The following is a 57,671-nucleotide window of genomic DNA, read 5'->3' on the forward strand; positions in this document are numbered from 1 at the left end:
AATGACATTCCGAGAAGACTTAACACTCATCATTTATTGTGCTTGTGAGAGTGAGTCTACCTCTCGTTGTTAGCTTTGCATCTTATTCGATAGGGTTCGTTATAGTGTGTGTCCCTTTTATACCTCTTTTATTTACCTTTTCTGTGTACATGCAAATAAAACTATTTCAATTTAAAGGGTGATTCGCACCAATACAGTGGTCCACACCGAGTGAATCGGAGAGACTTTACTGGAAACTTATAAAAACGTGGCCAATTTGACTTGATCACTACGGTTATTCCTAACAGACTTGTTGTTATCTCCTGTCGCCCTAGTGAATTAATTAAAATTCGAAAAATACGCCGTATGGTCTTTGGAAGTCCATCGCCCAAACGTACTGGGTATCAAGCGTATCGAATAAACGAATGCCTTGCTCCTCAAAGAGTCGAGAGGTTCGAGCTTCTACAATCGAGGCTTCATTTGCTGTGAGAGAAGGGTGCATTTCTTGGATTTTATATGATCGCTTGGGTCTTCTGTATGCTAAGGTGGACCACACTGTTGACTGGATGTTGTCTGCCTCTACACCGCCCACACCGTGTTCATATCTACGTTGCATTTCTTTTTGCGCACAGGGGACATTTTGATGTGCAAAGTTAGAGATAAACTCTATATCTGCCGATTCAATTTGACCGTTGAAATCTTCATAAATACTTTTCCAAAAAATCGCTGGGGTATGGTTGAGTTCAACGGCGCCTGAGAGTAACCGGAGTGCTTCGAGTCTATCCTTTTGCATATTTACGTGAGCGTGCGTCACCATAGCGTATGGGTTCTGCTTTTTTATCGCTTTCTCTAGCCACTCAGTAGGATTTAGGTACGAAAACCCGTCAGGATTCGATCTTTGAAGCGCAGCTTGAGCAACATATTTAAGATAATCAATATCGCGATGCTCATGTAAATCATGGCATTGACTTAATAGACGGTTAGCTTCTTCTAAGTGTATCTCTGTTGGAAACTGGAAAATATATAAGTAAGCAAGCATAAGCTTAGCGTCGTCGAAATGGCGGTCTGCCGCAAGTTTGAACCATTTCATAGCTTCCTTTAGATCAGGCTCGACTAGCGTACCCGTTGACCAGTATCTCCCCAAATAAGAAGCCGCCCAGTTATTCCACAGATTATCACTTTTAGCCAACCCCTCTAGAATACGAATACCTTCGCTTTCATTCTTCTTCATAGAGTAGTCATTAAGCTCCATACAAGTGCCATTGAAGTAAATGTTCAGCAACGTTATTAATGCTTGTTCCGGAATTTGAGGGTATTGTTTAGGAACCTTCTCGTAGCCCACGATGCGCTTAAGATCGTAAATTGCTAAGTCGTAATCACCACTTTTATGGTGTTTCACGAACTTTTTTTGAGCCATAGTTACTGAAAATACTTCTTTAATGCTACCGAGAATACTCATGAACCGACCCTGTCATTGGAATTTAGTTTAAATTTTATCAATCGAAGTTCTCGATCGCGCACAATGATATTGTTGAGCACTTTATAAACAAGGAATATCATATATTCTTTAATAAAGATGAGGTACTTAATGGCCAGCCCCTTGTTTGTGGCGACTCTTTGTTAAGCAAGATTGAGAACGTTTTATGGCAAAGTTATGCTCTTTGCCTTTCGAATTAACTGAAATATGATTTGATCTAGCTTTCGGTTAAACACGGTAATGGGGCATTTCTGAGCCATGAAGTGCCAATTGTGAAGGTTTCTATACAACGCCATTATAAGCTCGTCCCCATCCCACAACGTTAATTAGACAGTCATCTTTGTGAAAACGAAGGTCTTCTGAAGCGCGTAGATAACTGAAAATGTGAGAGTAAATTAGGTTTACGATGCGCTGAATGAGACTCCCTTTTTCAAGGGAATGACGGTAATTTGGGGGGGGGGGGATGTTATGAAACACGAAAAGGGGCAAATTCGTGTTACCAATGGCGTCAGTCGTGACCCTGCTCGCATGACCAAAAGTATGGAAAAACTCTATATACGTGGCCAGTTTTAGTGAATCACTACAAGATGTCTGGAATAGCTTGATCAGAATAGAGGCCCCTAACAGGCTTAAGGCTTTAGCTTGGGTTTATCTTGGTAGGGTCATAGGGGGCGGTGTGTGTCTTGATTCTAAAAGCTGACTAGATTTCAGCGTGGTTTGATAGATATCTACTGAAGAAAGACCAAGAGTAGACGTGATTGTGAAGCTCTAATATCGGTCCTTAACATGATAAAAGCGAGTAGCCAAAATGAAATGGCTCTCGCTTTTTTAATCAATTACCACGTTCGATTCGAGATAAAAATTACCCAGTAAACTCTTCAGAATCGGGACGATTGGTAAACTGCACACCATTTAAGAAGTCACACAGCAGTTGGTCCTCACACTGTTTGTAGTTTTTGTTGTTTGGCTTGCGGAAATACGCACCAATTTCGTATTTACTTAAACTAATACCAACCACTTCTAATACGTCCAACACATCTTCTGCTTTCATGCCTAGCGCAATGTGGAGCTTCATGAGAATCATGTTGTTGGTCAACGCGACTTCTGGCTTAGGTTGCTCGCCGTCTTTTTTTCCTCGCTTGAGGTTAATAAAGCCATTTAAGAATACCGCCAACTCTTGATCCTTCATCTTAACGCAAGATTTGTCGCTTTCATCTTTTAACCAGCTTGCCACTTTATCGTGAGCTACAGTGACTTCGGCCTGCCCGAAAGCTTTCATTATCTGTGCGTTTTTAAGGTTTAACGCGTGTTGGATACGACGTAAAATTTCGTTGTTAGTCACTAGGGATTCCTAAAATGAGTTCTAAGGGTGAATAAAAATCCATCAATTACATGCGATCTGTGGGTGTCTTCATTCAATAGCGTAGTTGACGGTGACTCTAACAGAGAACACGTTTCTTCGGTAGGTTAAAAAATGGAAATAAGACGGCCTATTCGAACTAGTTGGCTAAGTTGGTAAGAGCCCATTTTCATAGACACTAAGCTGATTAGAAGAAGTAGGTCAAACCACCTCACTGTGATTTGTGAGGTTGAATGTTACTGGCAAGGAATAGGGCAATAATAAGCTAGCCTCGTCACTCAGTTTGCGGAATGGACCATATGATTCAGTGGGCGCTGTCAGTCGATTCCTGCCTTCGCAGGAACGACCGGATTTGGATTTGGGTTATTGAGGCAGAAAGGGGCAAAAATAAGCTAGCCTCGTCACTCAGTTTGCGGAGTGGACCATATGATTCAGTGAGCACTGTCAGTAGATTCCTGCCTTCGCAGGAATGACAGGGTTTGAGTTTGGGTATTTTTCTTTGGAAATTTGCCCATCCTGAAAAGAGCAGGGGAGTCGAAGAGTTACAGTGACGAATGTTGTAAATGTCAGTGCATTAATGAGTGATCACTCAAGATTTGACAGTTTGTGTTGGCGAAATGACCAGACTTGGCTAGCTTCATAGAGTGACTACACTAACGACAAGGAGAATGCGATGGATTGTAGCTCGCTTGCGGTTTGCATGAATATTAACGGAACGGATTTGACGTTAGCATGGGGACCTAACAAAACTAAACAGCAGTGTCTTGACGAATACCACAGTATAACGGCCGACCTTAATGCTAAAACCTATACGCTCAACCTGAAAGATCATGCTGGTTCAACGCTGGTTAAACCGATTTCACACCGAAAAGCCTCTGAATTAATGGACGAGTGGGGTGATATACAAAACAACTTGAACCAAGATCTAGATATCCACTGGTAGCGGTTCGAATAGAAGCTTCTAAGCCCTTGTTTGAATTTGACCAAACAAGGGCTTTTACATTAATGATTTGCATAACTGCCGCTATTATCTCACGACGGGCTGTTTAAACTGTAACTCCACCAAACGCTTATATAGTTCGCAATTTTCTAGCAACGAATGATGATCGCCAATATCGACCAAACGGCCATGGTCTAACACCGCAATCTGGTCTGCGTGCTGAATGGTTGAAAGACGGTGCGCGATGATGATAGTGGTTCTTCCGATCATTAACTCTTCTAATGCTTGTTGTACATGATGTTCACTCTCACTATCGAGGGCGCTTGTGGCTTCATCAAGCAGAAGGATTTTTGGATCTTTGAGGATAGCGCGCGCAATAGCGATGCGTTGGCGTTGCCCTCCAGAAAGTCGCACGCCCCTTTCTCCTAAGAAGCTGTGGTAGCCATCTGGCAACTGCATGATGAAATCATGGGCATGGGCTTTTTTCGCCGCTTCAATCACTTGCTCATCGGTCGCGTCTGGATTGCCGTAGCGGATGTTGTGAAAGACGTCGTGACTAAACAAAGCGGGCTGTTGTGGAACTAGGGCCATTTGCTTGCGAAGTTCATGAGGGTCAAACTCTCGAATATCGACGTTACCTAGCTTCACTTGTCCGGCTTGAGGGTCGTAGAATCGCTGCAAAAGCTCAAATACCGTTGTTTTACCTGCTCCAGATGGCCCAACGAGTGCAAGTACTTTGCCTTCGTCTGCTTTGAGGGTTAACCGTTCAGTGGCAGATTGAGAAGGTCGGGAAGGGTAGTGGAAGGTTACATCGTCAAACGTAACTTCAGATCGCAGCGTATTGGTAGGATTGAAGATGCTTTCAGGCGCCTTGATATGGCTGTCAACTTGCAGGATTTCGACCAAGCGCTCGGTTGCGCCTGCAGCGCGTTGCAACTCACCTAAGACTTCTGAAATAGTCGCAAGAGAAGAAGCCACCATAATGGCGTAGAAAACAAAAGCACCAAGGTCACCGGCTGACATGGTACCGTGGATCACGTCGCTGCCCCCAACCCAAAGCATGCCAGCAATAGCAGTAAAAACAATAACGATAACGCCAGAAATCAAGATAGCGCGCTGCTTAACGCGCCTACGTCCAATGTCATAAGCTCGTTCTACTTCCTCAGCAAAAGCCGCACGCTCTTGCGCCTCAAAACTGTAACTTTGGACCGTTTTGATATGTTCAATCGCTTCGCCAGCGTAGCTGCCTACGTCCGCCATAGAGTCTTGGCTTTGACGTGAGAGCGCTCTTACACGACGCCCGTAGAACAAGATGGGAATCAAAATAAACGGAACCGATGCTAACACAATGAGCGTCAACTTAATGTTGGTGGCAAACAGCATGATAATCGCACCAATACACATAAGCGCACTGCGCATTGCCATAGAGAAAGAAGAACCAATGATACTTTGCAATAGCGTCGTATCCGTGGTTATTCGAGACATGATATCGCCGCTGCCGTTGGTCTCAAAATAACTCGGATGCAGAGTAATGATGTGATTGAATACCGCGAGGCGAATATCTGCGCTGACACGTTCACCAACAGAAGAAACTAAATAGAATCTAAAAAAGGTGCCAATGGAAATGCATACGGTGACCAACATGATAAATTGAATTGCATTGCCCAAGTCTTGCAGTGATTGCTGAGCAAAGCCTTGGTCAATTAAGATTCGAACTCCATGACCAACAGACAGAGTGAGGCCTGCGGTGAAGATGAGTGCTACCAGAGCGGCAAATACCTTGGCTTGGTAAGGGCGAATGAAGTTAACCAGTTCTAATAGAATACCTAAGTTTTTGCTCTTAGCTCTGGATTGATCTTGTTGTTGCATTGATGTGCCTAATCGTTCGCTTTATTACTTAAGGTTATGGGGGTGGATTAACAAATAGCAACAATAATGCCTATTTCTGATCGCAAAAGCGTGAGCTTGAATAGCCAGAGAATGAATTTTCATGAAATATTTCAACCTAAAGTAATGATTAATATAAGTTAAATTATGCAAATTATCTAAAAGTTTCATGAGTGAGAAGGTTTCTGTGCAACGCTTTTTAGTTTTAACAAATAGGCAACCCATTGCCGATCCAATGTGGTTTTAGTCACGTTTATAAACCGAATTCCTCGCTAGTATCCTTGAAAAACAACGATAACGAACTTCGCCTACACAGTTCATAAACAAGGATAGATAGATGAAAAAAACGCTGCTTCTTACTTCTGCAATTGCTGCATCAATGGTCATCCCCGCTCACGCTGAAGAATCATCTTCCATGCCAAACTTGAAGATTCTCAACGAATTCTCAACTGGCTGGGTGCGTAACTTTAACCCTTGGTTTGGTGGTCGTTCAGACTTTGCTTATGAATCGCTATACATCTTCGATATCTTAGACTCGAAAAATGTCCATCCTTGGTTAGCAACAGGCTATGAACTGAGCGATGATTTGACGGTACTGACTGTTGATCTTCGTGAGGGTGTTCTTTGGTCTGATGGGAAACCGTTCACGGCTGATGATGTTGTGTTTACTTACGAGTATCCGAAAGCACATCCAGAGATCGATACCGGCGGTGTCAGCGGTAAAGTTGACAAAGTCGAGAAGGTTAATGACCTACAAGTTAAAATCTATCTAAAAGAACCGAATGCGTTTGCAGCGCGCGATGTTCTTGGTGAAACGGTTCGTATCGTCCCTAAACATATTTGGGAAGGTAATGATTCGCCAGCCCAAAGCACGAATGATAACCCGGTGGGCACGGGCCCATTCACAGAAATCCAGCGTTTTACACCACAAGTTTATGTTCAGTGTCGTAACCCAAATTACTGGAATAAAGACCTCAAAATCGACTGTTTAGAGTTCCCGCAATTCTCAAGTAACGATGCAGCGCTTGAGATGCTTTCAAAAGGAATCGTGGACTGGGCAGGTATCTTTATTCCTGATATCGAGCGTACGTTTGTTTCTAAACATCCAAATAACAAGTACTGGTTCCCATCAAACGATGGTGTTCGAATCACATTCAACTACAAAACAGAGAATGAAGGCGCAAATAAAGCCTTCCATGATGTGAACTTCCGTAAAGCGGTAAGCCTATCAATGGACCGTGAAGCCATGATGATGATTGGTTCTTATGGTTACGTTGTCGGTGGAAACCCAGCAACAAACTTACCAAAAGGTATGTGGAATTGGCGTGACGAACAAGCCGACAAAACTTGGGCTGAAGTGAACCAGTACGACATTAACAAAGCTAAGCAGTTATTAGCAGACGGCGGTTACAAAGATACTAATGGAGACGGTTTTGTTGAGAACCCAGATGGCAGCAAGTTAACCTTTAAGATCCAGGTACCAAGTGGTTGGAGTGATTGGGTAAACAACACTTCTATTGCGGTAGAAGGTCTGCGCATGGCAGGTATCGATGCAACGGTAATTACTCCAGAAGCTAATGCGTATGCGAAAAACTGGGAAACAGCGAACTTCGATGCCACATTCGGTGCAGGTTCGATGCAATCTTCAGTATGGAAGTTCTACGATTTCACTATGGGTTCTGAATACGTACAAAGCCCAGTGTGGTGGTCTACTACCGTTAGTAACTATGTTGACCCACAACTTGACCAGTGGATTTCAGAGCTAGGTTTGACTAAAGACGAAGATCAACAGAAGAAAATTGCGGCTAACGTAGAACGTTACTTTGCTGAAAATGTGATTCAAATTCCTCTTTACTACAACGGTATCTGGTACGCATATAACGACTCTCGCTTCGAAGGTTGGGCTAATGAAGATAATCAAATCGGTCACCCTGCACCTTGGAATGGCATGAGCCGTCTTGTTCACCTAATGAACCTAAAACCGAAAGGTTAATCCAGTTTAGCGTGGTCTCTTGAGCGAGGGAGGCTGCGCTTTTTTCTCTCACTTCTCTTACTTGTCGGCTCCCCATAGGGGGGAGCTGAGGGGAAAGTCTAATTGGAATTTAGGTTATGAGATATTTATTAAGCCGATTTGGCTTCTATTTGCTGGCCTTTGTCGCCGCAGTAACCATTAACTTTTTCTTGCCAAGATTGATGCCTGGTGACCCAATTCAATCATTTTTGGGGCGTCTTGCACAAAATGGTGGGCAAATTACACCAGAGACCATCGCTTCTCTTGAAGCTCTTTACGGTTATTCCACCAATACACCATTGTTTCAACAGTTTTTAACTTACCTACAAAGCATCATGACGGGTGAGTGGGGGACATCGACACGCTTCTTCCAACCTGTATTTGATGTTCTTGGCCGTGGCATGTTGTGGACGTTGTTGTTGGTTGGTTCTTATCTTGTCGTGTCTTATACCATCACAACGTTGCTCGGTATTTGGGTGGCTTGGAAGCGAGGCACGTGGGTCGATTCTGTCATCACTGTGGGTTCGGTAGTGATATCGTCGATTCCTGCCGTAGTAATGGCTCTACTTATGTACTTTATCTTTGCATCAGATCTCGGCTGGTTTCCGACGAGTTATGCTTACGACCCATCGCTCGATCCTGCAATGAGTTTTGAATTTGTCAGCAGCGTGGCTTATCACTTAGCACTGCCATTGCTCAGCATGGTACTGCTTGGAATGGGCAACGTTATGGGCATGCGTTCCAACATGATCAACCAGCTTGGTGAAGACTTTATTGTCATGGGCTGGGCTAAAGGTGTGAAAGACAAAAAAGTGATGCTGCAATACGGTGCACGCAACGCAGTGCTGCCAATGATCACTACATTTGCTATGTCGGTTGGCGCCATCTTTGCGGGCTCGCTGATTATCGAAATCATATTCAATTATCCGGGATTAGGACAGGTCATGTTTCAAGCCATGCTTGCGCGTGATTACCCGTTGATTCAAGGCTACCTGCTTATCATGACCATCATGGTATTAGGCGCTAACTTTATCGCAGATTTACTGCTGTTCGTGCTTGACCCACGTCTTCGCACTGAGTTGGGTTAAAGGAGTTAAGAGCATGAAATACTTTAAAATGGCTAAACAATTTTTCTTGGATAACCCCAAAGCTGCGGTTGGGATCTTCTTAGTCGCAACAGTGGTGTTGATGTGTGTTTTTGCACCGCTGCTTACCGATGTATTGCCGGGAGCTCGCGTTGGTCGACCACACCAAGCACCAAACCCAGACAATATTCTAGGTACGACGCGTATGGGGCGTGATGTCTGGTCTCAGCTTCTTTATGGTGGTCGCGTTTCGCTTATGGTTGGCTTCGTCGCTGGCACGTTTGTGATTGTAATGGCGATGGTGATAGGTATCGCTTCTGGTTACTTCGGTGGTGTGATTGATAACGTATTGTCATTCTTTACTAACTTAGTGATGGTTATTCCAAGCCTACCGTTAATGCTGGTATTGGCTGCGTTCTTGGATCAAGTGTCGCCTCTGGTTATCGCGATAATAATTGGTGCAACGTCATGGCCGTGGGGAGCTCGCGTACTACGTGCTCAGACCTTAGCGATTCGAAATAAGGACTTTGTTCACGCCGCTGAAGTGATGGGTGAAACCAAACCGAGAATGCTGTTTGCTGAAATTATGCCAAATATGATGTCGATTCTGGCCAGTAGTTTTATTGGTACGGTCATCTACGCCATTATGACGCAAGCGACCTTAGAGTTTATTGGGTTGGGCGACCCTCTTGCAGTGACGTGGGGCGGTATGTTGTACAACGCCGACCAAACTTCTGCGATACGTATCGGTGCGTGGTGGGAAATTATGGCCCCTTCTGTTGCGTTAGCGTCGGTTGCCATTGGTCTAGCGCTTATCAACTTCTCGATTGATGAAATATCAAACCCGAAATTGAAGGCTCAACGAATCATGGCTCGTTATCGTCGTGAAGAGAAGAAAGCAGCGAAACAAGCTGCGAAGCAACAGCGCTTAGAAATGGAGAGTGCCAATGGTTAATTTCACACATACAGAAACGTCTAAGTTGGTAGATGTCCGAAATCTCTGCGTCGACTACGTGACTTTTGATGGCAAAGTTCGTGCAGTGAACAACGTCAGCTTTCACATTAACCGTGGCGAGATTTTAGGGCTAGCGGGCGAGTCAGGTTGCGGTAAATCAACTATTGCTTACTCGTTAATGCGTTTGCACAGACCGCCTGCATTGATCTCAGAAGGTGAAATCCTATTCGAAGGTCAAGACGTATTGAAAATGGACGATGATGAATTAAGAAACTTCCGCTGGAAGGATACATCGATGGTCTTTCAGAGTGCGATGAACTGTTTGAATCCAGTGAAAACCATTGAATATCAATTCTACGATATCTACGACGCTCATGGCTTGGTATCAAGTCGCGAAGAATCTATTGAAAAAGCCAAAGAGCTTCTGCGTATTGTCGATATTCCAACAGAGCGTTTATTCGACTACCCACACCAGTTTTCTGGTGGTATGCGACAACGTGTCGTGATTGCCATGGCGTTAGCGTTAAATCCAAAGCTTCTCATTATGGATGAGCCTACGACTGCACTTGATGTAGTGGTACAACGCGAAATTCTGCAAAAAGTGTATGAGCTTAAAGAGCGTTTTGGTTTCTCTATTCTGTTTATTACCCATGACCTCAGTTTGATGGTGGAGCTATGTGACCGTATTGGCATCATGTACTCAGGTCAGCTGGTGGAACTCGCGCCATCTAAGATTATTTTGCAGCAACCAAACCACCCTTATGCGCATGGCTTAGGCGACTCATTCCCGACATTAAAAGGCGAGTTACAAGAGATGAAAGGAATTCCAGGCTCGCCCCTCGATCTTAAAAATGTACCTTCAGGCTGTCGTTTTGCGCCTCGCTGTTTTAAAGCCACCGCACAGTGTCGAACACAAGAACCTAATTTGGTCAGTTTAGGAGAGTCGCGTTGGGTGGCTTGTCATACCCCACTACAACTTGAAGCTGAAGGAGTGGCGTAATTATGAATGCAAGAAGTCCTCATATTGACCAAGCCGCATTTGATGCAAAGCATCCGGTTATTTTGGAAGCTAAAGACCTTTGCATCGATTTTCGTAAAAAAGGTGACTCAATTTTCTCACCAAAGCAGTACTTACGTGCTGTGAATGGACTCAATTTCCAACTACGTGAAGCGCGTTGTGTAGCAGTGGTTGGGGAGTCAGGGTGTGGCAAAAGTACCAGTGCAAAAATAGCGACGAAAATTCACAAAGCCACAGAAGGTGGTATCTATTATCACGGCACCAACATCGATGAGTTTACGTCCGGAGAAGAGCTAGATGCTTATCGACGTGATGTACAGATGGTATTCCAAGACCCGTTCAGTTCGTTAAACCCGCTGCACACGATTCGCTATCACTTGATGCGACCAATGCAGATTTACCACGGATTAAAACCGGGTAAAGAAATGGAATATCGCCTAATAAAAATCCTAACCCAAGTGGGCTTAACACCGCCGCAAGAAGTGTTGGATAAGTTTCCACATCAATTGTCAGGCGGTCAACGTCAGCGTGTTTTCTTGGCAAAAACACTGGCTATAGGTGCGAAAGTGATTCTGGCGGATGAGCCAACGTCAATGTTGGATGTCTCGATTCGAATTGGTGTGCTTAACTTAATGAATCGCATGAAGCATGAGATGGGCAAGTCATTTATGTATATCACCCATGATATTGCTACGGCACGCTATTTTGCAGAAGACACCATAGTGTTGTACTGCGGTCATATGGTCGAGTGGGGAGACACAGAGCAAATCACGCAAAACCCACAACACCCGTATACCCAGCTATTGCTTGCGGCAGTGCCGGATCCGAGCCGCAGCATTCACGAGAAACTACCAACGCACCGCTCGATGGAAACACCAATGTGGTCACCAGAAAAGAAAGGTTGCCCATACGCAGGGCGGTGCCCTCAGGCGAAAGCGGAATGTTCGCAGTATTTGCCTGAACCGGTAGAAATTTCAGCTAATCACTTTACTCGTTGTCATTTATTCACATAGTTTTGTATTTAGGAATTCAAGATGTCTTATCAAACACCTTATTTTAAAGAATGGCCACAAATTAAATCTGCAATCGCTAAGGACGCTGGGATAGAAAACGAAGTCGCAAGCATTGTGGCTCAGATGACTACCGAAGAAAAACTGGGTCAGATGATTCAGCCGGATCTTCGCGGTGTAAGCCCAGAAGAGGCTAAGCAATACAAATTAGGCTCAATATTGAATGGCGGCGGAGCATGGCCAAACGAGAATAAGCACTCTAGCGCTCAAGATTGGAGCGACAAAGCGGATGAGTTCTGGCATGCCATTGAAGAAGCCTATGCAGACAGACCATTCCGTATTCCATTTATGTGGGCGACTGATGCGGTACATGGTCATAACAATGTATTTAGCGCGACAGTCTTCCCGCACAACATTGGTTTAGGCGCAGCACGCGACCCTGAGTTGATTCAACGAATTGGCAAAATTACGGCGGTTGAAGTTGCAGCAACAGGATTAGACTGGACCTTTGCTCCAACAGTAGCAACGCCACGTGATTTACGTTGGGGACGTGTTTACGAGGGTTACTCTGAAGATCCTGAAATCACCTTCGCTTATGCTGCTAAAATGGTCACGGGCCTTCAAGGGACGGCGGATGATCTGAAAGGTGAGCATCATGTGGTTTCTAACGTGAAACACTGGGTTGGAGATGGCGGTACGCTCACTGGGGTAGACAGAGGTAAAAATGGCTACTCAGAAGATCTACTCAGAAATATCCATGCAATGGGCTATTTTAGCGGTCTAGAGGCCGGTGCTCAAGTAGTCATGTCTTCATTCAATACATGGGAAAATGAAGCGAATTATGACCACAATCCCGAAGTAGGTGAGCGATATAACTATAAGATTCATGGTAGTAAATATCTTCTAAATGATGTGCTCAAAGGCAAAATGGGCTTCGATGGTCTTATTGTCACGGATTGGCACGGGCATGCAGAAGTCAGCAAGTGTACCGACGGCGATGCAACGTATGCGATTAATGCAGGCAACGATGTGTTAATGGTTCCGGTGCATGAGCACTGGATAGCGGTGTACCACAAAGCGCTAGAAGACATTAAGTCAGGTGTAATCCCAATGGAGCGTATCGACGATGCGGTTACTCGTATTCTCCGCGTCAAAATGCGTGCTGGTTTATGGGATAAGCCGTCACCGAAAAAGAGAGCGCTAGCAGGCAAGCAATCTTTATTGGGTGCGCCAGAGCATCGAGAAGTGGCACGAGAAGCGGTACGCAAATCTTTGGTGTTATTAAAAAACAAAGACCAGCTATTACCTCTGAATCCAAATCAAAAAGTATTGCTTACGGGCAGTGCTGCTGACGACCTACAGAAGCAGTCTGGTGGTTGGAACTTAACGTGGCAGGGGGATGAGAATACACTTGATGATTTCCCAGGAGCAACGACGTTTAAAATGGCTCTTGTCAATGAACTGAGTTGTGACAATGTCACTTATGATCCACAACTAGAGTCGACTATTCAAGCAGGCGATGTTGCCATTGTTGTTATCGGTGAAGATCCTTACGCAGAAATGATGGGTGATATCAAGGCCTGGCAAACACTAGAGTTTGGCAAGCTTAAACGCAGCTACAAGGCTGATGTCGAGAAAATCCACAAGTTACACAAACTGGGTGCTAAAGTGATTACAGTATTCTACAGCGGTCGTCCTTTGTACTTGAATGAAGAGATCGCTAAGTCGGATGCCTTTGTCGCTGCTTGGCTTCCGGGAAGTGAAGGTGAGGGCATCACCGATGTGTTGATTGCTGACGCTCAAGGTAACGCTCGTTACGACTTCCAAGGTAAGCTGTCATACAGTTGGCCAAATAAAAAACGAAGTGCAACGGTTAGCCGTATTCCGCCACATATTCCAGATTATCAGGTGCCTGAGTTGGAGCAATCTCCATTGGGTGAGCACGCTCCATTATTTGAATACGGGTACGGACTCAACTATTCAGATACGCTTCAGCAGGCCGACCTTGACCAGATCGAGCTGGATGAGGCTGGTACTCAGGGCGAAGGTGTCGCCGATAGCGCTACAGAGATATACGGTATTAAATCGACAATTGGTGATTTCCAACTGAAAGTCGCTGATTTTGTTCATTGGATCGGTAGCGATGTATCGCGCAACAATCCTATGTCTTTGAGCACGATAGATACCAAACCGTATAACTATCAGCAGCAGCAAGATGCGGTAGAGTTGACGTTCAAAGGTGGGTTTGCAGCTGCGTACATCCAAACTGGTGATGGTGGTATCGAGAACTTATCTGGTTATAACTCTGCCAAGGGAATGCTGAGTTTTGAGGTTAAGGTTTCTAAAGCACCTAAGCAGCCAGTTTATTTGTCTCTGCAAAAGTGGACGGAGAATAAGCTTCCAGATGACGTGGCAAAAATTGATATTGCCGATAAGCTGCAATCCATTGACGAGTTTGTGACTATTGATATTCCGGTCTCACTTTTTGTTGCTCAAGATGTGGATCTCGCATTTTTGGATACGCCGTTCATGCTATTTAGTGAAGGAGAGTTCAAAACAGTACTCGCTAATATCCGTTGGCATAATGACTAACAAGTGACGTTCAAATTGTTTAATCAAAGGCTCCTAATTAAGGAGCCTTTTTTGTTTGAAAAGCACTAGCGAGAGGTATCCGCTTTAATATCATTACTCCAAAAATCGGCAAGAAAATCTATAAACTGTCGAACGATAGGTAATTGGTAACTTCTTGAGAGATATACTGCCCAAAGTGTACTGGTTGGAATAGCGTAGTCTTTTAGAATTGGGGTAAGTGATCCCGATTCGATTAGCGGATTTGCCAAGTCACAAGGCAGTAAGACGATTCCTTTATCTCTTTGTGCCGCTTTCACTAATACGCCTAGATCATTTGCCTTTATGGTTCCACTAACGTTAACTGATACTGTCTCACCACCTTTGACTCCCTCCCAAGAAGTACGCTCCAAATGGAGAAAGCAGTTGTGATTGCTAAGATCATCAAACCGCGTTGGCTCGCCATGTTTTTCGATGTAGTTTTTTGAGGCACATATCAGTGAGTCGATAGACATGAGTTTACGAGCAATAAGGTTGTCTGCTGGTTTGTTGGTATAACGAAGTGCGATGTCGATACGCTCGTCAACTAATTCAGCAAAACTGTCCGAGGCAAAAAGCTGAATAACAACGTTGGGGTGCTGTTCTGTGAACTGCTCAACAGCATCCAGTAAGATGTTTTGTGTTAAGCCAATAGGCGCCGCAACACGAACCGTACCGGAGAGATAAGGGGTTTGTGGCTGAGATGACAGTTCTAACTGTGACGTTTCGTGCAAAATGCTTTCACATCGCGCCAGTGCTTGTTCACCAGCTGTCGTTAGACTGACTTTGCGTGTGGTTCGGTGAAGCAACCGTTGCTCCAACCACTGTTCTACTTCGTTAACGTGCCGAGAAACTTGTAAGCGACTTAAACCAAGGCGTTCGGAGGCCTTAGTGAAACTGGCACAGTGAGCTACCTCGACAAAACTGCGCATCGCTGTAAGTCTATCCATCATCGGCTCCTGTTAGATATGAAGCTTATTAGTAACTCAATTAGATACAAACTGCATCCATTTCGTGAATTTATCTCGAAAAAAGGTTCTATTAGACTGTCAACGTCATCAAGAAAACACCAAACAAAACGGAGAGATAATTATGAAAGTAGCAGTGGTAGGTGCAACAGGTTGGATTGGTAGCCATATTTTAAACGAAGCTAAACAGCGTGGTCATGAAGTTGTGGCACTGGTTAGAGAAGTGAATCGAGTTGAAGATCTAGATATTGAAGCTAGAGCGTTTGACCTCACAGCGCCTATCGGCGAGATGGTCGACTCATTATCCGGTGTCGATGCCGTGATTGCTTCCATCGGCGGACGTGCGAAAGGTAATCACGATATTGTGAAACAGGCAGCTAAAACGCTACTCACGTCGCTCTCGGAAGCGAACGTAGGGCGTTTGCTGTGGGTAGGTGGTGCTGGCTCTCTGGAAGTTGCACCGGGGGTGACTTTGATTTCAACTCCAGAGTTCCCTGAAGAATATAAAGCTGAAGCCATCGCACAGGGGGAAGCGCTTGATGTGTTCAAGCAAACTGCCAACGGCGTGAATTGGACATTTGTATCACCAGCTGCGGAGATTTTCCCGGGAGAAACGCTATCAAAATACCGTACTGGTGGTGAACAACTATTGCTTGATGAACAAGGCAACAGCCGAATTTCAGTAAGCGACTACGCTAAGGCTATGATTGATGAGTTAGAGTCTAATCAACACCCAAACCAGCGAATTGGTGTGGCTTATTAGAAATCTGATATTTATTAACCGGTGATTTGGCCAAAGATGACAAACCATCTTTGGCCCTGTTTTCAGTGTTACTGCCATTGATTATCAGCAAATTGATGTTGTTGTAATAGTTCAATAAGAGCGTTTAGTACCGGGCCATTAGTACGACTGCGTGACACAAGACAACCAACCGTCGTCACCCAGCCACTTTTTTCATGAGCTACAGGTAGCGCAACCATTTTCCCTTCAGCCATAGGCTTCTTAACTAACATTTCAGGTAAGTTAGACCATCCCAATCCTTCTGAGACCATATCAACGAGCGTTTTGTGGTCGTTTGCGTACCAAATATTAGAGCTAATACCGTAGGTAAACCATAGCTCCTGTTTTTCAACACTTCGGTGGACACATTGCCGAAAGTGCTTTAAGTCGGAGTCCTTGACCACTGGCAATCGTGTGAGTTCGTGGTTTGGAGCGACAACGGTTAAGAAACGAGCTTGACCGAGGATGAAAATATCCATGTCTACTTTTAACTCACCGTCGGCATAAACAATACCTATCTGTGCTTTGTCTTGCCGAATGAGTTCTTCGATATCAAACGTTGAGGCGCAGATAAGCTCGAAGTTAGTAATAGGGAACTGAGCCGCCAATGGGGACAATAGTTTAATAAACTCCTGACTCATCAAGCTATCGTCGACAGCGATGGTCAGTTCGTGTTCTGAGTCATTGGAAAGAGCTTCGATCTTTTGGTCGAAGTATTTTTGCTGATGCAATATAGAGCGAGCAATAGGAAGAAGTGCTTTGCCATTTTCGGTGAGCTCGGGTGTGTTTTTTTCTCGACTAAATAAGGTTTGATCAATGGCGATCTCCAAATTAGAAATGGCTTGGCTTACCCCTGATTGGGCTCTTTTAAGCTTACGGGCTGCGGCGGAAAATGAACCGTGCTCGCAAACCGATACAAACACTTTAAGCTGCTCAAAACTGTACATTGTGATACCCCAAAAAGTCGAAATGCCAATTTAGGCTATCACGATGTGTGATGGTTGTTAACTTTCTATATTGCTGAGAATACCGATAATCACCGCATACGATGTCCCCAAACAAAAAATAGTGAGGAATTTATAATGGGAATAGTAGAGCGTGTCTTTCACTCAGTGCTTTTTGAAGCGTTGGCAGTGACGTTTTCAGTTATCGGATTAGCGTTGTTTACCAACCATGATGTTGCTGCATTATCAGGAACTATGATAGTTATTGCTACCATGGCGATGTGTTGGAATTACCTTTTTAATTTAGTCTTCGATTGTTTCGTTAAGGGTGAGCGAATCGAACGTTCCTTTCGAATGCGAATTGCACATGTAATTTTATTTGAGGCTGGGCTATTGATAGTGACGGTGCCAGTCATGGCATACTTACTGAATGTCTCTTTGTGGGCTGCATTTATAATGGATCTTGGTGTGACGTTGTTTGTCACTCTGTATGCCTTTACCTTTAATTTGGTTTATGACCATATTCGCGCTTGGCTAACGAATCAAAGGTTACAATTGGCAAAATAAGCTGAGCAAGATGCTAGCCATACAAAGCTTTAACGGATGTATGGCTAGCCTTAGTTTTTTAATTAGATTGAGTAAACGCTAATTGATGTAGCTTAAGTCCTGGTTTCACAAATTCAATTTGGATTTGGTAATGACCTTTGTGTAAGCGCACTTGGAGTCCTTCGATGGTCTGGATGTTACCATCCGTGCCATTCAGAGGAAGTGACATACTGAATTCACCATTGATACTCAAACTACAAGAAGACTGCGCTAGTGAGTTTCTATCATAACTTGCAGTGGCAGATATTTGATAAATTCCGTCCTCCTTCACCTCTAAGCTTATCGCTGTGTTTGAAGTGCAATTGAGAGAGATGCTGTCATTGATGGAAACAACAGGTTCACTTTCAGTATGTTCAGCCGAATCAAATGATCTTATTGGCTCATAGGGTACTAAACGGCGAGACATCACTGGAGCATTCATTACAAAACGGCAAATGTTCATTGCGGAACGTTGCAGTTCGCCTAATGTAAGTGTGTGATTTTCTAGAGCGTCTAAGGTGTCGTCGTTCATTGCATTACGTTCAGCACCGTCATTTTCAACCACCATATAAAGGTCATTTTGAGCGCGAATCATAAATGATGTAAAAGACTTGTCTTCTTTCCCAGCTTCGATAGGGCTATTCATTTTGGCCCACCAATCAGACATTACAATCCCCTCAAAGCCCCATTCACCGCGTAGAATCGTGGTATTTAGGTCGTAATTTGATGCGCCCCAATGACCATTGATTGGATTATATGAGGTCATAATGGTTGTTGCACCACCGAGTTTAACAGCCATCTCGAAAGGCTTAATGTGGACTTCTCGTAGTGCGCGTTCTGACATGATGCTATCGACATCAAATCGAGCGGTTTCTTGATCATTGGCAGCGTAGTGTTTGATTGTACCTGATACTCCAGCGCTCTTCAGACCGCAGACCTGTGCTGCAGCCATTGCTCCAGTCAGCATAGGGTCCTCTGAGAAGTACTCGAAGTTGCGACCATTTAATGGGTGGCGATGAATGTTAATACCAGGGCCCAGTAGCGTGTCAATTTGATGGCTTTGCAACTCTTGACCGACTAGATAGAAGAGGTGCTCGTTAAGCTCAGTATTCCACGTACAACCAAGTAAGGTACCAATAGGAACCTGCGTCGCTTTATGTCCACTATCCATTCTGATACCTGAAGGACCATCTGCAGCAGCTGCAACAGGAATGCCCAGCTCAAACAGGTCATTACTCACGCCGCCAAATGCTGCAGCGGTACCAGGTGTGACTTTAGGACTACACATACCTTCACCGCGAACGATAGTCGCAAGTTGCTGAGGAGTGAGTTGAGCAATAAAGTTAACTAGTGTGGCCTGACCGGACTTAACATCAGAGAGTTTTATGTTTTGCTCCCCAGTAAGCTCAATGCTTTCAGGTAAACGGGACAAAATGCGCTCTTGCATATCGACTGTGCGAACTGCTGTATTTTCTTTTGTTAGTGAATAGATGCCTTGAGCAATCTGCTGGTCAGGCCTAATACGCTCGAAACTCGTGATAGGCGCTGCCGCTTCAGTTAACTGTTCTTGTATCAGAAGATTATCTAAGTCGAGTGTTGCTTCTATTGGTGTTGCGGCTTGAACACTGTCACCTAGATAGAATTGGTAACGACCTTGTTCTAAAACATAACAAGACTTGTAGCCAGTAACTCCAGAATCGTCATATGAGGCGAGGAGTGCGTAGGGTACAGTGACTCGAATTAACTCAGATTCACCGGGAGCTAGGGTTCTGGTCTTATTAAATCCAACCAAAGCACGCGTAGGTTTGCCAAGTTTGCCTTGTGGCGCTTCTACGTAGAGCTGTACGACTTCTTTGCCGCTATACACATGTCCGGTATTCGTTACTTTAATGTGGAAGTGCAGAGCTTTATTTTTGCCTTCGCCATGTTGAGTAAGAGAAGCAAGATCACGTTCAAATTGCGTATAACTTAGTCCCTCACCGAACGCGTATTGCACTGCGTGTGGTTTGAAGGTTGAAAAGTAACGGTAGCCAACGTAGATATCCTCTTGATAAAAGTTACGATCTCGATTGCCAAAGTTAGCAGAGGTAGGGTAATCCTCGATTTGATAAGCAATAGTGTCTGTAAGCTTTCCGCTAGGCGAGGTATCGCCAGACAGCACATCAGCAAGCGCGTGACCACCTTCCATACCAGCGGCCCAGCTGTAGAGAATACCCTTGATAGATTGTTTGTTAGTAATCGTATCTGCCCAAGACATATCAATAATATTACTGACGTTGAGAATAACAATTACATCATCGAATTGAGCGCAGACCTTTTGTAGCATGTCGTATTCAGTGTCGGTTAAAAGGTAGCTGCCTGGTTGAACTGCATTATCTTGGTCTTCTCCTGCTGTACGACCGATAAAGACTAGAGCTTTATCAGAACACTGCTTCGCTGTTGTGACAACCAATGTGGTTAGTGGCATTTCTTCTTGGAACCATGGCTCGGCAGCCCAACCGCCGCCGCCATCGTCAAACGGGTGCTCAGCTAACCACTCGTGGTATACCTGAACGAGCTCTTCATTTATGTTTATTGATGAATGGCCTCTTAACCCTTCAAGTGCGCTAATAGAATAGGGGACATTAACGGCGCCGCCGGAGCCAGTACCACTTCGATATGTATCAACGTGGCATCGACCAAAAAGGGAGATTTTGCATTCCTTATGGAGAGGCAAAACATTGTCAATGTTTCTTAAAAGAACAATGCCTTCTGCCGCCGCTTGGCGACTAACAGGTGCAAGCGCTTGTCTTGCGTTTTCGAATTTTGTGAGTGGCATATTTGGCTTCCAGTTCATAATGGTTTTGAGTCTAAACTAGCGAAGTTATAAAAATGGGTTGTGCAGAAACAGGCAACGACGTTTTTTTAGCGCTAAAGTTTGCTCAGTTTGTTGAAAGTAGTGTTGGTATAGTGATTCGAATTTGCCGTTGTCCAATATGATATCTAAGCCTTGTTGCAGCCTTTCTGCTAATTCGGGAAAGTCGGCGTTGATGTAGAAAACAAGTGGAAATGGATACTGCAACATGACGTCATCAACCATTTGGATTGGGTAGTGATTAGCGACCCGGTTTTGGAATATCTCCTCTGCTTCATTAGCTCCAAATCCGATGAAATCAAACTCATCGTTAGCTAGTCTATGAAATATATCGTCAAAATTGCCACGTTCAGCGACTTGGTAACCATTTTGCCTAAACAGTTCAGCATCAACCCATGTCTCAGGAACGCCTACTGTCATATTTATAATCTGATTGTTGCAGGCGAATTTATCGAGGTTTGTGGTTTTGGCAAATAGGATTCTTTGACCTAATAATTGTTTGGTTATTGAAAAAGGTAACTCTATGAACTGTTTTCCCGAGAACTTGGCATTACCTTTTACTGTAACCAAAAGATGACTACCGTTCTCCAGTACAGCGCCTTCGTCGCGAGCATCTGGATAGTCTATGGTGTCTTCCATTATGTTGACGGTGCCGTAATTGTCTTCAGTTACGTTGATTAATAGCTTTAGCATATCGAGCTCATATTGCTGTCGATAAGCTGATTTGTTTCCGTTCCAAAAATGTATAGATTTCATAATAAAGTAAGCGGTTTCTTTTTGTTAAATGGTATCAGTTTCGATATTTGTTGAAAGTTGATGGATCACATAACGAGAAATTGCCAAATAAAATTAACTAACATATTGTTATTTAATGTAAATAAATGAATCTCTCTAGTTTTAAGCGTTTTAGTATTTGGAAATAACATCATTTCTGGTTGATTATTATCCTAAAGCGCTTTCATAAGGTATGCGAGATCACATTTCTCTTACTTACTGTTTTATTGCATTTGAATTTTCATAAGTTGTTGAAAAATATGAATTAAAATCTGATGACTTAACGTTTTTTTTGAAGGTGTTTTTTATAAGTTATTGTAATTATTATTGAAAGTTGTTTGTGATCAACTCTTTCTTTTTTAAGCTTTATTTTGTCAATGTCAGGAATATTACATAGCATCACTAAGAAAGCGCTTTCACGATGTGTTGCCCCCGAACTGAATACTCAGTTTCACTTGGATGGAAATCGCTATACACACACTAAAACTAAAGGACAAAGTGATGCAAAAGAAGACATTTATCGCCTCAGTGATTTGTGGTGCGTTGTTTGCGGGAAGCGGAGTAACAGCGCAAGCGGAAGAGATTAAGCAGGGTGGTACACTGACGGTTCCAATCATCAACACTGGATTTGTTGACAACTTCAACCCATACACGGTGAAAGACCTATACAACGGTACTATGTTTGAACCATTAATGGTGTTCAATAACATGACTGGTGAGACACACTGGCGATTGGCTGAGTCGGCAGACTATTCGGATGATCTAAAAACTATCACTATTAAACTGCGTGAAGGCCTGAAATGGTCTGATGGAAGTCCTTTGACAGCTGAGGATGTAGCATTTAGTTTCGAGATGACTAAGAAAGCACCAGCATTCGACTTAAAAGGTATCTGGTCGGGTGGCAATCTACAAGGTGTAACCGTCGTTGATAGCACCACTCTCAAATTAAACCTCAAAGAAGCAGATTCAACGTTCCTTTGGAACTTAGCTGATTACCATATTGTTCCGAAAAAGGTTTGGAGCAAAGCTGCGGACCTAACGACATTTACTAACCCTAATCCTATTGGAAGTGGTCCAATGACAGAGGTTAAGTATCTGAAACCTCAGCAAATGGAGCTGTGCCGTAACCCAAATTACTACTTAGAGAATCGCCCTTACCTTGATTGTATGACAATGCGCTCGTACAACGATAACTCTCAGATTCAGCCTGCACTGATTAAGGGCGAAATCGATTGGGGTTCAAACTTTATTGCAGATATCGAAAGTACGTTTGTTAAACAAAACCCTGAAAACCACCATTTCTGGTATCCAGCGAACGATGCAATTCACTTATATGTGAACACCAAAGAAGCTCCGTTTGATGATATTCGTGTTCGTCAGGCACTGTCTATGTCCCTAGACCGTGAAATGATTGTTGATATTGCTGCCTATGGCTACCCAACAGTGAACTATAACCCGGGGGGGATCGGTGAGCTTTACAAGACAAGTATCGACCAAAAGGTGACTGATAAGTATCGAAATTTAACTACTTATGACCCGGAACAGGCTAAAAAGCTACTGGATGAAGCAGGGCTAAAAGATGTTAATGGTGACGGTTATCGCGACCTACCGAATGGTGAGAAATTTGAGTTCAATATAGAGGTGGTTAATGGTTGGACTGACTGGATTCAAGTCGTTCAAATGGCGACTGAATTTTTCGATGAAGTTGGCGTGAAAGCCAATGTTAAAACGGTTGACTGGGCGGTTTACGATAAGAACCTGAAAGACAGCAATTATAAAATGTCCATCAACTGGTCAATGGTTTCAACTAACCCGATTCTAGCGTACCAAGCCTACTTCTCATCGGCTTACGTAGGTAAAATTTGGCATGCGGGCCATGGTGTAAATACGCCTGAAATCGATGCGTTAATTGATAGCTTCGGTAAGACGGGTGATAAAGTTAAGCAACAAGAGATTATCTCTGAGCTTCAGGAGTTTACGGCTCAAAACCTACCATTCATTCCTCTGTTCTCCAACGCAACATGGTTCCAATACAACACTAAGAAAATCGTTGGTTGGCCAAGTGAAGAGAATCCATACATTCAACCTGTATTTTACGACGGTGGTAAGCGAGTCATCATCTTAAATAACTTGCACCTTAAGTAATCCATAACACTTTTGGGGCCTTCTACAAGGCCCCGTATTAAAGGGTACTGCTATGTCGTTTTTAGCTCGCCGTTTTGGCTTTTATTTTACTGCGTTTCTTATCGCAATCTCTTTCAACTTCATGTTGCCACGTTTGATGCCTGGTGATCCTGTAGACGCGTTATTTGCTGCGGCACAAGGTCGTATGGACCCGGCACAAATGGACGCTGTACGAGAAATGTACGGTTTCGTCGATGGTAATGTGTTTGTTCAATATCTCCACTATATGAAGAGCGTATTTACCTTAGATCTAGGTCCATCGGTATTGATGTTTCCAGTTAATGTGTCTGAAGTGATTTCGATGGCTCTGCCTTGGACAATGTTTCTCGCACTTGGCTCATTGATTGTGGCTTTAATCATCGGGGTCAGCATTGGTACTTATGCTTCTTACCGTCGTGAAGGCTTCTTCGGTCAAGTTGTGCCACCAGTATTGGCATTCATTAGTAACTTCCCATACATCGTGACGGCATTGTTGTTGTTTTACTTCTTTGGCTTAAAGATGGAACTGTTGCCATTGGCATACACTTACGACCCTTCGCTAGAGCCAGGCTGGACTTGGGAATTTATTGCAAGTGTCGCAAAGCACGCGGTACTGCCAGTAGGTTCTATGGTGATTGTTGGCATCTCAACTTGGGTATTCAACATGCGCAACGCCATGATCAACGTGTTAGGTGAAGACTATGTGACCATGGCAGAAGCCAAGGGCCTTAGTAGTTTCCGAGTGATGTATCGCTATGCAGGTCGCAACGCAATTCTTCCTGTAGCGACAGCGATTGCGATGGCGATTGGTTTCTCATTTGCCGGTTCGATCATGACCGAAGTAGTGTTCAACTATCAGGGACTAGGCAACATTCTGCTCAAAGGCATTGTTGCGCGCGATTACCCGCTGATTCAAGCCATCTTGCTTATCTTAGTGACCGCAGTTTTGACTGCGAACTTCATTGCCGATCTTCTCTATGTTTGGCTTGACCCACGTATCTCCAACTAGGCTGTATTATGGAAAAGTTAATTGACGCGCATAAGTATGACCATGAGTCAAAGTTAGCTGTTAGAGAGTCAGCTTTCTCGTGGAAAAATATTAAATCTAAGTTCGGAAAAATCTATGCTTTCTTCTATGGTAATCCGCCAGCAATTATTGGTGGTTTCCTTCTCTCTATCGTTTTAGCCGGCGCAATTTTCGCACCAGCGCTGGCTACTCATGATCCAGAACGTCGAGTTGCTAGACCTCACGTTGCACCAAATGCAGAGCATGTTCTTGGGTCGACTCGCAGTGGTCGTGACGTTTATAGCCAAGTGCTATATGGAGCAAGAAAGTCATTGACTGTAGCTTTGACAGCAGGCGTTATTGCTATGAGCATTGCTGTGTTGGTGGGGGTTTCTTCTGGTTACTTCGGTGGCAAAATCGACGAACGTTTAAACTTCTTAACCAATGTGTTCTTGGTCTTCCCACAGTTACCGTTACTTATTGTTCTCGCAGCATTCTTAGGGCAGGTGGGGTCCCTCGTTATTACAGTCTTGCTCGGGATTACCTCCTGGCCTTGGGGTGCAAGGGTAATACGTGCACAAACCATGGCAATTCGTAGCAAGGAATTCATTATTTCAGCAGAGGTAATGGGGGAGTCGAAAGTTCGCATCATCCTTGTTGAGATCCTTCCGAACCTTATCTCAATCGTGTTTGGTGGTTTCTTAGGAACGGTTATCTACGCGATGGGAGCGGAAGCAGGTCTGGGTATTCTTGGTCTTGGTGATGCGACGGAAGTAAGTTGGGGCTCTATGTTGTATTGGGCTCAAACCTCATCGTCACTGTATACCGGTGCTTGGTGGGAGATGTTAGTCCCTGCAATGGCATTAGCGATTACTGGTGGTGCGTTGGCGCTGATTAATATGTCGATTGACCAAGTGAGTAACCCGAAACTTCGCACTGGTCCACACATTAAACTATGGCACAAACTGAAGAAAGAAGCGGATAAGAAAAGAGGTCTACGATGAGCGCATTACTTGAAATTAATAACCTTTGCGTAGACTACGTATCACCGAATGGCGTAGCACGCGCAGTGAATAACGTGAGCTTAACTATTAATGAAGGCGAGACGCTGGGTATTGCAGGTGAATCAGGTTGTGGTAAGAGCACGCTAGCCTTTGCTATCTCTCGTTTACACAAGGCTCCTGCGCTTATCTCTGAAGGAGAGATCCTTTATAAGGGTGAAGATGTCCTTAAAATGAATGACCGCAAACTGCGTGAATTCCGTTGGAATGATGTGTCAGTGGTATTCCAGAGCGCGATGAACTCACTGAATCCGGTGATCACCATTGGTGAGCAGCTAACTGATGTGATTCTTGCCCACAAAAAAATCTCTTATAAGCAGGCACATGAAAAAGCAGTAGAGCTACTTTCTATTGTAGGTATTCACGGTGATCGTATGGGAAGTTTCCCTCACCAACTGAGTGGTGGTATGCGTCAGCGCGTTGTTATCGCAGTGGCACTGGCACTCGAGCCAAAGCTCATCATTATGGATGAGCCAACGACGGCGCTTGATGTGGTAGTAGAGCGAGAGATCTTAAATGAGCTATATGACCTTAAAACTAAGTTTGGTTTCTCAATCTTATTTATCAGTCATGACTTGAGCTTGATGGGAGAAATTGCTGACCGAATTGGTGTGATGTACGCCGGTAACTTAATTGAATTGGGTGAGGCCCAACAAGTCTTTGGTACCCCTGAACATCCCTACACTAAAGGCCTGGTAGCGTCGTTTCCGACTATTCATGGTCCTAAAGAACGTCTATTTGGTATTCCTGGTAACCCGGTCAATCTCTTGGATATCCCTACGGGATGTAACTTCCAAGCACGTTGCTCAGAATGCTTTGATAAGTGTCGTGTGGTTGACCCTGTTCTATCTACTCTGGCGACTGGTCGTCAAGTTTCTTGTCATTTAGTGTAAGGAATCAGAGATGCAAACTAACGACGTAATTCTATCGGTAAAAAATCTCGTCAAAGATTTCCCGCTAGGGCAATCGGTAAAGTCCAATTTGATGCGTGCGGTAAATGATGTCTCTTTTGACCTGCGCAAAGGTGAAGCGCTCGCTATCGTGGGGGAGTCAGGCTCTGGCAAAAGTACAGGTGCTAGAATCTTAACGCAAATCTATGACAAGACAGCAGGGGATATTCATTTCAAAGGTGTGCCGATCAATGAGTACATTGAAGCCAATGGCCAGTTGGAATATGCACGTCAGGTCCAAATGATTTTTCAGGACCCGTTCGGCTCGTTAAACCCAGTTCATACAATCTATCATCATATTGCGCGTCCTCTGATGATTCATAATCGTGCTGATAAGAGAGCGACCCCTCAGTTGGTTTACGATTTGTTGGAGATGGTTGGATTAACCCCTGTCAAAGAGACCGCAGAAAAGTACCCACATGAGCTAAGTGGTGGGCAAAGACAACGTGTTGCTATTGCGCGAGCCATTGCGGTGGACCCAGAAGTCATTTTGGCTGATGAGCCTATATCAATGCTAGACGTTTCGGTTCGCCTCGGTATTTTGAACTTGATGGCGGATTTGAAAGATAAGCACGGTATCTCATTTATGTATATCACTCATGACATCGCGACAGCTCGCTACTTCGCAGAGAAGACTGCAGTTATGTACGTTGGTCATATGGTGGAATGGGGTGAGAGCGATAGCGTGACTCAAAACCCGCAGCATCCATACTCGAAGCTATTGCTTTCGGCTGTACCTGAAGTTGGTAAAGCGGGACGTCGTGATCTAGCGGTTAAAAAGGGTGAGATCCCGTTATGGAAGCCGTCAAGCGTTGGGTGCCCATTTGCAACTCGCTGCCCAAATGCCACAGAGGTATGTGCTAAAGAGATGCCGCAAACTACGCAAATATCAGAGCAGCATTTTGTGCGCTGCCACAACATGTAATTCAAAGCATTTAAATTCAGCGCACAAAGAAAGCGCTTACAAAGAAGAAGTGACGATATTATGGAACAATTAACAATGAATCACGCGTCTGAGGTAGAGGGAAAGTTCCTCAACCTAAAAGGGGAGCGTTTCTATCAAATTTCAAATGTTGACCAGATGGCTCCATTCTTTATTAGTGTGGTGTCCGCCAGCAACCATTGGTTATTCATCTCGTCGACAGGCAGTCTCTCAGCGGGTCGGGTTCGCCCTGAGAATGCGTTATTCCCATATCGTTCGGTTGATCATATTCATGAGAATGCTGATAACACGGGCTCAAAAGCGATCATCAGAGTGACGACAAGTGATGGCAATATCGCTATGTGGGAACCGTTCAATGAACATCACAACGGGTTGTATGAGGTTCAGAGAAATCTTTATAAGAACTCTGTCGGCGATAAAATCCTATTTGAAGAAGTTAACCACACCCTTGGGCTTGCCTATCAATACAGTTGGGCGACTTCAGACCGTTTTGGATTTGTTCGTGAAACAGAACTTATCAACTTAACTCAGGTATCGGTTTCGGTAGATATCATTGATGGTATTCAAAACCTCTTGCCTTCGGGGGCTCCTCTTCAAGCCTTGCAAACTCGTAGTGCTCTCGTCGATGCTTATAAATGGAGTGAACGCGTTTCTGATTTGCCGATGGCTACATTTAGCATGTACGCCAAACTCAGTGACCGAGCGGAGCCAGCGGAGTCGTTGCGAGCAACAACGGTATTTAGTGTCTCTGCTGGCAATGAGCAAGTTTCACTAAGCTCTAAAGATCTTGTTCGATTTAGGAAGGGACAACCTTTAGCTTTGGAACCCTTAACGCGCGGGGAGCGAGGTGCTTATTTAGTTTCACATTCCTTAAAGCTTGACGCGAAAGCTTCTAAATCTTGGATGATTGTAGCTGATATAGACCAGTCGCATTCAGATGTGGTTAATCTTAAGAATCAGCTAGTACTTGATGATGGAATGACTCAATTCATCAAACAAGATATTCAGGTTAATCACAATGAACTCAAGTCGTTAATGGCAGGCGCAGACGCTTGGCAGTTGACATCATCGGAAGAAACGAGCGTACACCATTACGCGAACGTGCTGTTCAATAACATGCGTGGAGGTGTATTTGTCTCTGGATACAAACTGGATGTTGAGGATGTCGTTACGACATTTAAGCGTACTAATAAAAATGTTGCAGATAAGCACGCTGTATTGCTAAGTACGTTACCAGAGAACTTGTCGCACCCTAAACTTGTCGCTATTGCTAAGGAAACGGGTGACCTGCAATTGCTTCGAATGGCATACGAATACCTGCCCCTTACGTTCGGTCGTCGTCACGGTGACCCAAGTCGTCCATGGAACCACTTTGAAATCAAGGTACGTGATGATGAGGGTAATCGACTACTTTCATATCAAGGAAACTGGCGCGATATTTTCCAAAACTGGGAAGCTATGGCGTTAAGCTATCCTAACTACATTGGCTCTTTTGTCTCTAAGTTTGTTAATGCTTCAACAATTGATGGTTACAACCCATACCGTATTACGAAAGACGGTGTTGACTGGGAGTTACTCGATCTGGATGACCCGTGGAGTAACATTGGTTATTGGGGCGACCATCAGATCATCTATTTACTTAAGTTCCTTGAGTTGGCAGATAAATACCAGAGCCATGACCTTATTGAGTGGTTGACCGAGGAAGCTTACAGCTACGCCAATGTCCCTTATGAAATTGGAGGTGCGGATAAACTGTTTAGAAACCCTAAAGACACGGTTTCATTTAATGAGCAAAAACAAGTAGCGACGGAAGAGCTGACAAAAGCGATTGGAAGTGATGGCCGATTGGTTATCGGCGATAATGGACAAGTCTATCAAGTTAACTTACTTGAGAAACTATTAGTACCGCTATTATCTAAACTCAGTAACTTTGTGATTGACGGTGGTATTTGGCTCAATACTCAACGTCCAGAGTGGAATGATGCAAACAATGCGATTGTGGGTAATGGTCTGTCGATGGTTACGCTGTACTACATACGTCGTTATGTGTCATTCATGCAAAAACTACTTTGTCGTGCGCCAATAGACGTTACTATGTCCAACGAAGTGGCTACCTGGCTAATGAAAACGAGTACGGTACTATCAGAAGCCGCTTCCTCGCTCAGGGTAGAGAAGGTAACACCGAAGTCACGTAAAGCGCTTTTGACCAAACTTGTCCAGGTGGCAGAAGAATACCGCTCAGAGGTTTATTCGAACGGCTTTTCCGGTAAAGCGGTAGTTGATATGACGCGAATAGAAGATCTACTGCGCGTTGCAAAAACATTGCTTGACCACACCATCCATAATAATAAACGTGAAGATGGGCTTTATAACGCCTACAACATTCTAGACCTTAAGAATGATGAAGCACATATTGAGTTACTGTACCCAATGCTTGAGGGCCAAGTTGCTATTCTCAGCGCAGGTATTCTTGATGCTACTCAATCTGTTGACTTACTCGACAAGCTATTCGCAAGTGATATGTTCCGCGAAGACCAAAAGAGCTTCATGCTCTATCCAGATCGCGACCTAACAAGTTTCCTTGGTAAGAATCACATCACCAAGAATTTAGTAGATGACAGCTCACTCCTCATGGAAATGCTAGAACGTGAAGATAAGCGCATTGTATCTAAAGACCTAGAGAACAAAGTACATTTTAATGCAGACTTTGAAAATGCAGCCTTTTTGGAGCAGAGTATTGAAAATGTCCATAACGACTATGCCCATTATTCCAAAGCTGATTGGGATAAGATTCGGGAGATATACGAGCTAACATTCAATCACAAAGCTTTTACTGGTCGCTCTGGAACGATGTTTGGCTATGAGGGCTTAGGCTGTATATATTGGCATATGGTGTCGAAGCTTTTGTTGGCAGTTCAGGAAAACTATCAGAAGGCTTGGGTTGAACTTGGTGAGACTGATAAAACCCTTCAATTACGTGATTACTACTATCAGGTGCGAGATGGGATTGGTTTTAACAAGACTCCGAATGTCTATGGCGCATTTCCTACGGATCCATATTCACATACGCCTAAACAAGCTGGAGCACAACAACCAGGCATGACTGGCCAAGTAAAAGAAGAAGTGATAACGCGTTTCGGAGAGCTCGGGATTAACGTTGTTGACGGAGAGATTCAAATTACGCCTCATCTATTATTTGAGGAAGAGTTCTTGACAGAAAATGTCGATTTTGAATACTACGCAATTGACGGTGAAGTGTGTCGTTTCGAAGTGCCTAAGGGAAGCCTTGCCTTTACCCTGTGTCAGGTACCATTTGTCTACTGCTTATCGGAGAGTGAGCCGGAAATTTCTTTGAAAGTAGAACTATTTAATGGTCCTGTTATCGAGAATGTGTCGAATACCATTCCTGAGAATCTCAGTAAACACCTCTTCGACCGAACGGCACAGATCAAAAAAGTAGAAGTTGTGATTCCAAAGCATCGGCTAGCGAATAAATAATAGCGCCGACAAAAAAGCAAGGCATTGGTTGCCTTGCTTTTTTATTTCTGGGAATGGTAGAGGTCGGTTATTTGTTTAGATTCTTAACCGATGCTCTGACTACAACACTTGGCTCTATGGGCTCAATCGGCTGGCTAGCGCTGCTTTTTCCCTGCACAATTGCCATGACTTTTCTCGCTGCCGCAGAAGCCATTTCTTGAATAGGGAAGTTGATGGTGGTGAGGCTTGGGGTCATATGCTGGCCAAAGGATACATTATCAAAGCCAATAATCGAGATATCTTCACCAACACGAATGCCTCGCTCTATACACATAGTATAAGCGGTCATTGCAATATTATCGTTCATACAAAAAATCGCACTAAGAGGAACGTCTCTATCTAAAAGTCGGCGAATTGCATCGTGATTGGCTTTATGATCAAAGCGACCTTCAACAACCGCATTAGGATTATAATCGACACCATAATGGCTGAGTGCATTTCGGTAACCTTGAAGTCGGTCTCGACTATCGACTTTACTGAGCTGACCCGTGATACAGCCTATTTGGGTGTGTCCATTGTTGATCAAAAACTCCGTAGCTAGAAAGCCGCCTCTTTCATTATCAAGCCAAATGCACCGATCAGCCATTTCAGGAATATATCGGTTAATAAGAACGGTCGCTTCCATGTCACGAGAAATTTCAAGTAACTCGCTATCGGATAACGTATCAACAGTGAGGACTAAGCCATCGACTTTTTTAGAACGAAGAAAGCGAATAGACTCGTGTTCTTCGTCGTATTCTTCATGTCCACTAGTGATAATAAGATGATAGTTCTCTGCTCGAACTACTTTTTCAACCTCATGCATCATAGGGCCGTAGAAAGGACCATCTAATGTACCAACTAGCATGCCTATGCTGCATGATCGGTTAGAGGCAAGCGCTTGAGCAAAAGTGTTCGGTTGATAACCAAGTTGCTCCATTGCAGCATAGACTTTTTCTTTATTCGCCTCCTTAACTGAAGCATGTCCATTGAGCGTGCGGGACACAGTGGCTTGTGAAACTTGCGCGAGCTCAGCAACTTCTTTAATGGTAATCAATTCTATATCCTTTGTCTTTTGTATCGCAATCTTATTGAAATTATTGGATATTTCATACTGTTAAGCGACAAATTATATACTAATTTCGTCGCAGGTACTTTCTACTGTCTAGGTATTGTTCGCTTGTTTCAGAAAAATGTGACCTAAGTAGGGCATTGTTTACGACCCCGAATCATATCTTAACTCAATATAACGTTTAGTGACTCAAAACACACTTACAAAAGAAAGCGCTTTCTTTGGGTTGATCACCTTCATAGTTCATGAATCAGGACGTGACCATGCTCTATACAAGAAAATTCAACCGTACTAGGATTAAATCACCCCTAGGAAAGGCGCAGGTTATACGAATTAGAGAGAATGGAACTCCAAATGTTGTAACTATAGAGAAAGCGCTTACATAGAAGCAAAGAAAATATTCGCACTTACCTATATTTAGGGATTAAATATGAGAACACGGAAATCTAGGTTTATATTAGGAAGCGTAGTACTATCACTACTTCTCAGCGGCTGTGGAGATGAATCTTTACAGTCTCAATTAATGACGCCGCCTTCGGCTGGTAATGAGACTGGTGGTGATATTATTGATGGCAATGAGAGTGGTGGTGATTTATCTGAGAATGAAAGCGCTTACTTTCATGATTTGGTTATTTTCTCAGATCAGAGCAATGCTCATTGGGCAGCTTATGATTGTTGTGCTGGTACAGAAGCTGAACTAGTTGACGATGGAACGAGTTACCAAAATGTAATGCGATTCTCCGTTACCGAAACACCAGCAGTACTAGGTTTTGAACGAACCTCTAACGCCGGACCATTGAATATTGAACCAATGGTCAATGATGGCGAGATTAGTTTTGATTTGAAGGTCGAACAGCAACCGAGTGGCGGCGAAACAACATGGAAACTGAAGGTTGAAAGTGCGTCTGGTTCAGCTTTCTATGAATATGACTTGCAGCTGCCTATGACTAATACTTGGCAACATGAATCGTTTCCACTCTCCCTTTTGCAAAGTGATGGTATTGATTTAACTAGTATTGAGAAAGTTCTAATATTTCCAGAGTGGGGGACAGGTGCTGGTTCAAGCTATCTCGTTGATAACCTGAAATTCGCTTTACAAGGGACTGCTAGTAGCAATGATTTGATCTTATCTTTAAGCGAACCAATGGTGGACTTTGGTGGAGCTATAACCCAAATAAGTGCAGATAATCCAACTGCACTCGCTTCAATGTCTGCTGTCTCTACTATCCCTAAAGTAGTGAAAACGACAAAGTCGACAGAAGCAGAGCTTTGGGCAGGCACAACTATTGGGGATGAAACTATAGTTGCACTAGCGAATGATCGAAATCAGATGACACTGTGGGTCTACTCACCAATATCGGGAATGCCCATACTACTTAAAGCAGAAGAGAGAGATAATTCTGCAAGTTATGTAGAAGCGCTCGCTATGACTACTTCCTCTAACCAATGGGAACAGCTCACTTTTGACTTTGGTAGTGTAACGCCCGCTATTAGCGAAAGCGCAGGATATAACAAGGTATCAGTTTTCTTTAACTTTAATCAAGTAAGTGAAGAGGAACTGGTTATTTATTGGGATGACCTCAGGTTACTAGAGGCTACTGAGAGTGTTAACCCTGTACCTTCCGCACCTTTTCTCACTATTGATTTTGAGTCTGAACCTTTACCTCTTTGGACAGTATTCGAAAATGGTACTGACTACAGTTTACCTGCTGTTGGCAATCCACTACCTGACGAGGTCAATAGCTCGGAAACTGCGATTCACTTTACCGCTCAACAAGATGGAATGCCTTGGGCAGGCATGTTCACCGAATCTATAGAACCTTTTTCACTCGAAAGTACCAATTCGGTTATTCGTATTAAAATGTTTAAAGACAAAATTAGCCCGATACAAGTCAAACTTGATTTTCCAAACTGGCAAGATGAAAACGGTAATCCAAAGCTTGATGACAATAACAATCAAATGACCTTTTCGGCTGATATAACTGTATCCAATCAAAAAGTGGGTGAATGGGAAGAAATTACATTTGATCTCTCTCACTTTATTACTTCAGAGCCAAATAAAGGGCTAGCAACTAAGTTAGTTATAATTCCTGACTTTCCTGAAAAAATAGACGGTAGCTTTCCCGGAAGAGAGCAGGAGAGCAATATATATATTGATGACATTGTTTTCGGAAATAACTAACTATTTCAGAGTTTTCTAGTCGGGATGATGTTGGTAAGGACTTGCAGTGGAGTTTGTAAAGTCTATTGTCCCGACAGTTTTATAAATTAATTAATGGTGACATATGTGGTTAACAAAAATGAAAACCTACTTATCCGTTTTATGCCTAATTACTGTATTTGGCTGTGGCGATGAAGCTCTAACATCGGGCACAGATGTTGGAGGTAATAACGGAGAAGTTAACCTAGTCTCTCAGCCTGGCGTAAATGAAAACCATCCAAAGGCAAGAAATGGCGATACATTATTAGGTAATAGCAGTTACCAAGCTATTTCCTATGGTGCATTTAGAACAACAGAAAGAAATGAGGCTAACGTTCCATCGATTGCTGAGTTGAAAGAAGACTTACGCATTCTGAAAGCATTAAATATTAAGATACTGAGGACTTATAACACACAGATATTTTCTGATACCGATAAGTTGTTGACTGCAATTGCAGAACTCAAGGCGGAAGATACAACGTTTGAGATGTATGTGATGCTAGGTGTCTGGATTGATGCGTTAAACTCTTGGACAACTAATCCAATAGACCATGAACAGAACTCACTAAGAAATTATGATGAAATGGACAGAGCAATTGAGCTTGTTCAAACTTATCCCGAAATCATTAAGGTGGTCGCCGTTGGTAATGAAGCGATGGTGCATTGGGCTGAGTATCATGTTTCCCCTACTATTATTCTTGAACATGTGGAGAGGCTTCAAGGACTAAAAGCATCTGGTGACTTGCCGCATGATTTATGGATTACCAGTTCAGATAACTGGGCAGTTTGGGCGGGTCAAGGAGACTACAACCATCCTGATTTACCAGCATTAATTGATGCAGTGGACTACGTGTCACTCCACACTTACCCATTTCATGATACGTACTACGATTCAGAGTTTTGGAAAGTACCGCCTGAAGAGCAAAGTCTAACGGAACTGGGGCAAGTCAACGCTGCGATGCTTCGAGCAAAAGTACATGCATTGGAGCAAGTGGCGTCAGCTCAGGCATACATGCTGTCCATAGATAACCTGAAGCAAATCCATATTGGAGAAACAGGTTGGTCTAGCTATACAAATATTAACTATGGTGAATCAGGTTCACGAGCGGCGGATGAGTACAAGCAAAAGGCCTATTTCGAATTAATGTCAGAATGGTCTGCTGACTTTGGCGCCTCCCTATTTTTCTTCCAAGCGTTTGATGAGCCATGGAAGGGAGCAGCGGACAATAATGGTGATTCAGAAAAACATTTTGGACTTATTAATATCGACGGAGAAGCTAAGTATGTACTTTGGGATGCAGTCGATGCTGGGGCTTTTCTTGGGCTAACTAGAGATGGCTATTCGATTATCAAATCTCAAGGTGGTATTGAGGAAAATGTTCTAGACACAGTTTTACCTCCACTGCCTCAGCCAATTACTGGTGAAGGTATAGAGAGTGAGGAATATCAGGTATTTGATTCTGCAATTGTTGGCTCTTGGGAGCCAATAGGGTGGGAGAACACAGGCTATCTTAGGGTGGATGGTGAAGCACTACGTCTAACTCTAGCTCCTAATGGTGGAACAGCAAAAGACTGGGGGTGGGGAGCTGGGTTGGTTCTAACCGGTCAATTGGGAGAAAACCTGGCTGGATTCGAAGCCGGAACGTTGGAGTTTCAAATCAAAGGCACTTCAACCTCCACATTTAACATTGGGTTCCAAACGGGTTTGTATGGCGATAGTGGACGTCCTCAAACTAATAACGCAGTCACATTTGGTGCAGGGCAATCACGTCAGCTAACCGATGATTGGGTGGAGCATAGCGTAGATATGACGGAGCTCATTGCTGCTGGCGTGGACCTTTCTGATGTGACGTCCGTGTTATATTTCTCAGGTTCGACTCAACCAGATGGAGGTATCATTGAGGTACGCAACGTCTTTTATCGTAAATAGTTGATATTACGAGTTTCTACAGGCAATTATCAAGAAATTAACGATAGGTCTCTTTTATTACTAAGAGGCCTAGAAGGAGAGAGATATGCGTAGTTCTCTATTAGTTTTAGTCCTAACTGCTTTAGTTGGTTGTTCACAATATTCGACTCAAGACCTTTTGGGGTATATGGCACTTGATGAGGCAATGGTTTGCTGCAAAGACTACAGTACTCTTACTTACCAACCACTTGCCAGCTCGGGTGAGCATTGGATAACAGTTGGGAAAAGTGCTGAAGCTTATCAATTTACATCCGGAAAATCATTTTATCAGGCATTTAAACTAGATAGGAAAGAGAATGTCGATATTAATTTGACCTCAAATGTCGGGGAGTCTGTTTTTATTCCGAGCGTGGTTATATTGGATGTTAACTATCGAGTGATAGAAGTTGCTAGTAATGCGAAGCTTAACTCTGGTGTGGTATTTGGTTCGGGTGAGTATCAATTGAGTATTGATAATCTAGATCTAGATGCAATATATCTAGTGATATTTACTACGGCCAAGGATATGTCTAACTTAACACCTAGGGAAGAGCCTAGTTCAATTGTGGCAGAAACAGGGCAAACAATGGCAAATAAAGAACTTCTTTTTAGTTCAGCTATTCCTCATAGTGCGGTAGGAAATGTGCTATTAGATATAGAAGAAGCCAGTATGACTGCAAAGGAATATCAAGATAATAGTGGCGATCTCACTCAATTAAATGAGAGGAACCTCTCTGAGCTACAAAAGAAAAATTATGCCATTGAAATTATCGATGCGGTCGATAAACAACAATATGAACGGGCTGTGTCTTACATCAATATGGCTCCTGACAGAAAGATTGCTCTGGATATTTTTACTAATGCAATAAAGTCAATTAAGTAATTTAACACCGGAATAAATATCACATATCCCATTAGATTGGGAGGAGATGCCTCACATCTTAAAAAGGAATAGATATGAGTACGAAGCATAAATTAAAACATATTTCAGCGTTAACTATAGTAATAGCAACATTATCGGCTTGCCAAACTACAAGTGAACCTTTGTCGTTTACGACAGAGGATCTAGTTGATACCACTGGCTCACCAGATCCAGTTTGGATCATGGTATGGAACGATGAGTTTGACGGTGAAAAAATCGACAAATCTAAATGGAGTCATGAAGAAAATTGCTGGGGTGGTGGTAACAATGAGAAACAGTGCTATACCAAGCGAAAAGCAAACTCTTTTGTTAGAGATGGTGTGTTGCATATTGTAGCCAAAGAAGGGAGTTACACAGGTGCGAATAACCGAGAAGGCGACATGCGCAGTAAGGCCACACTGCCGTTTACCTCTGCAAGGCTAAGAACGTTAAACAAAGGGGACTGGAAATACGGACGTTTTGAGATTCGCGCACGTATGCCATATGGCCAAGGGACTTGGCCTGCGATTTGGATGTTACCGACCGATAATGTTTACGGTACTTGGGCTGCTTCTGGTGAGATTGATATTATGGAAGCCGTTAATCTCAAAGTACAAACTGATCGTAAAGGCGCTACTCCAGGTGAGTTAGAGGACCGAATTCATGGCACGCTTCATTACGGACGACAGTGGCCGGAAAACGTAAGTTCAGGTAGTGAATACCATTTGCCAGATGGTATTAATCCTGCTGATAGCTTCCATACCTACGCCATAGAATGGGAAGAAGGTGAGATTCGTTGGTATGTAGATAATGTTCAATATGCGACCCAACGAAAGGAAGGCTGGTACAGTCAATACAAAAACAACGGTCAACTGCTTAACGGTGAATCTGGTGCGCCATTTAACGAACGATTTCATCTACTGCTGAATCTAGCTGTCGGTGGCTCTTGGTCGGCAAACACGAATGACAAAGGTATTGACAGTAGTATCTTCCCCCAAACTTTAGCTGTTGATTATGTGCGTGTATTCGAATGTAGTCTAGACCGAGAAACAGGCAAAGGTTGCGCGACGAAATCTAACGAAGATTATCTAGTAAAAGGCAATCCAGCTCCCCCTATCATTATCGCCGATGCTGACTATGCAAAAGGTAAAACTCTCGAAATCTTCAGTGACCAGCTCAACAAGCATCTGACTCTCAGTGGCTATGACCCTGAGGAGAACATTCGTGTCAGCTTTGTTCCAGATGGGGAGAGAAGCAAAGTACTAAAACTGACAAAAAAAGGTGCGACGGGCAACGCTTACTTCATTACTCCTGAAGTTGACCTTTCTAGATGGCAAAAATCAGGTGAATTGGTTTTTGACCTCAAAACTGAACCGCAAGACATAAAGACAGAATTACTGATCAAAGTCGACAGTGGTTGGCCATCTGTTGGGGATTACAGCATTCCAACATCTGGTACTCAAGAGTGGAAACAAGTACGCATCAAGTTGGCTGATCTCGTCAGTAATGGCAATCGATTTGCGACTGGCAACACGGTTGATCTCGAAAAGGTAAAAAACCTAATGGTACTTGAGCCTCAGGGAGAGATGACCATTTATCTGGATAATATTCGCCTAGAACGATAGTGATGTTTTTTCTCGGCGATCTTTGAATATTAAATAATTAAATCAATAAATTAGCGTCATCCTGTAACGTTGATTCTGATATTAAGCAGGGGTATTTATGAAACTTTGTCAATTAACGATGTGTATTGCTGCCGCGATTTCTATTTCTGGAATAGTGCAGGCAAACGAAACAGAAGGGTTTGAATTTCACGGATACTTTCGTACTGGTATCTTGTTGAGTGCAGAAAATGATTACAAGCGCTCTAATTATGCTGGACAAAAAGAGACATTAGGGCGACTTGGATTAGAAGCTGACAATGACTACAAGGCGAACTTCGCGAGTACATGGGACTTCGAAGATGAGCGAAGCTTTAAGATTCATTTTGGCTTGAGCAAGAAAGGTAAGGAAGCGGCACTGGCCAGTGGTTCGGACGCTATCGATGTTGGTATTAGTAACGCATTTGTAGAGCTCAATGGTATTACCGAATCAGGAACATTTTGGGCTGGACGAAGAGAATATGGCAAGGCTGAGAACTACATATTCATGACAGACTTTTTTTATACCGATATGTCAGGTACAGGGATTGGTATTCAAAGCTACGAATTGGGAGAGTCTTTAATAGATTTGGCATACATTGGCAGTGACAGAGTGAATGATGATGTTGACCGTTGGACTGATTCCCCCGCGCAAATAGGTAACAATGAAACAAATCTAAATAACCTGATGCATGCGCTGAATATAGCAAGCACGTTTGGAAATCTTAAAGTTTCAGCTTTGCTTAAAGCAATGCCAGATAACTGGGACCGACAAGGCAATGAGTGGGCTGAGTCAGGGTATGATCTAACGGCCACGTACAATTTGAGTAGCTTCTTCGGTTTGCCGGGTAATGGGTTCTCTAAAATAATCGTACAAGGGGGTAAAGGGTTAGGTGCAGGTAATTTGTTAGGAGGAACGATTACAGAATATAACGCTTATCATCCTGGTTCTTTGGCGCAGGGGCAGCATGATGATTGGGGGCCTGCTGGAGATGCAACATACCTTTTAACACAGCTTGAAGATGATGATACTTCCGCACGGGTACTATTGTGGGGCGGATATACGTTTGACAATGAAGTGAGCTTATTTCCATCGATTCAGGCTCAGTACAATGATTTAGCGACGGGAGAGGCTAGAACTTCAGGCGGATACAACTTTTGGGCGTCAGCGATGATTCGACCAACAATTCCAGTTAGCCAGCACTTTTATCTACAGGGAGAAGTGGGCTACGTCTATAACAACTGGGGCGGGGATTCGTGGAAGCAGAGTAAATATACTATTGCTCCAACATTTATCCTGCCAACCTCTCTAGGCGTAGCGCCGGAAATTAGATTTTTGGCCACTTATCTACCTGAATCATGGACTCATAAAAATGAGCAAGGTCAGCCGGACAAAGACTTTATTGTTGGATTCCAAGCAGATGTCTGGTGGTAGTGAGGGGCATCAAAGTAAAATGAACTAGAAGCAAAATGGGCGGAGTCGGTATAATTCTGACTCCGTTTTCTAATTGAAAGATCAATTTTCCGTATAAAAGTTGAACTGTGTAGCTCTAATCATGTGATGTTGGTTCAAAAATGTGGGGCATCTACCAAATTTAAACTTTTGGCTTAAAAAATGAGATCTCGTCGAAGCAATATCTCTAACTAGGGTTTAGACTCTATTATTCGATATTCAACGTTATGCACTTTTTTTACAATTTATGCTTGAACTTATATTGTCAGCACATCAAGGTTCCTCCGAAGAATTACTAGGCTTATCCGAAGTCTTTGATGCGGTGGATGCTTATATCTTCATTAAAGACAATAAAGGGAAGTACCAGTATGTGAATCGTAAAGTACTCGACAACTTTGATGTCACAATGAAAGGGATAAAAGGCAAAACGGATTGGCACCTGTTCAACTTCAGTGTTGCTAAAAAAATGCGTATCAATGACAAAAAGGTGATTGCAACTAAGAAGCCGACGCAGCAAAAAATCCCTTTCAATATCGATAATCAGGAGTTGTACCACTTAACGGTTTCGTCACCCATTATCAAGAACGGCAAAGTGCTTGGAGTTATTGGGTTTGCTGTTGATGTCTCAAAGGATATGGAAGAACGTCAGACCCTGCTAGAAGAAGCTAACACCGATGGCCTTACCGGATGTTTCAATCGACGTTACCTGCATTTAGCCTTAGAACAGCAAAAACAGAACTTCGCTCAGAGCCAAACGCCAAGTTCACTGCTTATTATTGATGTAGATCGCTTTAAACCAATTAATGATAAATATGGGCACTCTATAGGAGATAGAGTATTAATTGATGTCGTTAAGGTTATTAAACGCTTCACGCGTGAAGAAGATATGCTGTGCCGATATGGTGGTGATGAGTTTGTACTTTTGTTACCGGGCAGCAATATCGATCAAGCCTATGCTTTAGCGGGGCGTTTGTCCGAAAAAATAGACAAGCTAACCTTTAAGAGCAGCGGGGGTAAGTCGTTCAATGTTTCTTGCTCCATCGGGGTAGCGACTCATACGGTCGAAGACGCGAACATCATTGAGCTGGCTGATAAAGCTTTGTATGTCTCGAAGAAAGGCTGTTCAGAAAAAGTACATATGCATTGTCCTAAAACTCAACAAATCCTTCATTGTCACTATTGTGATGCAGAAGTGAGCGCCTAGCTCCAACTGTTGCAAAGATTAACCGTTTATTAGCACGCTAGAACCTTCCTCCCCTTGAAAACCCCGTGAAATACAGCTATTTATATCAGTATAAATACGTTTAAGCATCACGATGATGATAAGAAGAGAAAGGACGTTTCAACTCGGCCTTTCTCTATTTTGGGGAGAAAGGAATGGCGCTATTGAAGAGAGCAGCAATGGCTGTGGGAGTTGGTTTATTCACGAGCAGCGTATGGGCTGCCAATGTAATAGAAACGACAACCTTGGTGGGTTTTGGAACCGCAAAATACCCCGCAGACTTTAAACACTTCGATTATGTCAATCCTGACGCACCCAAATACGGAAAAGTAACCTACGGCCAAAACGGCACGTTTGATAACTTCAACCGATACGCCTCTCGAGGACAACCGGCTGCCGCTACTGGTAACCTCTACGATACACTTATGTTCTCTCCAAGCGATGAGATCGATGCATTTTATCCTCTGATTGCTGAGAAAGTGCGTTACTCAGACGATTACTCGTGGCTTGAAGTCGATATCAATCCCAAAGCGAAATTTAACGATGGTGTTCCTATTACCGCCAAAGACGTTGAGTTTACTTATGCCAAGTTTGTAAAAGAGGGGGTACCGCAATTTCGTGCGTACTATAAAGACGTTAAAAGCGTAAAAGCAATTTCTGATCTCACTGTGCGTATAGAAATGTCTGTTCCAAATAAGGAAAAGTTATTCAGTTTAGCGCAAAGTACTCGTGTACTGCCTGAGCACTACTGGAAAGATAAGAACTTTTCTGAGCCGCTAAATGAACCGCCTGTTGGCAGTGGTGCGTATAAGATCGTCGATTATAAGATGGGACAATCTCTAACTTACCAACTCGATGAAAACTATTGGGCAAAAGATCTTCCGGTGAATGTCGGACGGAATAACTTCAAAACGATTCAGTACGATTACTATCGTGATGACACGGTTATGTTAGAAGCATTCAAAGCAGGGGAGTTTGATTTTAGAGAAGAGTCCAGTGCTAAGTTTTGGGCTAGTTCCTATAACGGTGTGAATTTTGATAAAGGTTATATCAAGAAAGAAGAGATTGAGCACCACAAACCAATGGCGACTCAGGCATTTGTGTTTAACACGGAGCGTCCTGTATTTAGCGACCCCAAAGTACGCGAAGCTCTAAACTACGCCATGGATTTTGAGTGGATGAACAAAAATATGTTCTATAACCAATACACTCGAACTCGCAGTTATTTCCAAAATACGGACTATGAAGCGAAGGGGCTACCATCTGAAGCAGAACTTGAGGTCTTAAATAAATATAAAGGTAAGATCCCAGAGCGCGTCTTCACAGATGAATATAATCCACCAGTCACCGACGGGTCAGGTCGCATCAGACCACAAATGCGCAAGGCCTTTGCACTGCTAAAAGAAGCCGGCTGGCAGTTAAAGAATAAAGTCATGACTAACATGGAAACGGGTGAGCCGCTGAGCTTTGAACTATTGATTTATAGCCCAACTTCCGAACGATTCGCGATTCCGGTGCAAAAGAACATGCGTGCGATGGGTATCGATATGCGTATTCGTACTGTCGACACTACGCAATATTTGAAACGTTGGCGTGATCGAGACTTTGACATGGTCTCATCTCGTTACACAGCTCATCCATACCCAAGCTCTGACTTGAAGATTGTTTGGAATTCTAATTTCATCGATTCGACCTATAACCAAGCGGGCGTTAAGGATCCTGTTATTGATGATCTGACTGACTTGATTGAACAAAATCAGCAAAACCCTGAAAACTTATTAGCGTTGGGAAGGTCTTTAGATAGAGTACTTCAGTGGAACTTTTACATTATCCCTCAGTGGTATATCAAAAAATACCGTGTAGCCACTTGGGATAAATTTGAGCGCCCTGATGTCTTACCTACTTACGACTTAGGTGTCGATACTTGGTGGGTGTCTAAAGAGAAAGCTGAAAAGCTTCCTGCAAAACGTCGATAAGAGGGATAGATGGCGGCTTATATATTCCGGCGTTTGTTGCTGGTGATTCCAACACTTTGGGCAATTATAACCATTAACTTCTTTATTATTCAGATTGCACCTGGAGGGCCTGTAGAACAGGCTCTTGCTCAAATGCAAGGTCTGGAATCTGGAGTCATGGAGCGCTTTAGTGGCGGCGGGAGCGAGGTTGATCTTGATTCAGGCCCTAGTGATGAAGCAACGGGATACAAAGGTTCTCGTGGGCTAGATCCTGAAGTTGTAGAGGCGATTAAAAAGCAGTTTGGTTTTGATAAACCAATGCATGAACGCTATTTTGATATGCTCAAAAACTACGCGATGTTCAACTTTGGAGACAGTTTGTTTCGTGGCGGTAATGTCATAGATCTCATTAAAGAGCGGCTGCCCGTATCGATATCATTGGGGTTATGGAGTACCCTAATTATCTACTTGATATCGATACCATTAGGCATTCTTAAAGCGATACATCATGGTTCTCGCTTCGATATTTGGTCGAGCGCAGTTGTCATTGTCGGTTATGCCATCCCGGGTTTTTTGTTCGCTATTATCCTCATCATCTTTTTTGCCAGCGGCAACTATTTCAGTTGGTTCCCATTAAGAGGTTTGGTGTCGAGCAACTTTGATCAATTGACTTGGTATCAGCAAATCGTCGACTATTTTTGGCATTTAACCTTGCCGATTATCGCTATGGTTATTGGCGGTTTTGCTACGCTCAGTATGCTGACCAAAAACTCTTTCCTAGATGAAATTAACAAGCAATATGTGGTGACAGCTAGAGCGAAAGGGCTCGATGAAAGCAGTATTCTCTACAAGCATGTATTCCGAAATGCAATGCTGATCATCATTGCCGGCTTCCCTAGTGCTTTTATCAGCATTTTCTTCACCGGCTCTATGTTGATAGAGGTAATGTTCTCGCTCGAGGGGATAGGGCTACTCGGTTTTGAATCTACTATTCAACGTGATTACCCCGTGGTATTCAGTTCTCTCTACATTATGACGTTACTAGGTCTGATCTTGAGTATTATTTCTGACTTAACTTATACGTGGGTTGACCCTCGTATCGATTTCGAGGCGCGTTAAATGGCAATGAATCCTCTTACAAGAGCTCGTTGGCAGCGCTTTAAAGCCAATAAACGTGGGTACTGGTCAACATGGGTATTCTTCGTTCTCTTTTTCTTGAGTCTGTTTGCAGAGTTTATCGCCAACGATAAGCCACTGCTGGTGGAATACGACAACCAATGGTATTACCCGATTTTCACTCAGTATGCAGAAACCAAATTTGGTGGTGAATTTGAAACGGAAGCTGATTATACCGACCCATATGTTATTGACCTTATTGAAGAAAACGGCTTTATCATTTGGCCGTTGATCCGCTTTAGCTACGACACCATCAACTACGATATTGTGGCGTCAGTGCCGTCCGCACCGGATAACGTCAACTGGCTGGGTACAGATGATAAAGGTCGGGATGTGTTAGCTCGGATTATTTATGGCTTTCGAATATCTGTATTGTTCGGCTTTATCCTAACCATAGTATCCAGTGTGATTGGTGTTGCAGTGGGTGCGACACAAGGTTATTACGGCGGTTGGATAGATTTATTCGGTCAACGCTTTATTGAAGTGTGGTCTGGCATGCCGACTCTGTTCTTATTGATTATCTTATCGAGTTTTGTTGAACCAAACTTCTGGTGGCTACTGGGTATTATGGTGTTATTCAGTTGGATGAGTTTAGTTGGGGTCGTTCGAGCTGAGTTTCTAAGATGTCGAAACTTCGATTACGTGAAAGCAGCTCACGCTATGGGCGTAGACGACAAACGAATCATGCTTAGGCATATGTTACCCAATGCGATGGTCGCGTCACTGACGATGATGCCATTTATACTCTCTGGCTCAGTGACAACGCTAACATCGTTAGACTTCTTAGGATTTGGTTTGCCCGCAGGATCGCCTTCGCTAGGTGAACTACTTGCGCAAGGTAAAGCTAACCTACAAGCGCCTTGGCTTGGTTTATCGGCGTTTGCTGTTCTATCGATAATGTTAACGCTCCTTGTATTCGCTGGTGAAGCGGTACGAGACGCATTTGACCCTCACCAGCAAGGTTAATAGGCAACGTATGACGAAAGATGATCCAAAACACGTACTTGCTATTGAGGACCTGTCCGTTGGGTTTGGTAGAGGTAAGCAAGTCGAACAAGTGACCTATGATGTGTCCCTAAAAATCCGCAAAGGCGAGACTTTAGCGCTAGTAGGAGAGAGTGGTTCAGGTAAATCGGTAACCGCCAACGCGATTCTTAAGCTGTTGCCGAAAGGCTCTAGCCATTATCTCAACGGTCACATTACGTTTGATGACATCGATATGCTTAATTGTTCCGAGCGGCAACTTCGAGGAATTCGAGGCGGGCGTATCGGGATGATTTTCCAAGAGCCAATGGTGTCATTGAACCCGCTGCATAAAATAGGCAAACAGCTGGTTGAAACTTTGGCGATTCACCGAGGTATGAGAACCAGTAAAGCAGAGTCGCTGGCGATTTCATGGCTGAAGAAAGTAGGCATTCGATATCCAGAGCAGAAGATCTTAGCCTATCCACATGAGCTTTCTGGTGGAGAGCGTCAACGTGTCATGATTGCCATGGCACTGATTAACGAGCCTGAACTCCTTATTGCTGATGAACCTACCACTGCACTAGATGTGTCGGTGCAAGCACAGATTTTGGACCTTCTGAAAGATCTACAACAAGAACTCGGCATGGCGATGCTGTTTATTACTCATGATTTGAGTATTGTGCGCCGTATTGCCGATAGAGTTGCGGTGATGCAACAAGGGCGTCTGGTTGAGGTTGGCGAGTGTCATCAAGTGTTTAATGCACCTGAACATCCTTATACACAAAAACTGATCGACTCCGACCCTAGAGGCTTACCTGTTGAGGTTTCTGCCTCCGCGAAACCACTGCTTGCGGTTGATGATCTGAAAGTATGGTTTCCTATCACTGGTGGTTTGTTCAAACGCGTTGTCAGTCATGTAAAAGCGGTAACCAATATGCAGTTTCAACTTAAGCAGGGTTACTCGATTGGTCTAGTTGGAGAGAGCGGTTCAGGCAAATCAACGACGGGCATGGCGATTCTTAAGTTAGTTCAAAGTGAGGGTATCATTGAGTTTGATGGCCAAGATATTCAGACGTTGGACCGCAAAGGTATGTTGCCTTTTCGAAGCCGAATGCAGGTTGTGTTTCAAGATCCTTTCTCAGCGCTAAACCCTAGAATGTCAGTGGCACAGGTCATTGGAGAAGGATTAAGAGTTCATTTTGAGCACGACGAGGCAACTTTAGACAAGATGATTTGCGACGTGATGCAAGAGGTGGACTTGGATCCTGAAACAAGACACCGATACCCAAATGAGTTCTCTGGGGGACAAAGACAGCGTATTGCGATTGCAAGGGCGTTGATTCTCAAACCTGAATTTATCTTGTTGGATGAGCCTACGTCTTCTCTAGATAGAACAGTGCAAGCACAAGTTCTTGATTTGCTCAAAGAGTTACAAGTAAAACATGGGCTAACTTATCTATTTATCAGCCACGATTTGAGTGTTGTAAAGTCACTTTGTCATTACACCATCGTAATGAAAGATGGCGAAATTGTAGAGCAGGGTGATACACAAACGCTGTTTTCTACGCCTCAGAAAGACTACACCAAAACCTTAGTTTCGTTATCGGCATTCTAGGATTGTTGTTATAAAAATCCCCCCTACCAAAACAGAGTGGTAGGGGGTGAGCTACCATGAAACTTGGCAAAAATCTAAAAGCTCCAGCCGATTCGTGTAATGAAGTGAGTGAGTTGCCCATTGTGAGAGTCCACCAAGCTGGTTTCCAATCCTCCTGATAGAGTTAAACCAAAATCGAAACTAGCAAGTACTCCGGTGCCTAGTGCAAGAGCTTTGTTGTCCTCATCTTTGTAACGATAATCACCCACACCGCCTGAGAAATAGAACGCGACGTTATCAGTAAATCCGTAAGAAGCACCGAGCATATAGGTTTGAAGTGACGGCTTTTCTCCACGTATCTCAGAATACTTTAAGTGTTGGTAACTCAATAACGGCGCCCAGCCATCCTTACTAGGCATTTTCCCAGCCATGGCACCGATATTGTGTTGTAGAGAGTTGCTCCATGTGTCACTCCAAGCAAAGCCTGCTGACACGAATAGTTTGTTTTTGTCTTCACTGTTAATAGCGTCTTCTTGTTTCGCTTCCGCAAGTGAAAGCCCTCCTAATAAAAGGAAGACTGTTGCAATTAATTTGGATACCCAAGACGGTTTAGCTTGCACTGATTGCATATTCATATTGTCACTTCTATTTAAAGTTGAGATTGAAACCAAATTCGTAAGTACCTTCCGTGGTACGAGGTTCACCTGGACGCACACGGTGTTGCCCGTATAGGTACTTCACATAGGGTTCAATGTATTTGGGTCTAAAAGTAAGAGTAAAGTCGACGTGATAAATACTAGGTTCTAGTGTGGTTTCCGACATAATTCGCTCGTAGTCTTAATACATGCAAAGTTGACTATATCTAAGAAGTACGACATACATTTCTTACAATGAGGCGAGTTTACGCTGGATGTTAAGGTATTCTAATGAAAGGATTGAATGAGATAAATTACCTTCAGTTATTAATAAACAAAGGTAATGGAAGTGATAACTAAATGGAATTATTCCTTTAGTATGTCGAGGAGCTTGGTATGCAGCCAGCGAGTCGTGGCATTATTGCGATTTTTGTAATGGTAAAAGGCGTTAATATCAGTATTGACTGTTTCGCTTGCAAATAATATTTCTAGCGAACGAAGTCCTGGGTTGGCGTCAAGATTGAGGTACCTTGAGCCAGGAAAAAGAACATCGCTATTCTTAACAATATCAATGATAGCTGAAGGTAGCTCCGATCTAAATACGATGTTGGCTTCAACTCCGTGTAGTTTCATCATTTTCTCAGTGTTGGAAATATTAGAGTTCCAGTCTGCCGCAATTAAAGTCGCGATATCAAAATTACCACCTTCTAACAGGTCTACTTGGTTCTTGTTAAAAGGGTGTTCATTCCTTACATAGGCACGAAAATCATCTGTAACCAAAAATCTCTGAATGAGTTCTTTTGGTGCGTGCGAGATACTGTAATTAAGCCCAATATGAATGTCATCATTAACAATGTCTTGCAGAGTAGTCTTACTCCAGTTCAAAAACTGTATTTGTACTGATGGAGCCTCGCGACGCAAAGATTGAAATAGTTTGGTTGCAATACCTGAAAGGAAAAATGGGGAAATAGCAATCTTTATTGTCCCTTCAAGTTTCGCAGGTTCGAACTTTGAGGAGTGGTTTAAGGCGCCTGCCAATTCATCCATTATAGGAGAAATAGATTCCGCCAACTGGGTAGCTTTCTCCGTAGCTCTAAGCCCATGATGAGTTTTTACAAATAGCTCATCATCAAAATGGTCACGAAGCCTTTGAAGCGCCTTACTAATAGCAGGTTGCGAGACAAATAACCTTTCAGACGCCTTACGCATATTTCGCTCTTGATTAAGAATGATAAAGGTTCTTAAAAGATTCAAGTCAAGGTTGGCGAATAAGTCTTTTGCCATTAGAGGTATCCTAATACTGCTTAGCTTCTATTCAATATTAAGTACAAACACTTACCTTCGCAAAGAGTTGGTAACAAATCGTAAAACAAAACATTGAATTTTTGAGATAGATGCCGATATAGTGATGAATTAATCAGGATTTTATAGAGGTTTAAGGATGAAGCTCTCGATATCGGGTAAGCTCAGAACAAGTTTTCTGGCGCTTGGCGTACTTTTTATCGTCTCATCACTTTTTGTGTATCGCAGTGTCGAAAGCGTGCAAGTAGACACTCAGTCTTTGTTATTACATGACCTTCCAACGGTCGATGCCAGTCGGCAACTTGGTCAGTCAATTCAAGAAACCGTTTCAGAATTGCGAGGTTTTCTGCTCTTAGTGGGTCCTGAAGAGCAAGTCGAAAGTTATCGTGGAGAGGTTCTCTCAAAAATAGATCATGTCGATATCCAGCTTATTAGCTTGGAGTCCCTGATATCTTCTCAGCAATACCAAATCATCAATGATGAATGGAGCACTATTAAAGCAACTTCAGCTGATATTTTGGCAATAAGCCATACCGATGAAAATTTGCCGGCGCACTCTTTATTTATTAATGAAGCGGCTCCCATTGCGGAAGTGGCTCTGGATCAGTTGCAAGGACTGATCAACGATGAGGCCGGAAAAACGGAAGGTGGAGAGAGAAAGCGACTCTTTAAGCTTTATGCCGATGGCTATAACTCTCTAGCTAATGCCTTAGCGGCTCTACGTGACTACTTGCAGTATGGTGCGCAGGACTATCTAGATAAATACGCGGACTTAATGAAGTTTCATGATCAAGTCGTGACTCAAATCGGTTACAAGCAATCATTTATGAGTGATAGCGATCAAAGCTTATGGTCTCTTTTTAACGAAATGAAAGCGTTATATATTCCGCTCGCGAAACAAGTTATAGAGGTACGACAGTCAGAAGATTGGAATCGCTCGAATAGTCTTATGTCTGACGTTTTGCTTCCTTCGATCAGTGTCGTTCAAAACGAACTAAATGGTATCGTCAGCGCGCAACAACAAAAAGCGTCATCGACAGAGCAAAGTATCCGCAGCAGCGTGACCACTCTTATTGTGATGCTAGGTGTCAGCTGTATCGCGGTACTTGTCGCAGCATTCGTCATTTCTCATATTATGGGGCGCCAAATCGGGGGGCGTATTTCCCTAATTGTCAAACGAGCTCAAATTATCGCGGATGGCAACGTTTCGAGTGAGGCACTAGCGGTGTCTGGCAGTGATGAGCTTGCTGATCTGACTAAATCTATTAACGCCATGAACCATGCGTTGGCAACATTAGTTGGTCAAGTAACCAACAGTGTAGAAACAGTTGAGCTGAGGATGGGGAATTTAACTCAAAACAGTCGTGAAAGTTTGACTAATGTTGAACAGCAGTCACAACATGTTGATGAAATTGGTCACTCCTTGTCTGAGGTCGCAGTAGGGTCTGAACAAACGGCTAGTCAAGTACAGTTGTCATCCTCTGCATTGGTTGATGCGAAACAAGAACTGGTTTCCGGTGAAAGCGTGTTGACTGAAAACCATACAAACATGACTTCGTTAGTCACGGCCATTGAAATAACACAGCAGTTCGTTGAGCAATTAAGTAACGAAAGTCAAGCGATCGGGAAAGTGACTGAGGTCATCGAAGGATTAGCAGAGCAAACCAACTTACTGGCACTCAACGCAGCGATAGAAGCAGCGAGGGCTGGAGAGCAAGGGCGAGGTTTTGCAGTTGTTGCCGACGAGGTGCGAATGCTCGCAAGTAGAACGACGGAGTCGACAACGGAAATCAACACTATTATTCAAGCTATTCGAACCTCAATAAACAAAGTCGTAGAGCAAATCAATGTCGGAACCACTATAGCTTCCGAAGCTATGGAGCAAACCAGTGGTGCGTTGAGCCGAATTCAATCATCCGGGGAACAGGTTGAACTTGTGAATGACCAGATGGCAAGTTTGGCGGCAACAGCGGAGCAGCAGGCTGTTGCCACTCAGTCTATTTCGAAGCTCGTTAACGAAATTAACGAGTCGCTCAAATTAGTGGCGGAACAATCTCGCACCACGAATCATGTGACAGAGCAAGTCACCAGTAACGTGGGAGAATTGCACGCTCAGGTTGCAAAATTTAAGGTCTAGAAAACAAAAAATGCCCTTCATTTGAAGGGCATTTTTTACATATTTTGAGCGCTTTTGTGCTAAACCAGAATATTCATTAGGAACATAGCGCCAAAGGCGTTCAAGACAGAAATTGCAATCATTACTGGAATATAACGACCTTCTGTGCCAATTGGACCCATGATACGTCCCATATATTGAATCTGAGAGCCCATCAAATAGATTGCTGGAGCTAGAATGGCAATATGAGTACCGTTTAGAATACCTTGGTCAAATAGGGTGATAACTACACCAACAGCGCCGCCCATAGACATCCAAGCACCGATAAGTACTGCGGCAGCTTCACCCGGTAAACCGAATACAGCCATCACAGGAGAGAACAAAGCGCCCATTGCATCCAATGCGCCCGTTATCTGTAGAGCTTTAATAATGACAAATGCCATTAGAACGTTAGGAACCGTGGATGTGGTTGCAATAACCCAACCTTTCTTAGCACCTTCAACAAAGATGTCTGTCACCATAGGTTTTTTTGCTTTTACTTCACTCATGATGCAGCCTCTTGTTTCGTCATAGTTTCATCGTCTTTTTTCGACTTGTCTTCTTTACCTTCAGTAATATTTAGGTAAACACGGAATAGGTTTGCACCAACAAATTTAAACAGGAACATAACAGCTACGGCTAAACCGATTGACGAAGAAACCGCCAGTGAACCGTCCATCATCGTTAACGTAAACAGCACCGCGCCAGAAGAGAAGAAGTTAACAATTGCTGCGCCAGCAGTGAACTGGAACATAGTGAAAACATCAGTTTCGCGTTTGGTCAAATGACCTTCGTCTTTCAACTGACGAGTCATTGCAGCACCAGCATCAGTACTTTGAAGTGAAGCGATAAGCGCCAAGCCAGAGTTACCCGGAATGCCCATTAGAGGACGTAAAAGAGGAGAAAGAAGTTTGCGAGCCGCATCAAGTGCGCCGTAGTGCTCTAGAACATTGATCATGCCCAGTGCAAACATAACGGTAGGAATTAGTGTTAGTGCAAAAATGAAACCGTCACGAGCACCGCTACCACCAACACCTCGAAACGAAGTGGTAGCAGCTTGTACGCCAGCTTCCGTTTCAGTTACGTTGTGGGCAACTTGTCCAAATGCACCGTTTAGGGTTGTAAAGTCAAATACTCCATACCATTCGTTGGATTGGAGTAACCCAGAGAAAAACACAATAGCAAAAGCCAGCGCGATGTAGCTTCCTATTGTTACCTTACGTTCTTTAGTTGAATCAGTCATATGACAGCCTTGAGATAGTGGAACAGTGTGCATATTTTGAGGAGTTTGATGTGCTAGAGAGATGATCGCGGTCAATTAGAATATGTATTTATATGAAGCGACTGTAACAAAATATATATCTGTGAATTAGCTTTGAAATTAGATATAGCTCTGCTAATCCCAAGGTTAAATTTTCTAATGAGAGTGCGGGATTTGTATTCAATTTGGTTAAGGAACAGAGTGGGCATTAGTCATAGTATGTTACCTAACTATCCCGTGTTTTACTTATTTCGCAGCAGCATAATTGGGACACTTTGGGATACTTTTAGACAGTAGGTTCCTAATTATGATGGAAAAACATGGTATTTCATATTGGTACGCAGCAGCGTTTATGTTTGGTGCGGTACAGTTGGTGGCGTTACCGATTTTGATTCCAAGTCATATATTTGAAGTAACAGGGTCGATGGCACATACTGGCGCAGCTCTAGCTTTTGTGGGATTGAGTGGTTTTGTTGCGCCAATCATAGGCAGTGTGATAGATCGTCTGCGAGTGCATGCCTTAGCGCAGCAGCTCGCCTTGTTGAGTCACGTTGTTGCGATGGTTATTTTTGCGTTTGTCCCTCAAACATTGGCAATGTATTTGGCTACGTTTCTTGTCGGCTTGGGCTCAATCACTTTAATGACGGTTAATCCTACATTTATTGTAGCTGCGGGTTACAACGACGAACAGCAAGCTCTGCGTCTTACTCGAATGAACCAAAGTATTTTTGTTGGTGCTGTTATGATGGGAGCAATACTCCCCCTGAGTATAAACCTGAGTTCTCAAGTAGCATTTCTTGTCGTAGCTATTACCGCGGTACTCTCATTAATGATCAGTGGAATCGACAGTAAGAAAGCGGCATCACGTTTGGTACTAGAAGAGCCTACTGAGTCAGAAACAATGAAAAAAGGTCATTGGAATGCCACGTTCGTGACGTTTTTATTGGCGGTGTTCATTGCTATGATTGCGAGTTCTAATCAGGTGGCGCAAGGTCCTAATCTATTTGAAAGCTTATTCTCAATCGATAAGTCAGCAACTTCATTATTATTGGCATTCTCTTCTGTAATTAGTTTACTAACGTTGGATGTCGCAGGTCGAGCGTTAACGAAATTTGGTGCAGGGAAGGTATGGATCTTCGGTTTAATCGGTTATGTTGTTGTCGGTTTGGTATTGTCTTTACTGGTGACAGGGCACACGCGATTTTTCTATTTGCCGTTAGTCATGCATTTGTTGTTTATGCAATGCTTATCTATGGTCGACATGGTTAAGCCGGCTATTGTTGCCAAAGTAACCACTCTGCCTCCGGCTTCTACACAAGGCTTGCTACTGTTTGCCATCGCGGGGGGTTATGCTGTTGGTACAACGATGGGTGGAATCACCGCAGAATGGTTTGGTATGGCGAGTATTTTTAGTTTGGTTACAGGCGCTTCAGCGATTGCTGGGCTGTTTGCTGTACTTACGTTATCAAGAATCAAATCTTAGAAGAAAAATTGGCGTGTTGACGGTAAACGCAGACACGCCATTATACTAGTTATTCAGCAAACCAATAGCCTTTATTGACTAGTTCAGTGATTAACGAAATCGCAGCGGAGTTTTGTATTATCGATTCTCCGCTGTTTTCAAGACAAATAGTATCTTGGTTAGTGAGCAATTCTGCGAAGCTGGTTAACTCTTCAGGAATCTTGAACATTTCACCGTTTACATAAACTATGTTCGGCTCGGTTTCGTGTGAAAGTGTTCTTAATCCAGCTACTTTGAATATATCGCCACCACTTTCTAGGTGCTGATATACATCCTCGCAACTCCACTTTGAACTAGGTTCAATAATGTTCAGTTGGTGTCGAGATTGGCTCAGCATGCATCCCATAAAATCTTTGATAGTGTCTTCGTCATCCAGTTTCGCTTTTAGCATACTGACTAGGGAATCTAAGTCGCTTGTTGAAATCTTACCAAAGTTATCTTGTGTGCGAAGATCGGGCTTGTGGAGATGCTCATCACCATAATCGTGAGCCAAAATGTAATCAGCGAAGTTGCTGATAAGTTCTTGTTCTTTGGGAGAGCGGAATCCAACAGAGTAGCTCATTGACGGTTCAAGGGCGTATCCATCGTGTGGGAAGCCCGGTGGAATGTAAAGAATGTCACCGGGCTCTAAAATTTCATCAATTTCTGCTTCGAAAGACTCGATTTGGCGTAGCGCTTCGTGACGCTGAGTTTCTTTATACTGTCCAACATCTTTTGCGCCAACTCGCCAGTGACGTTTGCCCATGCCCTGAATAATGAATACGTCATATTGATCGATATGAGGACCAACACCACCACCCTCGACAGAGTAGCTAATCATTAGATCATCAAATAGCCATTGCGGCATAGTTTGAAAAGGTTTAACAAGTTGCGCGGCACCGTCATGCCAATGGTTCGCGGCCTGAACGATAAAAGACCAATTACTTTCTGGCAGAGAGGCGAATTTATCATCATCAAAAGGACCGTGTTCGGCTTGCCAATTATTCTCAAGATTAGATACAAAGCGTGAGTCGACCACTTCTTCCATCGTTAATCCTGCAAGTTCTTCGGGCGTGATAGGATCTTGGAATTCTGCGAATCCCCCTTTGATGATTGTTGGCTTTTTTTGCCAATAATTGCGTAAGAACTCGTCGAGAGAGATGGTCAATTTATACATGGTTTTACCTAGTCTTCGTTTGATTGCGGAGGGATTCTAACAAAAACCGCTAGCAACACCCACGATAATCACGATGGCTCACGTTTTTCACTCTCGACACTGTTTATTAAGTGAGTGGCGCCTATGCTTGAAAAGGTGTCAATTAAGGAGGTCGGGAGCTTGAAAGTAAAAATCTTGGTGTTATCGATGATGTTAGCTGTGATGGGATGTACAAATACGCTTCCGACGCAGTCAGACTATAAGCCGCAAGACAATTATCGACACTTTGCGGCGGAAACCATAGGTAAGTACGATGGCGTTTCTTGGTATGAACAGGGCTTTAGTCTCAATAACTACGCTGTTCTAGAATTAGGAAGCGTCACCGCGGAGCGTAAAGCAAACCAAGCGTATGTGTCACAGAGTGTCGTTGATACATTGCGTTCTGAACTCGAACAATCGCTTCGAAAACAGATAGAGAAAAGCCCTGCGGAATCATCGATGAATAGCGAACAAACTCTGGAAGTGGCTGTGGATGTACAGAACATTGAAGGGGTTTCCGGCGCAGTGAAGCCAACCGATTTTATGCGGTGATCGATTTAGCTAAGGTTGTGTCAGGCACTCGTGATCGTAACCTGCGATTGATTGTTTCCATCGAACTTGTTGAGAGCGTGAGTAAACGAGTAGTTGGAAAGCGGTTATTCGTTATCACTGATAAAGGGGTCTTGGAGAATCGAAACTCAGAAATAACCGTAAAGTTACTTGAGCCAGATGTTAAAGAAATCTCTGATAACGTTTCTGCGTTCATCGAATATCTGAGTCAGAGAAGTTAGCCCACTCTAATAAGAGCGGGCCAAGAAGATGAGCAGTTAGTTCTGCAATACTAACCAAAATCCCCAGAAATATAGCGCCTTGTGCGCTCGTTTACTGGGTTATGGAAGATGGTCGCAGTATGTGAGAACTCTTCGAGCTCTCCCAAATACATAAAGCCTGTGTAGTCAGATATGCGCATTGCTTGCTGCATATTATGTGTGACGATAACGATCGTGTATTTTTCTCGTAACTCCGTAATCAAGGTTTCTATTGCTGCAGTCGCAATAGGATCAAGTGCCGAAGTCGGTTCATCCATCAAGATAACTTCTGGTTCTAGGGCGATCGTACGTGCAATGCATAGCCGTTGTTGCTGTCCACCAGAAAGGCCATTGGCATCGTGATGCAACTTATCTTTTACTTCTTCCCAAAGGTGCGCTCGTTTAAGTGCCGATTGAATACGAGCATCAATTTCGGCTTTTGATAGCTCACCTTGTATCCTTAATCCAAACGCCATATTGTCGTAAATAGACATTGGGAACGGTGTAGGTTTTTGAAATACCATACCGACTTTAGAACGCAGTTCATTTACATCTGTATTAGAAAATATGGATTCTCCATCAAGAAGAATCTCACCTTCTGCGTACTGGTTACCATAGAGATCATAAATACGATTTAAGGTACGTAGTAGCGTGGATTTTCCACAGCCTGACGGTCCAATTAATGCCGTTACTCGGTTTTTATAAATCGGCATCGACACATTCTTCAAGGCAGGATTTAACCCCTTAGCATAAAAAAAGTTTAGATTCTGAATATCCATACGGTGTGTCAGATTAGACACGTCGTTGGCGTTGTTTGCCTCACAATCAAGGGTAGTAATGCAGCTTCCAAGAATAGATTGTTCGCTATTTTGAATTATGTTTGCAGTAGCCATACTTATGCCTTTCTCGCTTTTAGAAGTTTCGGCAAAGCTGTTGCCGTGATATTAACAATCAAAATAAAGGTGGTAACGATGAGTGCGCCCGCCCATGCCAGTTCTTGCCAAGAGGCGAAAGGACTCATAGCAAATTGATATATGGTGACAGGAAGGTTAGCCATTGGTTTGCTTAAATCAGTGGTTAAGAAACTGCTGTTCAATGAAGTGAAAAGCAGAGGAGCCGTTTCGCCAGAAATACGTGCAACAGACAGTAATATGGCAGTTATAATCCCGGGGCCAGCAGCTCGATATCCAAGCTGGGTGATGACTCGCCATTTAGGAGCGCCTAGGCCACTTCCAGCTTCTTTCAATGTTGGTGGGACCAAGCGAAGCATCTCTTCTGTAGACGCTACGATCACAGGCAATGCCAATATTGCTAATGCAATTGCACCTGCCCAGCCTGAATAACCTCCGGTTGGAACGACGATAACCGCATAAACAAACAAGCCTACTAGGATTGATGGTGCACTCATAAGCATTCCGTTTAGGAAGCGAATTGATTCTGCAACCTTATTGCCAGGCTGAGCCTCCGCTAACCATGTTCCAGCAAGTACTCCGATAGGTGTAGCTATGAGGATGCCTATGGTGGTGAGCATTAGGCTGCCCAATAGAGCATTTTTGAGTCCACCATGACTGCCAGGACCTGGAGTAATCTCAGTAAAGACTGCCCACGTGATGCCTTTGATTCCTTCACCCACTAAGGTATACAGTACGCAGGCCAATACAAAGACACCACATGCTGCAGAGAAGGTACAGAATGCGAGAAATAGTTGATTCTTTAGCTTTCTTATTTTCATGATGCTTTCCCTACTAGACGACGAGCAAATCCCATCACGAAGAACGTAATAAAGAAAAGCACGACGCCAAGCGCAATCAG

At 43.5% G+C, this 57,671-nt stretch carries 45 protein-coding genes (1 of these 45 running past the window's edge); 28 read left to right on the forward strand and 17 right to left on the reverse strand.

The genetic code is table 11. The annotated features are described in order from the left end of the window. Window positions 1–322 precede the first annotated feature (322 nt). Together AWH66_RS11840 and AWH66_RS11845 are read right to left on the reverse strand one after the other, a co-directional pair. Complete coding sequence (locus AWH66_RS11840) at window positions 323–1,438, reverse strand: SEL1-like repeat protein (protein ID WP_063606821.1); 1,116 nt, start codon at window positions 1,436–1,438, stop codon at window positions 323–325. A gap of 880 nt (window positions 1,439–2,318) precedes the next feature. Continuing rightward, window positions 2,319–2,798, reverse strand: a complete 480-nt coding sequence (locus tag AWH66_RS11845) for a YehS family protein (protein ID WP_063606822.1) — start codon at window positions 2,796–2,798, stop codon at window positions 2,319–2,321. A 691-nt stretch (window positions 2,799–3,489) separates the two neighbouring features. Between AWH66_RS11845 and AWH66_RS11850 the strand changes: the two genes are divergently transcribed. Beyond that, on the forward strand, window positions 3,490–3,759 hold the full coding sequence (locus AWH66_RS11850; protein WP_006069509.1) for a hypothetical protein: 270 nt from the start codon (window positions 3,490–3,492) through the stop codon (window positions 3,757–3,759). 84 nt (window positions 3,760–3,843) lie between these two features. Here AWH66_RS11850 and AWH66_RS11855 read toward each other — a convergent pair whose 3' ends face one another. Beyond that, a complete protein-coding gene (locus AWH66_RS11855) occupies window positions 3,844–5,625 on the reverse strand; it encodes an ABC transporter ATP-binding protein/permease (protein ID WP_063606823.1) in 1,782 nt (593 codons plus the stop codon). Window positions 5,626–5,980: 355 nt separating this feature from the next. Between AWH66_RS11855 and AWH66_RS11860 the strand changes: the two genes are divergently transcribed. The 6 genes from AWH66_RS11860 to AWH66_RS11885 all read left to right on the forward strand — a co-directional run bounded on the left by AWH66_RS11860 (window position 5,981) and on the right by AWH66_RS11885 (window position 14,314). Then, window positions 5,981–7,636 (forward strand): ABC transporter substrate-binding protein, encoded by a 1,656-nt coding sequence (locus AWH66_RS11860; protein WP_062461093.1) that lies wholly within the window; start codon window positions 5,981–5,983, stop codon window positions 7,634–7,636. A gap of 116 nt (window positions 7,637–7,752) precedes the next feature. Then, on the forward strand, window positions 7,753–8,742 hold the full coding sequence (locus AWH66_RS11865) for an ABC transporter permease (RefSeq protein WP_063606824.1): 990 nt from the start codon (window positions 7,753–7,755) through the stop codon (window positions 8,740–8,742). 13 nt (window positions 8,743–8,755) lie between these two features. Beyond that, window positions 8,756–9,694, forward strand: a complete 939-nt coding sequence (locus AWH66_RS11870; RefSeq protein WP_063606825.1) for an ABC transporter permease — start codon at window positions 8,756–8,758, stop codon at window positions 9,692–9,694. After that, a complete protein-coding gene (locus AWH66_RS11875; RefSeq protein ID WP_063606826.1) occupies window positions 9,687–10,694 on the forward strand; it encodes an ABC transporter ATP-binding protein in 1,008 nt (335 codons plus the stop codon). Before AWH66_RS11870 ends, AWH66_RS11875 begins: the two co-directional genes overlap by 8 nt. A 2-nt stretch (window positions 10,695–10,696) precedes the next feature. After that, a complete protein-coding gene (locus AWH66_RS11880) occupies window positions 10,697–11,725 on the forward strand; it encodes an ABC transporter ATP-binding protein (protein WP_063606827.1) in 1,029 nt (342 codons plus the stop codon). A 21-nt stretch (window positions 11,726–11,746) separates the two neighbouring features. Then, window positions 11,747–14,314 (forward strand): glycoside hydrolase family 3 protein, encoded by a 2,568-nt coding sequence (locus AWH66_RS11885; protein WP_063606828.1) that lies wholly within the window; start codon window positions 11,747–11,749, stop codon window positions 14,312–14,314. Between the two features lie 65 nt (window positions 14,315–14,379). Here AWH66_RS11885 and AWH66_RS11890 read toward each other — a convergent pair whose 3' ends face one another. Then, window positions 14,380–15,279 carry a LysR family transcriptional regulator gene (locus AWH66_RS11890; RefSeq protein WP_063606829.1) on the reverse strand — a complete coding sequence of 300 codons (900 nt, stop codon included), beginning with the start codon at window positions 15,277–15,279 and terminating at the stop codon, window positions 14,380–14,382. A gap of 142 nt (window positions 15,280–15,421) precedes the next feature. Between AWH66_RS11890 and AWH66_RS11895 the strand changes: the two genes are divergently transcribed. Further along, the gene (locus tag AWH66_RS11895; protein ID WP_063606830.1) at window positions 15,422–16,060 is read left to right on the forward strand and encodes an NAD(P)-dependent oxidoreductase; all 639 of its coding nucleotides are present in this window, start codon (window positions 15,422–15,424) and stop codon (window positions 16,058–16,060) included. Between the two features lie 68 nt (window positions 16,061–16,128). On the opposite strand, the gene AWH66_RS11900 is transcribed toward AWH66_RS11895, so the two are convergent. Then, complete coding sequence (locus AWH66_RS11900) at window positions 16,129–17,025, reverse strand: LysR family transcriptional regulator (protein ID WP_063606831.1); 897 nt, start codon at window positions 17,023–17,025, stop codon at window positions 16,129–16,131. A 135-nt stretch (window positions 17,026–17,160) separates the two neighbouring features. Here AWH66_RS11900 and AWH66_RS11905 point away from each other — a divergent pair, with 135 nt between their 5' ends. Next, entirely contained in the window at window positions 17,161–17,589 is a 429-nt protein-coding gene (locus tag AWH66_RS11905; protein WP_063606832.1) for a PACE efflux transporter, read from the forward strand. 58 nt (window positions 17,590–17,647) lie between these two features. On the opposite strand, the gene AWH66_RS11910 is transcribed toward AWH66_RS11905, so the two are convergent. After that, a complete protein-coding gene (locus tag AWH66_RS11910) occupies window positions 17,648–20,425 on the reverse strand; it encodes a glycoside hydrolase family 3 protein (protein WP_063606833.1) in 2,778 nt (925 codons plus the stop codon). Window positions 20,426–20,470: 45 nt separating this feature from the next. Then, entirely contained in the window at window positions 20,471–21,154 is a 684-nt protein-coding gene (locus AWH66_RS11915; RefSeq protein ID WP_083400024.1) for a type 2 periplasmic-binding domain-containing protein, read from the reverse strand. A gap of 582 nt (window positions 21,155–21,736) precedes the next feature. Between AWH66_RS11915 and AWH66_RS11920 the strand changes: the two genes are divergently transcribed. From AWH66_RS11920 to AWH66_RS11945, 6 genes are read left to right on the forward strand one after another with little or no spacing between them, the layout of a single operon-like run. After that, entirely contained in the window at window positions 21,737–23,380 is a 1,644-nt protein-coding gene (locus AWH66_RS11920; RefSeq protein ID WP_063606834.1) for an ABC transporter substrate-binding protein, read from the forward strand. 52 nt (window positions 23,381–23,432) lie between these two features. Further along, a complete protein-coding gene (locus AWH66_RS11925) occupies window positions 23,433–24,407 on the forward strand; it encodes an ABC transporter permease (protein ID WP_063606835.1) in 975 nt (324 codons plus the stop codon). Window positions 24,408–24,415: 8 nt separating this feature from the next. Then, window positions 24,416–25,408: an ABC transporter permease gene (locus AWH66_RS11930; protein WP_063606836.1), complete on the forward strand. Its 993-nt coding sequence runs from the start codon at window positions 24,416–24,418 to the stop codon at window positions 25,406–25,408. Beyond that, a complete protein-coding gene (locus AWH66_RS11935; RefSeq protein WP_063606837.1) occupies window positions 25,405–26,358 on the forward strand; it encodes an ABC transporter ATP-binding protein in 954 nt (317 codons plus the stop codon). The genes AWH66_RS11930 and AWH66_RS11935 overlap by 4 nt, the downstream gene beginning before the upstream one ends. Before the next feature lie 10 nt (window positions 26,359–26,368). Then, window positions 26,369–27,340, forward strand: a complete 972-nt coding sequence (locus AWH66_RS11940) for an ABC transporter ATP-binding protein (protein WP_063606838.1) — start codon at window positions 26,369–26,371, stop codon at window positions 27,338–27,340. Window positions 27,341–27,400: 60 nt separating this feature from the next. After that, a complete protein-coding gene (locus AWH66_RS11945; protein WP_063606839.1) occupies window positions 27,401–30,856 on the forward strand; it encodes a hypothetical protein in 3,456 nt (1,151 codons plus the stop codon). A 67-nt stretch (window positions 30,857–30,923) separates the two neighbouring features. Here the strand turns inward: AWH66_RS11945 and AWH66_RS11950 are convergent, their stop codons facing one another. Continuing rightward, a complete protein-coding gene (locus AWH66_RS11950; RefSeq protein ID WP_063606840.1) occupies window positions 30,924–31,931 on the reverse strand; it encodes a LacI family DNA-binding transcriptional regulator in 1,008 nt (335 codons plus the stop codon). A gap of 445 nt (window positions 31,932–32,376) precedes the next feature. On the opposite strand from AWH66_RS11950, the gene AWH66_RS11955 reads away from it, so the two are divergent. The 10 genes from AWH66_RS11955 (at window position 32,377) to AWH66_RS12000 (ending at window position 47,022) form a co-directional block, all read left to right on the forward strand. After that, window positions 32,377–34,128, forward strand: a complete 1,752-nt coding sequence (locus AWH66_RS11955; RefSeq protein WP_143081498.1) for a hypothetical protein — start codon at window positions 32,377–32,379, stop codon at window positions 34,126–34,128. Window positions 34,129–34,246: 118 nt separating this feature from the next. Beyond that, window positions 34,247–36,076, forward strand: coding sequence for a glycoside hydrolase family 17 protein (locus tag AWH66_RS11960; protein ID WP_240495616.1), 1,830 nt, complete (start codon window positions 34,247–34,249; stop codon window positions 36,074–36,076). Between the two features lie 85 nt (window positions 36,077–36,161). Beyond that, window positions 36,162–36,977, forward strand: coding sequence for a MalM family protein (locus AWH66_RS11965; RefSeq protein ID WP_063606843.1), 816 nt, complete (start codon window positions 36,162–36,164; stop codon window positions 36,975–36,977). 74 nt (window positions 36,978–37,051) lie between these two features. Beyond that, entirely contained in the window at window positions 37,052–38,620 is a 1,569-nt protein-coding gene (locus AWH66_RS11970; RefSeq protein WP_063606844.1) for a family 16 glycosylhydrolase, read from the forward strand. A gap of 97 nt (window positions 38,621–38,717) precedes the next feature. Then, window positions 38,718–40,070, forward strand: a complete 1,353-nt coding sequence (locus tag AWH66_RS11975; RefSeq protein WP_063606845.1) for a carbohydrate porin — start codon at window positions 38,718–38,720, stop codon at window positions 40,068–40,070. A gap of 280 nt (window positions 40,071–40,350) precedes the next feature. Next, a complete protein-coding gene (locus AWH66_RS11980; RefSeq protein WP_165483431.1) occupies window positions 40,351–41,292 on the forward strand; it encodes a sensor domain-containing diguanylate cyclase in 942 nt (313 codons plus the stop codon). Window positions 41,293–41,489: 197 nt separating this feature from the next. Then, window positions 41,490–43,286, forward strand: a complete 1,797-nt coding sequence (locus tag AWH66_RS11985) for an extracellular solute-binding protein (protein ID WP_231892912.1) — start codon at window positions 41,490–41,492, stop codon at window positions 43,284–43,286. 9 nt (window positions 43,287–43,295) lie between these two features. Beyond that, window positions 43,296–44,384 (forward strand): microcin C ABC transporter permease YejB, encoded by a 1,089-nt coding sequence (locus AWH66_RS11990; protein ID WP_063606846.1) that lies wholly within the window; start codon window positions 43,296–43,298, stop codon window positions 44,382–44,384. Continuing rightward, window positions 44,385–45,407 (forward strand): ABC transporter permease, encoded by a 1,023-nt coding sequence (locus tag AWH66_RS11995; RefSeq protein ID WP_063606847.1) that lies wholly within the window; start codon window positions 44,385–44,387, stop codon window positions 45,405–45,407. It abuts the gene before it with no gap. Window positions 45,408–45,417: 10 nt separating this feature from the next. Next, the gene (locus AWH66_RS12000) at window positions 45,418–47,022 is read left to right on the forward strand and encodes an ABC transporter ATP-binding protein (protein WP_063606848.1); all 1,605 of its coding nucleotides are present in this window, start codon (window positions 45,418–45,420) and stop codon (window positions 47,020–47,022) included. Between the two features lie 74 nt (window positions 47,023–47,096). Here AWH66_RS12000 and AWH66_RS12005 read toward each other — a convergent pair whose 3' ends face one another. The 3 genes from AWH66_RS12005 to AWH66_RS12010 all read right to left on the reverse strand — a co-directional run bounded on the left by AWH66_RS12005 (window position 47,097) and on the right by AWH66_RS12010 (window position 48,920). Continuing rightward, window positions 47,097–47,636: a hypothetical protein gene (locus AWH66_RS12005; protein WP_063606849.1), complete on the reverse strand. Its 540-nt coding sequence runs from the start codon at window positions 47,634–47,636 to the stop codon at window positions 47,097–47,099. A 10-nt stretch (window positions 47,637–47,646) separates the two neighbouring features. After that, entirely contained in the window at window positions 47,647–47,823 is a 177-nt protein-coding gene (locus AWH66_RS25935) for a hypothetical protein (protein WP_167360948.1), read from the reverse strand. Window positions 47,824–48,002: 179 nt separating this feature from the next. Next, complete coding sequence (locus tag AWH66_RS12010) at window positions 48,003–48,920, reverse strand: LysR family transcriptional regulator (protein WP_063606850.1); 918 nt, start codon at window positions 48,918–48,920, stop codon at window positions 48,003–48,005. Between the two features lie 157 nt (window positions 48,921–49,077). Here AWH66_RS12010 and AWH66_RS12015 point away from each other — a divergent pair, with 157 nt between their 5' ends. Beyond that, window positions 49,078–51,075 carry a methyl-accepting chemotaxis protein gene (locus AWH66_RS12015; protein WP_063606851.1) on the forward strand — a complete coding sequence of 666 codons (1,998 nt, stop codon included), beginning with the start codon at window positions 49,078–49,080 and terminating at the stop codon, window positions 51,073–51,075. Window positions 51,076–51,134: 59 nt separating this feature from the next. On the opposite strand, the gene AWH66_RS12020 is transcribed toward AWH66_RS12015, so the two are convergent. Both AWH66_RS12020 and AWH66_RS12025 read right to left on the reverse strand, forming a co-directional pair. Beyond that, window positions 51,135–51,602 (reverse strand): YjiG family protein, encoded by a 468-nt coding sequence (locus tag AWH66_RS12020; RefSeq protein WP_006069530.1) that lies wholly within the window; start codon window positions 51,600–51,602, stop codon window positions 51,135–51,137. Further along, entirely contained in the window at window positions 51,599–52,336 is a 738-nt protein-coding gene (locus tag AWH66_RS12025) for a nucleoside recognition domain-containing protein (protein ID WP_063606852.1), read from the reverse strand. The genes AWH66_RS12020 and AWH66_RS12025 overlap by 4 nt, the downstream gene beginning before the upstream one ends. Before the next feature lie 325 nt (window positions 52,337–52,661). Between AWH66_RS12025 and AWH66_RS12030 the strand changes: the two genes are divergently transcribed. Continuing rightward, entirely contained in the window at window positions 52,662–53,837 is a 1,176-nt protein-coding gene (locus AWH66_RS12030; RefSeq protein WP_063606853.1) for an MFS transporter, read from the forward strand. A 49-nt stretch (window positions 53,838–53,886) separates the two neighbouring features. Here the strand turns inward: AWH66_RS12030 and AWH66_RS12035 are convergent, their stop codons facing one another. Beyond that, window positions 53,887–55,032: a ribosomal protein uL16 3-hydroxylase gene (locus tag AWH66_RS12035; protein WP_063606854.1), complete on the reverse strand. Its 1,146-nt coding sequence runs from the start codon at window positions 55,030–55,032 to the stop codon at window positions 53,887–53,889. Window positions 55,033–55,191: 159 nt separating this feature from the next. Between AWH66_RS12035 and AWH66_RS12040 the strand changes: the two genes are divergently transcribed. Then, on the forward strand, window positions 55,192–55,602 hold the full coding sequence (locus AWH66_RS12040) for a hypothetical protein (protein WP_143081499.1): 411 nt from the start codon (window positions 55,192–55,194) through the stop codon (window positions 55,600–55,602). Between the two features lie 289 nt (window positions 55,603–55,891). Here AWH66_RS12040 and pstB read toward each other — a convergent pair whose 3' ends face one another. The 3 genes from pstB to pstC form a co-directional block, all read right to left on the reverse strand. Then, the gene (pstB, locus tag AWH66_RS12050) at window positions 55,892–56,638 is read right to left on the reverse strand and encodes a phosphate ABC transporter ATP-binding protein PstB (protein WP_394628588.1); all 747 of its coding nucleotides are present in this window, start codon (window positions 56,636–56,638) and stop codon (window positions 55,892–55,894) included. A 116-nt stretch (window positions 56,639–56,754) separates the two neighbouring features. Further along, window positions 56,755–57,591 carry a phosphate ABC transporter permease PstA gene (gene pstA, locus AWH66_RS12055; RefSeq protein WP_063606857.1) on the reverse strand — a complete coding sequence of 279 codons (837 nt, stop codon included), beginning with the start codon at window positions 57,589–57,591 and terminating at the stop codon, window positions 56,755–56,757. Continuing rightward, window positions 57,588–57,671: the 3' end of a phosphate ABC transporter permease subunit PstC gene (pstC, locus tag AWH66_RS12060; RefSeq protein ID WP_063606858.1), read on the reverse strand. Its footprint extends 846 nt past the window's final position; 84 of the gene's 930 nt are visible here — the last part of the coding sequence; the start codon falls outside the window, past its right edge; its stop codon occupies window positions 57,588–57,590. The genes pstA and pstC overlap by 4 nt, the downstream gene beginning before the upstream one ends.

Origin of the sequence: Vibrio barjaei (genome assembly GCF_001639065.2) — a bacterium.
GTDB classification, from domain to species: Bacteria; Pseudomonadota; Gammaproteobacteria; order Enterobacterales; family Vibrionaceae; genus Vibrio; species Vibrio barjaei.

What these genes read in the sequence shown, in the direction of transcription:
- AWH66_RS11840 (WP_063606821.1), bottom strand. Translation starts at nt 1,438, where the DNA reads ATGAGTATTCTCGGTAGCATTAAAGAAGTATTTTCAGTAACTATGGCT.
- AWH66_RS11850 (WP_006069509.1), top strand. Translation starts at nt 3,490, where the DNA reads ATGGATTGTAGCTCGCTTGCGGTTTGCATGAATATTAACGGAACGGAT.
- AWH66_RS11855 (WP_063606823.1), bottom strand. Translation starts at nt 5,625, where the DNA reads ATGCAACAACAAGATCAATCCAGAGCTAAGAGCAAAAACTTAGGTATT.
- AWH66_RS11860 (WP_062461093.1), top strand. Translation starts at nt 5,981, where the DNA reads ATGAAAAAAACGCTGCTTCTTACTTCTGCAATTGCTGCATCAATGGTC.
- AWH66_RS11865 (WP_063606824.1), top strand. Translation starts at nt 7,753, where the DNA reads ATGAGATATTTATTAAGCCGATTTGGCTTCTATTTGCTGGCCTTTGTC.
- AWH66_RS11870 (WP_063606825.1), top strand. Translation starts at nt 8,756, where the DNA reads ATGAAATACTTTAAAATGGCTAAACAATTTTTCTTGGATAACCCCAAA.
- AWH66_RS11875 (WP_063606826.1), top strand. Translation starts at nt 9,687, where the DNA reads ATGGTTAATTTCACACATACAGAAACGTCTAAGTTGGTAGATGTCCGA.
- AWH66_RS11880 (WP_063606827.1), top strand. Translation starts at nt 10,697, where the DNA reads ATGAATGCAAGAAGTCCTCATATTGACCAAGCCGCATTTGATGCAAAG.
- AWH66_RS11885 (WP_063606828.1), top strand. Translation starts at nt 11,747, where the DNA reads ATGTCTTATCAAACACCTTATTTTAAAGAATGGCCACAAATTAAATCT.
- AWH66_RS11890 (WP_063606829.1), bottom strand. Translation starts at nt 15,279, where the DNA reads ATGGATAGACTTACAGCGATGCGCAGTTTTGTCGAGGTAGCTCACTGT.
- AWH66_RS11895 (WP_063606830.1), top strand. Translation starts at nt 15,422, where the DNA reads ATGAAAGTAGCAGTGGTAGGTGCAACAGGTTGGATTGGTAGCCATATT.
- AWH66_RS11900 (WP_063606831.1), bottom strand. Translation starts at nt 17,025, where the DNA reads ATGTACAGTTTTGAGCAGCTTAAAGTGTTTGTATCGGTTTGCGAGCAC.
- AWH66_RS11905 (WP_063606832.1), top strand. Translation starts at nt 17,161, where the DNA reads ATGGGAATAGTAGAGCGTGTCTTTCACTCAGTGCTTTTTGAAGCGTTG.
- AWH66_RS11910 (WP_063606833.1), bottom strand. Translation starts at nt 20,425, where the DNA reads ATGCCACTCACAAAATTCGAAAACGCAAGACAAGCGCTTGCACCTGTT.
- AWH66_RS11915 (WP_083400024.1), bottom strand. Translation starts at nt 21,154, where the DNA reads ATGCTAAAGCTATTAATCAACGTAACTGAAGACAATTACGGCACCGTC.
- AWH66_RS11920 (WP_063606834.1), top strand. Translation starts at nt 21,737, where the DNA reads ATGCAAAAGAAGACATTTATCGCCTCAGTGATTTGTGGTGCGTTGTTT.
- AWH66_RS11925 (WP_063606835.1), top strand. Translation starts at nt 23,433, where the DNA reads ATGTCGTTTTTAGCTCGCCGTTTTGGCTTTTATTTTACTGCGTTTCTT.
- AWH66_RS11930 (WP_063606836.1), top strand. Translation starts at nt 24,416, where the DNA reads ATGGAAAAGTTAATTGACGCGCATAAGTATGACCATGAGTCAAAGTTA.
- AWH66_RS11935 (WP_063606837.1), top strand. Translation starts at nt 25,405, where the DNA reads ATGAGCGCATTACTTGAAATTAATAACCTTTGCGTAGACTACGTATCA.
- AWH66_RS11940 (WP_063606838.1), top strand. Translation starts at nt 26,369, where the DNA reads ATGCAAACTAACGACGTAATTCTATCGGTAAAAAATCTCGTCAAAGAT.
- AWH66_RS11945 (WP_063606839.1), top strand. Translation starts at nt 27,401, where the DNA reads ATGGAACAATTAACAATGAATCACGCGTCTGAGGTAGAGGGAAAGTTC.
- AWH66_RS11955 (WP_143081498.1), top strand. Translation starts at nt 32,377, where the DNA reads ATGAGAACACGGAAATCTAGGTTTATATTAGGAAGCGTAGTACTATCA.
- AWH66_RS11960 (WP_240495616.1), top strand. Translation starts at nt 34,247, where the DNA reads ATGAAAACCTACTTATCCGTTTTATGCCTAATTACTGTATTTGGCTGT.
- AWH66_RS11965 (WP_063606843.1), top strand. Translation starts at nt 36,162, where the DNA reads ATGCGTAGTTCTCTATTAGTTTTAGTCCTAACTGCTTTAGTTGGTTGT.
- AWH66_RS11970 (WP_063606844.1), top strand. Translation starts at nt 37,052, where the DNA reads ATGAGTACGAAGCATAAATTAAAACATATTTCAGCGTTAACTATAGTA.
- AWH66_RS11975 (WP_063606845.1), top strand. Translation starts at nt 38,718, where the DNA reads ATGAAACTTTGTCAATTAACGATGTGTATTGCTGCCGCGATTTCTATT.
- AWH66_RS11985 (WP_231892912.1), top strand. Translation starts at nt 41,490, where the DNA reads ATGGCTGTGGGAGTTGGTTTATTCACGAGCAGCGTATGGGCTGCCAAT.
- AWH66_RS11990 (WP_063606846.1), top strand. Translation starts at nt 43,296, where the DNA reads ATGGCGGCTTATATATTCCGGCGTTTGTTGCTGGTGATTCCAACACTT.
- AWH66_RS11995 (WP_063606847.1), top strand. Translation starts at nt 44,385, where the DNA reads ATGGCAATGAATCCTCTTACAAGAGCTCGTTGGCAGCGCTTTAAAGCC.
- AWH66_RS12000 (WP_063606848.1), top strand. Translation starts at nt 45,418, where the DNA reads ATGACGAAAGATGATCCAAAACACGTACTTGCTATTGAGGACCTGTCC.
- AWH66_RS12005 (WP_063606849.1), bottom strand. Translation starts at nt 47,636, where the DNA reads ATGAATATGCAATCAGTGCAAGCTAAACCGTCTTGGGTATCCAAATTA.
- AWH66_RS25935 (WP_167360948.1), bottom strand. Translation starts at nt 47,823, where the DNA reads ATGTCGGAAACCACACTAGAACCTAGTATTTATCACGTCGACTTTACT.
- AWH66_RS12010 (WP_063606850.1), bottom strand. Translation starts at nt 48,920, where the DNA reads ATGGCAAAAGACTTATTCGCCAACCTTGACTTGAATCTTTTAAGAACC.
- AWH66_RS12015 (WP_063606851.1), top strand. Translation starts at nt 49,078, where the DNA reads ATGAAGCTCTCGATATCGGGTAAGCTCAGAACAAGTTTTCTGGCGCTT.
- AWH66_RS12020 (WP_006069530.1), bottom strand. Translation starts at nt 51,602, where the DNA reads ATGAGTGAAGTAAAAGCAAAAAAACCTATGGTGACAGACATCTTTGTT.
- AWH66_RS12025 (WP_063606852.1), bottom strand. Translation starts at nt 52,336, where the DNA reads ATGACTGATTCAACTAAAGAACGTAAGGTAACAATAGGAAGCTACATC.
- AWH66_RS12030 (WP_063606853.1), top strand. Translation starts at nt 52,662, where the DNA reads ATGATGGAAAAACATGGTATTTCATATTGGTACGCAGCAGCGTTTATG.
- AWH66_RS12035 (WP_063606854.1), bottom strand. Translation starts at nt 55,032, where the DNA reads ATGTATAAATTGACCATCTCTCTCGACGAGTTCTTACGCAATTATTGG.
- pstB (WP_394628588.1), bottom strand. Translation starts at nt 56,638, where the DNA reads ATGGATATTCAGAATCTAAACTTTTTTTATGCTAAGGGGTTAAATCCT.
- pstA (WP_063606857.1), bottom strand. Translation starts at nt 57,591, where the DNA reads ATGAAAATAAGAAAGCTAAAGAATCAACTATTTCTCGCATTCTGTACC.